The sequence below is a fragment of the Luteimonas sp. Soil_N_1 genome (genome assembly GCF_057656255.1).
On record NZ_JBDGKS010000001.1, the window covers coordinates 166616 to 221979 of the forward strand.

The following is a 55364-nucleotide window of genomic DNA, read 5'->3' on the forward strand; positions in this document are numbered from 1 at the left end:
CGCAGGGCGTGGATGCGCTCGCGCATCTGGCCCAGCTCGGCTTCCCAGCGCGCGCGCAGCTCGATGCTGCCCAGTACACCGGCGACGAGCGCGGCGCCATGGTTCGACGGGCTGGAGTAGTTCGCACGGACGATGCGCTTGATCTGCGACTGCACCGCGCGGCTCTGCTCGGCGGTGGCCGAGACCACGGTCAGGGCGCCGACGCGCTCGCCGTAGAGCGAGAACGACTTGGAGTACGAGCTGGCGACGACGAATTCGGCGATGTCCGATTCGGCCAGCAGGCGCACCGCCGTCGCGTCGGCATCGATACCGCGGTCGAAGCCCTGGTACGCCATGTCGATGAAGGGGAACAGGTTGCGCTCGCCCAGCACCTCGATGACCTGGCGCCACTGCGCTTCGGTGAGATCGGCGCCGGTGGGGTTGTGGCAGCACGCGTGCAGCAGCACGACGGTGCCGGCCTCGAGCGCGCGCAGGTCGGCGAGCATGCCGTCGAAGTCGACGCCGTGCGTGGTCGCATCGAAGTACGTGTAGTCGACGACCTTGAAGCCGACGTTGCCGAACACGGCGCGATGGTTTTCCCAGCTCGGGTTGCTGATCGCGATGGTCGCGTGCGGCAGCAGCAGCTTCAGCAGGTCGGCGCCGGTGCGCAGCGCACCGCTGCCACCGATGGTCTGGGTGGTCGCCACGCGGCCTGCGGCCAGCAGCGGCGCATCCGTGCCGAACATCAGCTCGCGCGTGGCGCGGGTGTAGTCGGGCATGCCGTCGATCGGCAGGTAACCGCGCGGCTTGGCCTCGGCCGCCAGACGCTGCTCGACTTCGCGCACGGCGTCGAGCACGGGAATGCGTCCGGCCTCGTCGTAGTAGATGCCCACGCCGAGGTTGACCTTGGTGGTGCGCGGATCGGCGTTGTAGGCCTCGGACAGACCGAGGATGGGATCACCGGGGACGAGTTCGACGTTCGCGAAAAAGGAGGACACGGGAGACTGCCTTGCACGACGGAGGGAGGGCGCCGGTCGCGCGCTCGGGCACAACCAAACCCCTCAAGAATACCGGGCACGGCAGGCAGGTGCGACGTGGCGGCTGGGACAGCCATGGCCTTTGGCGCGACAATGTGGTCCACCACGACGCCACGGACCGCCGCCCATGCCCAGTATTTCCCTGACCCGCCACCTGATCGAGGAACAGCGGCTGGGCCACGTGACCCCCGACCTGCGGCTGTTGCTGGAGGTGGTCGCGCGCGCCTGCAAGCGGATCTCGGTCGCGGTCGGCAAGGGCGCACTGGGCGATGTGCTGGGCGAGGCCGCAGCCGCCGGTGGCGGCGACAGCATCAACGTGCAGGGCGAGGCGCAGAAGAAGCTCGACGTGATCAGCAACGAGATCCTGCTCGAGGCCAACGCTTGGGGCGGCCATCTGGCGGCGTGCGCGTCCGAGGAAATGGAGCACTCGCAGCAGATCCCCGACGCTTTCCCGCGCGGCAACTATTTGTTGGTGTTCGATCCCCTCGACGGCAGCTCCAACATCGACATCAACGCCAGCGTCGGCACGATCTTCTCGGTGCTGCGTTGCCCCGAAGGCGTCAGCGCTGCCGAAGATCACGATTTCCTCCAGGCTGGCAGCACCCAGGTCGCCGCCGGCTACTGCCTCTACGGGCCCAGTACGATGCTGGTGCTGACGATCGGCCACGGCACGCACGCGTTCACGCTGGACCGCGAGCAGGGCTCGTTCGTACTGACGCAGGCGGGCATCCGCATTCCGGAACAGACCCGCGAGTTCGCGATCAACATGTCCAACCAGCGTCACTGGGAGGCGCCGACGCAGGCCTACGTGAATGACCTGCTGGCCGGCCAGGACGGCCCGCGCGGGAAGGACTTCAACATGCGCTGGGTCGCGGCGATGGTCGGCGACGTGCATCGCATCCTGACCCGTGGCGGCATCTTCATCTATCCCTGGGACCGCAAGGACCCGTCCAAGCCCGGCAAGCTGCGGCTGATGTACGAAGCGAACCCGATGGCGATGCTGGTCGAGCAGGCCGGCGGCGCGGCGACCACGGGCCGCGAGCGCATCCTCGACGTCGCCCCGACGTCGCTGCACCAGCGCGTGCCGGTGTTCCTGGGCTCGAAGGACGAGGTGGAGACCGCGACGCGCTACCACCTGCAGCACGACACCACCGCTGCATGAGCACACCCGCCGATTTCATCGAGGTCACGCCCGGTGCGCTGTCCGCCGACGCCTGCGCGGCGATCGTCGCGCGGCTGCGCGCCAGCCAGGACCTGCGTGCCGGCGAAATCGGCGGGGGCGTCTATCCCGAACTCAAGCGCAGCCGCGACCTGTCGATCAGCGAACGCCCCGACTGGGCCGACGTGGTGCAACAGCTCAACGTCGCGGTCTACGCCGGCCTGATGGCCTACCTGCGCAAATACCCGCAGACCCTGATCGCCCCGCTGATGCTGCAGCAACCCGGCAACGACGGCGCGCTGCGCCGCCTCGAAGCCGACGACTTCCCGACGATGGACGACCAGCGCCTCGGCGGTCTGCTGCAGACCTGCCTGCGCCCTGGCACGATCAACCTGCAGTGGTACGCGGCCGGCGAGGGTGGTTACCCGTACTGGCATTGCGAGCTGTACCCGCGCGACGCCAGCGGCGAAACCCTGCACCGGCATCTGCTGTGGACGATCTACCTCAACGACGGCTTCGACGCCGGCGAAACCGAATTCCTGTTCCAGCAGCGCAAGATCGCCCCGCGCACCGGCGATCTGCTGATCGCGCCGACGGCGTTCACTCACACCCATCGCGGCAACAAGCCGCAGAACGGGGACAAGTGCATCGCGACGAGCTGGATCCTGTTCCAGCGCGCGGAGGCGTTGTACGGGGGCAGCTGAGGCGCTCCTGCGCCTGGTCTTCAGGCGTGTGCCGCGGTGTGTGTCTACCGGCGAACACAGCGCACCTCTTCCACTGAGCGAGAGCCTGCACCGGATCTGATTCCGGGTCGATGCGTGCGTCGCACGGATCCTGGCCCGAGCACCTCTCCCTCCGGGCGAACTCGATTCGCGCAGCGCATCGGGTGAGGGTTGCTGTTGCTCGGCTTCGGCTCTGCTTTTGCTCCTGCTTTTTCTTTCCCGCTCTTGATCTGAAATCGAGCCGTAAAGCGAGCCGAGCACCGGAGCCTGGCGTGGCCGAAGAGCAGCCCATGTCTGAGCGAAGCGAGTTTGGGCTGCGTGCCGCGTCAGGCGAGGAGCACAGGGCACCGATGCGGCTTCATCGCATCGGCTCGCGTCCGGCGAAGGGACCTTTTGGTTCCTTTTGGGTCCATCCAAAAGGGACTCGCACGCGCAGCGGGCGAAAGCCGTGCACTTGCTCGTGCTTTTTTGCTTGTCGCTTCGGCATGAGAGAAACGAATCAACGTCAAAAGCCAAGATCAAGACAGGGCTTCCGCGCTGTCGCGCGGCTTACTTTTGTCTTGGCAAAAGTAAGCACGACAGTGCGACTGCACTGGCGAACGGCGAAGCCGGCCCGAAGGGCGAGCGCCGAAGGCGTGAGTCAAACCGTCTTCGCCGGACGCGATCCGCCGCGATACAGCCGCGGCAGTCCCCTGCGCTTCTCGGTCGACGGGGCACGCAGCCCAAACTCGCTGCGCTCAGACATGGGCTGCTCTTCGACCCCGTCGCCCTGCGATGCTCGGCTCGCTTTACGGCTCGATTGAAGTCGAAAGCCAAAGCAAAGCTGGAGCAAACGCCGAAGCAAAAACCAAGGCGAAAGCGAAGACTGATGCCGAGTTCTTCTCTACGTGCATGCCGAAGGCAACACGCGGAGCAGGTACCACGCGCTAGACACTCACCTCAGATGAGGCCGACCGCCTCAACGGTCGAAACCCAGAGCCCCAATCACCCCCGCGGGTGATTCAACACCAACCAGTACAGCCCGATCTGCTTCACCACCTCGACGAACTTCTTGAAGTCCACCGGCTTGCGGATATAGCTGTTGACGCCCAGCGCGTAGCTGGCTTCGACGTCGAAGGGCTCGGTGCTCGTGGTCAGCACCACGACCGGCAGACCGCGGGTCGCGGGGTTCGCACGCAGGGCCTGCAACACTTCGCGGCCGTCGATCTTGGGCAGGTTGAGGTCGAGCAGCACGATCGACGGCAGGTCCGCCGGATCGCGATGCGCGTACTTGTCCTGCGCAAACAGATAGTCGAGCGCTTCGGCGCCGTCGCCGACCACGACCAGCTGGCTGTCGATGGCGGCTTCGGCGAAGGCGATGCGGGTCAGCTCGGCGTCGTCCGGGTTGTCCTCGATCAGCAGGATCGTATGGTCGCTCATGGCGCGGCTGCGTCCTCGTCCGGCACCGCCGGCAGTTCGATGAAGAAGGTGGTGCCGGCGTCCGGTTCCGATTCCACGCGGATGTGTCCGCCCTGCGCTCGCGCCAGTTGCTGGGCGATGGCCAGGCCGAGGCCATGGCCGGCCCCGTCGTCAGCGCTGTGCAGGCGCCTGAATGGCACGAACAGTCGTTCAGCATAGCGCATGTCGAAACCGCGGCCGCGGTCGCGCAGACGCAGTGCCAGACGGTCGCCGACGCGTTCGCCATCGAGTTCGATCCGCACCGTGTCGCGATGCGCGGAGAACTTCCAGGCGTTGTGCAGCAGCTTGCCGAGCATCTGCTTGAGCGCGTGCTCGTCGCCCCATGCCCAGAGGTCCGGCGCGATGTGGATCTCGGTGGAGCGACCCGGTTCGGCGTCGCCCAGTTCGGCGCAGATCCAGTCGCCGAGCAGGCTGATGTCGACCGGCGCCGACGGGCGCGGCGCACGCGATGCACGCATGGTCTCGAGCAGGGCATCGATCAGGCCGCCGGCGTGGCCGGAGGCGTCCTGGATACGCTGCAGATGGTCGCGCGCGGTCTGCGGATCGGCGGTGAGATCCTGGGCGAGCAGGCGGCGGGCGAACTGCTCGATCGCGCGCACCGGTGCGCGCAGCTCATGCGAGATGCCGAAGGCCAGGGTTTCCTGCTGGGCTTCGAGGATCTTCAGCGCGGTGTCGTCGTGGAGCTGCAGCAGGGCGGTGCCATCGGCCAGCGGCCGCAGCGTCAACCGCAGATGCCGGCCGGCCGCATCGTCAGGCACCGCGACATCGCGCAGGGTGTCATCGGCGTCGGGCAGCCGGGCCAGTGCGGCATCGATCCGCGACGCAAGCGCCGGGAGGCGCTCGCGATGGCTGGCCTGGCCGACCAGAGCGGCCGGGGATACGGCCCACAACGCGGCAAGTGCCGGATTCGCACGCAGCCAGCTGCCGTCCGCTGCAAGCACGGCAACGCCGTCGGGCAGCTGGTCGATCAGGTCCACGGAGGCGCCGGCTTCGGCGGGATTCCGCAGGGATGCGGCATCGGACATTGCGACGGACGTCTGGAAGGGACCGCGCAGTGTAGGAGACGCCCGCGTCGACGCGGGGTGCAGGCAGGGTGAATGCGTCGTTAGAACAGTTCGCCCTGGGGCGTCACGCGGCGCAGCGGCACGAACCGATCGGTCCGCAACGGCGGCAGGCGCGCGAACCCGAGCGCGCGACGGGCCCGGGCGAAGCGCGCGGCGATCAGGTCGGCGAACGGACCCTGCCCACGCATGCGGTGGCCGAAGGTGCTGTCGTAGTCGCGGCCGCCGTGCAGTTGCTGCAACAGGCTCATGACGTGCGCGGCGCGCTCGGGATAGTGCAGCAGCAGCCATTCCCGCCAGACCGCCTTGAGTTCGTTCGGCAACCGCAGCAACACGTAACCGGCGCTGCCGGCACCGGCCTCGCGCGCGGCGGCCAGGATCGCTTCCAGATCGTGGTCGGTGATCGCAGGCACCACCGGCGCCACGATCACGCCGACCGGCACGCCGGCATCCGCCAGGGTGCGCATCGCCCGCAGGCGCGCGTGCGGCGCGGCGGCGCGCGGCTCCATGCGGGCCGAGAGCCGGTTGTCGAGCGAGGTCACCGAAAAGTACACCGTGACCAGACCGTCGGCCGCCATCGGCGCCAGCAGGTCGAGGTCGCGGACCACGTTGGCGCTCTTGGTGACGATGCTGAAGGGGTGCCGGGCTTCGGCCATGACCTCGATCAGCGACCGGGTCAGCCCGTAGCGGCGTTCGATCGGCTGGTAGCCGTCGGTATTGATGCCCAGCGCGATCGGCGAACAGACATAACCGGGGCGGGCGAACTCGGCGCGCAGGCGCTCGGCGGCGTTGGTCTTGGCGAACAGCCGGGTCTCGAAGTCCAGCCCGGGCGACAGGTCCAGATAGGCGTGCGAGGGGCGGGCGAAGCAGTAGACGCAGCCGTGCTCGCAGCCGCGATACGGGTTCACCGATTGCGAGAAGCTGATGTCGGGCGAGGTGTTGCGGCTGACGATGCTGCGCGCGCGCTCTTCGGTGACCACGGTGGCGGGTGAGATCGCATCGTCCTGCAGCATCTGCAGCGCGTCCCAGCCATCGTCCTCGGCCACCGCGGCCCGCTTCTCGAAACGTCCCGGGACCCAGGACGCACTGCCGCGTCCCTTGAGGGCAACCGGAGCGGGCGGCGGTGCACGGGACGTCATCCGGACAGTGTCGGGCCTGCCGGTCTCAGCCCCTGCGACCCGGCCAGATGTGAATGCGCCTGCGATCCCTGTCCGGCCGCAGACGCTCCCGGCGTTGGTCGGACTGACACTCGGGGCATCGAATGGAGAGGGGGCATGTCTGACAGCTTCGCGCCGGCGTGGGCCGGTCCGTCCGCACGCCGGCACGAGGCCGCGCTGTGGGCACGATGACGGCGTCGCGCGTACAGCGCTGCGCGGTCTGGTTCGGCACACCGGGCGTGCGCGACGAAGCCGTATTCGCGGCCAGCGGCTGGCACCTGCGCGTCGCCTGTCCGGAAGCCAGCGTCCAGGTGGGCATGCGGGGTGGCGATCTGGTGATCGCGGTCGTCGACCTGCGTGGCGCCGATGCCGTGCGTCTGGCCGCGTTCGAACGCATTCTGGCCGAGCACGCCGACCTGCCCAGTCTGGCGCTGGTCGACGACACGGTCGATGCGGGCGATGCCGCCAGCCAGCGCGTGCTGGCGCGCTGCGGCGGACGCCTGCCGCAACCGCTCGACCCGCAACGCCTCGACGCCGCGCTCGCCACCCTGCTGACCAGTCCGCGGCGCGACATCGCCAGCGTTGGCGGCGAGAGCGCGGTGATGCTCGGCGTGCGCGCCCTGCTGCACCGCTATGCCGACGTCGAACTGCCGGTGCTGATCACCGGCGAATCCGGCACCGGCAAGGAACTGGCGGCGCATGCGCTGCACGATCTGTCCGGCCGTCGCACGCGTCCGTTCGTGGCGATGAACTGCGGCGCGATCTCGCCGACGCTGGTGCAGTCGGAACTGTTCGGCCACGAACGCGGCGCGTTCACCGGCGCGGCGACGCGGCGGATGGGCCTGTTCGAATCGGCCGATGGCGGCACCGTGTTTCTCGACGAGATCGGCGATCTGCCGCTCGATGCGCAGACCAACCTGCTGCGGGTGCTGCAGGAGGGCACGATCGAACGCGTCGGCAGCAATCACGCCATTCGCGTCGACGTGCGCGTGCTCGCCGCAACCCATGTGGATCTCGAGGCGGCGATCGCCGCGGGCCGGTTCCGTCAGGATCTGTACTACCGCCTCGATGTGCTGCGACTCCAGCTGCCGCCGCTGCGTGCGCGCGGCGCCGATGTCGAACTGCTCGCGCGCCAGTTCCTGGATGAGTTCCGCGCGGGTCATGCGGTGCAGGCGCGCGGCTTCAGCGCGGCCGCGCGGCAATGCCTGCGCCAGCATGCGTGGCCGGGCAACGTGCGCGAACTGCTCAACCGTGTGCGTCGCGCCGCAGTGGTCGCTGAGCACGCGCTGATCGAACCGGCGGACCTGCAGCTCGGTGCGAATGCACAGGTGGTCGCGCTCGATCATCATCGCGACCGCACCGAGCACGACGCCCTGGTCGACGCCCTGCGTGCGACCGGCTGCAACGTCAGCGCCAGCGCGCGCCGACTCAGTGTGTCGCGGGTGACGATCTATCGGCTGTGCCGCAAGCACGGCGTGTCGCTCGAAGCGCTCCGCTGAGACACCGCGCCCGGCGCTGCGTTTCGAGCGGCCGCACGCTGGACCGGACGCATCGACGCCGGTCATCCGCAGACAGTGGCGCGCACCCACCTCGATCGCATCGCCGGCATCGCCACATCCAGGCGAAGACCTGGCGGGCGCCGCACCGGGTGACGCGATGTCGACCCGGTCCGGACAGCCCGCCGCGCACCACTACAGCGAGTAGGGCACCTTCACCGTCAGGTTGAAGTCCGGTGCATCCGGCGTCAGGCCGATGCCGAGCACGCCGACGAAGGTCGCGTTCGGCGTCATCGCGTGGGTCACGCCGAGGCTCATCGTCGCGGCGTTCGCATCGCTGCCGATCAGCTTCATCCAGTCGGCGCCTTCGTAGCGCGTGCGTGCACGGGCGTTGAGGCGGTCGCTGAAGGAGATGCTCAGGCTGGTGCGTTCGTTGAAGGCGAACGCGACACCGGCACCGAAGTAGTAGGCATCGCCGAGCCGCACGCGGCCGGGGTTGGTCGTCTCCGGATTGTTGTCCAGATCGCTGAAGTCACGGGCGAACGAGCGCACGTAGCCGATGTTGCCGAACAGGATCGCGGGGTCGGTGGTCTTGACCGCCGACAGGCCTACGGTCGCCTGCCACAGTCCGTTGCCGGTCGGCTGTTCCTCGGGCACCGCGAAGCGGATGAAGTTGTCTGCATCGCGCTCGAGTACGCGCCACGGAATGCCGTAGGGCTCGCGGCCGGTCGGCGCGGTGACGCCGACATTGAGCACGGTCTCCGGCCAGGGCCCGCGTTCGCCGAACAGTTTCCAGTTCGCACTCGCGTTGATGTCGCCCAGGCCGGTGCCGTCGGTTTCCTCCTGCGCGATCGCCGCGGCCGCGCCGCCGGCGCCACCCTTCTGGTAGACGGTCTTGCGTGCGATGTAGGGCACGTCGAGATTCAGACTCAGGCGTGAGCTGACGCCCCAGCGCGCGGCGAAGTTGTAGTTCACCGTGTCGGACTCGACGTTCTCGACCGCGATGTTGCCCAGGAAGATCGCATCCAGTGCGAGGAATCCGTTGAGCGTGACCTGCTTGCGGTCATAGCGGTTGTAGCTGATGCCGTTCTCCAGCGTGAGCCGGCGGTTGAACAGCGCGGTGCTCTGCTGTTTGACGTCGGCAACGCTGCGCGAGTCGGTGTCCTGGGCGCGCTGCGCGTCCTCGGCGGTGCTCGCATAGCCTTCGTCGCCGCGCGACACCGGCGCAGCGGCTGCACTGGCCGGCAACGGCGGCGGACGGGACGACTGCGTCGGCGACACCGGTGCAGGTGCGCCCGGCTGCGCGGCCATCTGCGGTGCGTCGCGCGGCGCGAGGGCCGGTGCCACGCCGGTGACACGCGCCTGCAGCGCCTGGATCTGCATGTCGAGTTCGCGCAGCCGGCGCACTTCCTGCGCGTAGTCCTGCTTGAGCGACTGCAGCTCCTGCAGCAGCTGCTGCATGCGCGCGCGGTCCTCGGCGGTGATCTGCCCGGCATCCTGCGCCATGCCGATGGCCGGATACAGCAGTGCGAGTCCCAGCGCGATGGCCAATGGCCGTCGCGCGCGTGTCGGTGTCGATTTCAAGGTGCCCCTCCCGCATCGACGCGTGTATGTGCCTGTCTCAGATGCCGCCGGCGCGTGTCATGCCGATGGCCTGGATCAGGTTCTGGTGGATGGTCTGGCTGGACGGCACCGACTGGCGCACGAGCTCGAGTTGCAGCTGGTTGCCGACCGCCTGGCCGTTGCCGGCGAGCTGGATGCTCTGCCCGATCGAACGTGCGTCGATCCATTGCTCGGCCGCGCCCTGACCGGCGACCTGCAGCAGGATCCGCGCACCGCCGTCCTCGAGCGACGCCCGTGCATGCGCGCCGTGGAGGGTCATGTCGGCAACCGTCGTGCCGCTGGTCGCATCCGCGACGGGAACGTCGCCTTCGCGGACCTGCAGCGACATGCCGTTGCGCGCGATGTTGCCGTCACCGGCGACCTGCACGCTCTGCACCAGCCCGCCGACGTTGGCGAGGCCGGATGCGTCCACGTCGCCGGTGCCGGCCGCCGCGGCCAATGCCGGCGTCTGCTCGGTGATGGTGACGCTGGGCTGGAAGCTGACCTCCGGCTTCGCGCCGCGCAGGTCGAAGCCCAGCTTCACCGCGCCCTGGACAGACTGGCCGGCGCTGGTGACCCAGTTCGACACCATGGTCACGCCGAACCAGGCGATGCGGTTGTCGCCGACGATGTAGCGGCCGCGCATCGCGCCCAGTTCGCTGTCGGGAATCTCGCGCAGGCCACTGGCGTGCGTCGATGTCGTGTCGTCGCTGGACCACGCCGGCGCGACGCTCGCGCCCAGGGCGATGGCCACCAGCCATGTCGTGTAATTGCGCATCTCATGTCTCCTGTCAGAACAGGTCCGCGTGGCTGAAGCCGAAATCCAGCAGCTCGGCATCGGTCACCGGTCCCTGACGCGCGAACAACCGCTTCGCGCTCGGGCGCTCGACCGGCTGCAGTAGCGCGGTCGAACGGTCGAAGTCACTGCCTATGACGATAAAAATGGCCCGCGACGGCCACGACTCGAGAAACTCCGCCATCGGCACGCTGCGGTTGCCCAGGATCGGGTCGGCGACTTCCGCGTAATCGCCACTGACCTGCTTGAGCACGACGAAGTGGCGGAAGCCGCGCACGTCCATCAGCACCAGGCCCGGCACACGCAATGCGCGCAGGCGGTCCTCCTCGATGCGGTACCCGCGGCCGCGCATGCCCAGCGACTCCACGTAGCGCTTGATGTCCAGCAGCGAGAAGCCGCGTGACTGCACGACCTCCGGATCGGCCAGGCCCATCATTCCTTCGATGACGGTCGCCTCGTCGACATCGAGCCGGTAGGCGAACTTGAGCACCGTCGCCAGTGCGGCCGCGCCGCAGCTGTAATCGGTGTGCTGGCGCACGATGTTGCGGTAGCGCGCCTCGCGCATGCTTTCCACGTTGACCGGCATCACCGCACCATTGGGCAGGATGCCGTGGAACGCCACGTCCGCCGCCCGGACGGGACTGGCCAGCGCGAGCAAGACCACTGCGATGCCGGAAAGACTGCGGATCATTGCGTTCGACTCCTGATGCGCGTTGCGCGCATCGCGTGTCTTCCATTGCCGGACCTGACACCAGCCTCCGGCAATGGAAGCCACGACCTTCGGAAGGAAGGCCCCGCGCCACGGGGCATGTGGCGCGGGGCTTCCGGGAGAAGTCCGGCCTGGGGGCAGACCGGACGTCACACCTGGTGGGCGCTTACTCGCCGCCACCACCGCCCGGAGGCGGGGCCGCTGCGCCCGGCTGCGCGACCGCCATCGACAGGCTGTTGGCCTGCAGATTGCCGGTACCCGCCGCCACGTTCACACCGATGTTGCCCGAGGCCGCGCTGAAGGCGCTGCCCGACAGGCTGGCATCGTTGGTTGCCGCAACCGCGACCCAGCGGGTCGTGCTGACTTCGCCGCTGAGGGCCGCTTCCAGCTCCATGTAGCCCAGCTCGATGAAGGCCAGTTCGCCCGACTCGGAACCCTCATAGGAGCCTTCCGAATCGGTATCGAACGCCAGCCCGCCGATGCCATCGCGGTACGGGTTGTCGACCGCACCCTGGCTGTCGATGTCGTAGTCCGCATGGCCGATAACCGGGCCGTTCGGATGGTTCTCGCCCTGCCACATGTCGGCGTAGAAGTTCGACTGCTGGTACGCGTTGCCACGCGACTCGGTGGTGCCGCTGGTGCTGCCCTCGTAGCCGCCGTAACCGATCGCGATCGAGCTGCCGCCGAGCGTGCCGCTCAACGTCATTTCGGTGGTATCGGTGAACGACTCGTAGCTGCCGGCGTTCGAGGTCAGGTTGCCCGAGGACACCTGGTTGGAGCTGACGGTGGCCTGCGCATAGGCGGCGGTGGCGACCGAAGCGGCCATCGCGTTCTTCTGCGCATTGTTGTTGCCCGACGCGACGTTGACGCCGATGTTGCCGGTCGCCGCCGAGAACGCGTTGCCACCGATGCCCGCAGCGTTGGTCACGCCCTCGTTCATCGTCACGTTGCCGCTGCCCATCTGGTGCACGAACACTTCGGCGTCGGCGAGACCGAACGCGAAGCCTGCATCAGCGGCCGACAGTGCCGCAGCGTTGTCCTGCACGTTATTGTCGCCCGCGGCGACGTTGAACAGCAGGTTGCCCGAGGCTTCGGAGCCCACGTCATCGGCGATGCTGGCGGTGTTCTCGAGCACTTCGTTGATGCCGAGGTTGCCGCTGACCGACTGGCGGTTGTCGATGACCGCGATCGCGGCCGAGTCCAGATCGATGGCACCGGTGATCGTCGGGTCGCCGGTGAAGGCGATGTCCGAGCTCAGCGACAGGTCCTTCTCGAGGTTCACCGCCACGCCGTGTTCGTTGCGCTCGCGACGGATGTCGGAGTTCACGTTCTCGGTGCGGTCGATGTTCTCGTACACCTGGTTGGTGCGGATGCGATGGGCCTCGTCGAGGCTCTGGTCGACCTGCTGGTTGACCTCGCGGTTGAACGCATCGGTGACGCTGATGTCGTAGGACTCGGTCAGGCTCTGGTCGACCGACTGGTTCACGTCGATGTTGTAGTTCTCATCGATCGTCTGGGTCCAGTCCTGGGTCTGGTTGACCGTGGTGTTGACCTCGGTATTGGTGTTGGTGATGTTGGTTTCGTAGTTGCGGGTGTCGTCGACGTTGGTCTCGTAGTTGCGCACGTCGTCGACGGTGATGTCGTGGTCGATGACGGTCCAGTCGTAGTAGGTCTGCGCCTGGGCTGTGCCGACACCGGCTGCGCTGACGGCAATCGCCAGCAGGGTGGTCTTGATGGTTTTCATGTCTGCGTTCTCTCTCTCGTCTGCTCTCGTGGAGTTCCCGTTGAAGTGCCCGGTCACGGCCCCGCCTGGATCGACATCGCCAGCGTGTTGCCGGTGTCGTTCCCGGATCCCGCGACCTGGTTGAGCTGCAACACACCTTCGAAGCCCTGCAGCGCAGTGGACTCGACGGACGCCACGCGACGATTCGATGTCGCGCCCCCGTTGTCGAAACCGTGCTGTTGCCCCGCCGACGCGAGTGCCGCCGACAACGTGCTGTCGTCGTCGGTCTCGCGTATGCCCTGTTGCGCCAGTGCGAGCGACACCGCGTTGAACGACGCGTTGCCGGCCCCACTGGCCTGGTTGATCGATGCGATGCCGGACGCGCCCGCGAGCGCGTTGCCGGCGATGACGGCCGTCGCCGTGTCGGGTGCCGTGGCGAAGTCGCGGCTGCGCGCCTGACGCGCGTCGACACTGGCGATCGCACGCGTGCCGACCGCGATCGCGCGGAGGTTCGCCTGCTGGTTGAGATCACCGGCTGCCAGGTTGATCGCGATGGCGCCGGAGGCGCCGACGAATGCGTTGCCGTCCACGCGCGACTGCGTGAGGTAGCCCAGCATCGCGGGATAGTCGTCGGCGGCGAGCACCGGTGCTGCGGCCAGTACGCCGGACACGATGCAGAGAGCGGTGCGGATCACGGGCCACCTCCGTTGGCCGGCTGGGCGAACGGCATCTGCGACAGCGCGCCGGTGATGTGGCCGCCGATGCCGCGCGTGGCGTTGCCGACCGCGCCGAGGGGGCCGCCGGTCGCGGCGCCCAGCGTGCCGACGCCCTGCAGGCCACTGGCGTCGCGTGCATTGGTGCCGCCGCCGAGTGTGCCGGCCAGCACCTGGACCACCGGCGCGGCGATGCCGCCGTTGCCACGCATGGCGCCCTGCACCTGGTGACCGGTATCGAGCGCAAGGAAGTCGGCGTCGCTCAGTTCGCCGCCGGGCAGCGAGGGCATCAGCTGCCGGTTCGGGGTCGGGTCGACGATGAGGCCGATGCCCGGCGGTGCCTGGCGCACTGCGTGGCGGGCACTGACATCCCGCAGCAAGACCATCTCGCCTGGCGTCGCGTGCACACCGGCGCGTGCACCGGCCGCGTGCGCGGCGCCGGTGGCCAGGGCGAGGCACGGCAGCGCCAGGATCAGGATCAGGCCCGTCTGGATGGGATGGCGCATCGTCGGCTCCCCGCTGTTTCAGTGCGGGAAACAACGCAGACCGCGTGCCAACTCTTTTTTCTCTTCCGGATCAATCGCTTACGGAATCCGGAACACAATCGGGCAGGCGCGGTCGTCACCACCTGTTACAGGCGGATCGCGCGACACGGGCCTCGAAGCGCGCCGCGGCGCGGTTGTTGAGGTGTCACACAAATGCGACACCCGGCTGTCACAGGTCACAGTGCATCGGTCATGCGCGTTTTTCCGCAGTGCGCCGCTACCCTGTGCGCGGCGCGATCGGCGCCGTCGTCGAGTCGCCCATGTCCGGATCCCTGCAGCGCACCTGGGACGCGTTCGCGACCATGCCGCATCTCGTGCTGCTGCTGACCGTGGGCTGGGCGCTGTATCTCGTGGTGCTGGGTGTCTGGATCGTGCTGCAGAAACGCGAGCCGGTGGCCACGCTGAGCTGGTTGCTCGGCCTGGCGTTGCTGCCCTATCTGGGGTTCCTCGTCTATCACGTGTTCGGGCCGCAGAAGATCCATCGCAACCGGCTGCGCCGCAGCCACAGCCGCGCCTCGATCCGCAGCGCGGAGATCGAAGGCGAGCAGGGCGAGGCGGCCGAGCTGGTGCGCCTGGGGCAGGCGACGACCGGCCTGCCGGCGACATCGTCGGCGCAGGTCGATCTGCTGGTCGATGGCGCCGCGAAGTACACCGCGCTGCTCGCCGACATCGCACGCGCAGAACACCACATCCACCTCGAGTACTACATCTACGAACCCGACATCACCGGCGCCGCACTGCGCGATGCGCTGGTCGAGCGCGCACGTGCAGGCGTCCGCGTGCGCCTGTTGCTCGACTTCGTGGGTTCGAAGGCCTCGCGCAGGTTCTTTGCCTCGCTGGTCGAAGCCGGCGGGGAACTGGCGTGGTTCCATCCGATGCGCTTCGGCCGTATCTGGCGCCGGCCTTGGACCAATCTGCGGACACATCGCAAGATCGTCGTGATCGACGGGCGCATCGGTTACACCGGCGGCATGAACATCACCGACGAGCAGGACGAACGCCTGCGCGCGGATGCCTACCGTGACCTGCACATGCGCCTGGTCGGCAAGTCGGTCCGTGTCCTGCAGCTGGTGTTCGCCGAGGACTGGGCCTACGCGACCGGGCGTCGCGATTTCCTCGCCGAGGTCGAGCGGCAGACGCCACCGGCGGACGCCGGGCCGATCCGCACCCAGGTGCTGACCTCGGGACCGGATTCCAACTGGGAAGCGATCCATCGTGCGCATGTCGGGGCGATCCACGCCGCCAGACACCGGGTGTGGATGACGACGCCGTACTTCGTGCCCGGCGAGGCGGCGATGATGGCGCTGACCTCGGCCGCGCTCGCGGGTCTCGATGTGCGATTGCTGGTGCCGCGCACCAGCGACTCAAAACTGGTGACGCTCGCGGCACGCTCGTATTTCGGCCAGTTGCTGGTCGCGGGGGTGAAGATCTACGAATACCGCTCGCGGCTGCTGCACAGCAAGACCCTGCTGGTGGACGACCACCTGGCGCTGATCGGCAGCGCCAACTTCGACCACCGCAGTTTCCGGCTCAATTTCGAGGTGTCGGTGCTGTTCGACGATCTGTCCATTGCGGGCGCGCTTGCCCAGCAGATCGAGCGCGAGTTCGCACATGCACCCCGGGTGCAGCGCGGCCGTCATCGCCCACTGCTGACCGCACGCCTGCCCGAAGCACTGGCGCGTCTTTGCTCGCCGTTGTTGTAGGCAGCCCGTCGATTGAACCAGCCTGATGGCGGATTCCGGTCGAGGGCAGGCCGTGTCGCTGTCGTTCTGATCGCTTCTGCATTCGACCGCTCCGTACCGGCAGCGTGCGGATCCCGTCGTCGTCTGGTTTAGACTGCCGCAACGTCAGGCGGAGACCGCGCATGCCCTGGTTGTTCCTGCTGTTCTCACTGGGCGCGCTCGCAGTCGCGTTCACCACCACATCCATCCCACTCGCTGCGATCGCGCTGCTGTTCTCGCTGGTGTGCGTGGTGATCGGCGTGATGGGGCTGCTCGCCCAACGCCTCGGCAACCAGAGCCGCAGCGAAGCGATGATGGTCGATCCGATGGAACTGCGACGCCTGCGCGAGCAGGCCGACGCCCGGCGCGCGGCAGCGGCGGACGATGCCGCGCGATCGCCGCCGGCTGGCCCGTGACCCGACTCAGCGTCAACGTCAACAAGATCGCGGTGCTGCGCAATTCGCGCGGCGGCCGCGAGCCCGACGTGGTGCGCGCGGCAGTGACCTGTCTCGATGCCGGGGCGCACGGCATCACCGTGCACCCGCGGCCCGATGCACGGCATATCCGGCCCGACGACGTCCATGCACTCGCGCATCTGAGCACCACGCGCGGCGTCGAGTTCAACATCGAAGGCAACCCCTTTGCGCCGCCGCGCGAAGGTTATCCGGGGCTCCTGGCCCTGTGCGAGCAGACGCGTCCCGCACAGGTGACCCTGGTGCCTGACGGCGATACCCAGCTGACCTCCGACCACGGCTTCGATTTCGCCCGTGACCGCGATGCACTGGTGCCGCTGGTCGCGCAGTTCCGTGCGCTCGGCTGCCGGGTCAGCCTGTTCGCCGATGCAGGTGCGGATATCGAAGCGGCGCGCGCGAGTGGCGCCGACCGCATCGAACTCTATACGGGCCCGTGGGCGGAAGGCTTCGAAGCGGGCACGCCGGACATCGTCCTGCCGGCATTCGTGTCGACAGCACGCGAGGCCCGCGCTGCCGGCCTTGGCGTCAACGCAGGCCATGATCTCAGCCAGTCCAACCTCGGCGCATTCCTGGCCGCGCTCGGGGGTATCGACGAGGTGTCGATCGGCCACGCGTTGATCGGCGAGTCGCTGTACGACGGCCTGGAAACGACCGTGCGCCGGTATCTGGCGATTCTCGACGCCGCGCCTGCCGCCTGAGCGACAGGGCGGCCCCTCAACGGGCCCATTCCGCCATTCCGGATCGCTCATGACGCCGACATGTGCTGTCGTCGTCGATCGCGACGGTTGCCTGCGACTCCCCCTGACGCCGGACAAAAAAACGCCGCCCGAAGGCGGCGTTCAATCATTGCTTGAACACCGGAACGTGCTGCAGGCCCGTCCCGGCGTGTGCGTCGTCCTTACTGCCGGACGAAGCCGATCTTCTGCATGTTCGCGTTCTTCGCCTCGGCCAGCACCTTCGCGAGAATGCCGTACTCGGCATCAGCATTGGTGTCGATTTCGAGCGTCGGCTGATTGGTCGGGTCGCGCTGGACTTCCGACTCCATCATGTTCCGAAGCGCTGAAACCGGCGTCGGGCTGTCGTTCCAGAAAACCTGGCCGGAACCGTCGATCCGCAGCCTGATCGGCTCCGGCGGTTCCACCGGATTCTCCGGCGGCGTCGTTGAACGCTGCGGCAGATCGATGTCGATTGGATAGGAGGCCTTCGGCGCCGTCACCATGAAGATGATCAGCAGCACCAACATCACGTCGCAGAGCGGAATGATGTTGATGTCGGCCATCGGGCCTTCGCCACCGGATGAAAATGCCATACGTGTTGCTCCGGTTTACCTGTTTTCGATCGTCGCGATGAAGCCGACCTTACGCATGCCCTGGGCCTGTGCAGTGTTGACCACGTCGTTGATCGTCCGGTACTTCGTCGTCTGGTCGCCACGGATGTTGACCGGCGGCTGCGGCGTCTTCTGCGCTTCCACCGAGAAGGCGCTTTCCAGCAACTGGAGCGTGACCGGCTCGTCGTTGAGGAAGATGTCGCCGTTCTCGGTCACCGCCACGGTCAGTGGCGGTGGACCGGGCACGGTTTCGGGACGCTCATCGAGGTCGGCTTCCGGCAACTCGACCTGCACCTTGTGGGCCATGAGGGGCGCTGTGACCATGAAGATGATCAGCAGCACCAGCATGACGTCGACAAGCGGGACGATGTTGATCGTGGCGTTGACCTTGTCGTTGCCACCACCTGAGCTGAAAGCCATATCTGAACTCCGTTGTCGCTACTGACGTGCGTGCTTCTTAGACCTTGGCCGGAGCCGGCGTTTCGCCGACGCGCGAACCGGTGGCGAAGAAGTCGTGCAGGTCGTGCGCGAAGGTGTCGAGCTTGTTGTTCGTACCGCGGTTCAGGCGGACGAAGAAGTTGTAGCCCAGCACCGCCGGAATCGCGACGCCCAGACCGATCGCGGTCATGATCAGCGCCTCGCCGACCGGACCCGCCACCGCGCCGATGTCGGCCTGGCCGCTGGCGCCGATACGGATCAGGGCGCGATAGATGCCCCACACGGTACCGAGCAGACCCACGAACGGTGCGGTCGCGCCGACGGTCGCGAGGACGGTCAGACCGTCTTCAAGCTTCAGCGATTCGCGGGTCACGGCCTGACGCAGGGCGCGATCGACGAATTCCGAACGGTTCAGCGACTCGACCAGACGCGAACCTTCGTGGCGCTGGTGATGCGCGGCGGCCTGCGCGGCGTCGAGGGCGACCTTCGAGAAGGGCTCGCTCTTGGGCTGCTCTTCCATGAAACGGATGGCGTCCTGCGCGTTGTGGGTTTCCCAGAACGTGTTGATGACGCGATCGGTGCTGCCCTTCAGGCGTGCTGCCTTGATGGCATTGAAGATGATCCAGAAGATGGACATCGCGGACATGACGATCAGGACGATGAGCACGGTCCAGTTGACCGCATCCATGTGCTCGATCATGTCGGCGAAGCCCATCGACTCCAGACCGGCAGCGTTGGACACAGCGGCGTTGGTGGTTTCCTGCAGCATGACGCTTACCTTCCAGATGTAGTGGTTTGAAGAGTGGAACGTTGACGCGTAAATGTCGACGCCCCTTGGGACGTCGATGTATCAGTGTGCCGTGACGCGATCAGCCGAGGTTGAAGTCGACCGGGACGCGGACGCGGCCGGCGGCCGGCTGGCCGTTCGACATGGCCGGAGCGAACGACCACTTGCGTGCGGCTTCGATCGCAGCGCGATCGAGGTCACGGTTGCGGCTGGACTTCTCGACCGACACGTTGGTGACGTTGCCGTTGGCATCCACGTCGATGACCAGGATCACCGTGCCTTCGATCTGCGCGCGGGCAGCGGCAGGCGGGTAGCGCGGCGGATTCATGTTCTTCGACGAGATGTCGACGCTGGCGCCGATGTCAGGCGACGGTGCGGGCGGCGACGGCGGTGCCGGCGGCGGCGCAGGCGTATCCATCGGCGACGGATCGTCGAACACGACCGGCGGGGATTCCGGCGGCGGCGGAACCGGCGTCGGACGCGGCGGGGTCAGTTCCTTGATCGGTGTCGGCTTCGGCGGCTCCGGCGGCGGCGGGGGCGGCGGGGGCGGCGGCGGCGGCGGTTCGATGATCACCACACGCGTGGCCGCTTCTTCCTGCGCTGCGGCGTTCGGCGGATTGACGGGCGCCAGCAGCAACATGATCGCGGCGGCATGGAACGCGACCACCATCGTGAAGCCGGCGATGCGTGCCCAGTTCAGGCCCTCGTCTTCGTCGTTCCTGTCGGTCGTGGTCGAGCGTTGCGTCATGCGAAGAACTCTGGTCGGGCCAAGGGAATGTCCCCCGGTGGAAAAGTTGATCTGCCGCCCTTCCGGGCGGCAGGAACCCTAAAGCTTATACCAATCGGTATCGCGTGCACCATCCATGATTCACGCAACTTTTTCTTAACGTCCCGAGAGAATCCGCTCCGCATCGGCGTTGGATTTCAGACCCTTTGCGATGGCCTGACGTGCGGCTTCCTTCGCTTCGTCGGCACGACCTTCCTGGTGCAGCACACGCGCCAGGTTGAGGTACGTGTCGCCGTTCTCTGCCAGCGGTGCAGCCTTGCGCCATGCAGCAATCGCAGGCTCGATCTGGTCACTGAAATAGTTTGCCTGACCGAGCGCCACCATCGTGCGGTAGTCCTCGCTCAGCACACCCTTCTGCAGCCCTTCGTTGATCACTGCGATCGCCTCGCGCTCCTTGTTCTCGCTGTTGAGATACAACGCGTAGAGATTGCGGTACTCGCTCTCTTCGGTGAGCTGGCCAGACGCGCGCAGGCGTTCGAACACTTCGATTGCCTTGTCGTTCTGGTCGGTCTGCAGATACGACACGGCAAGGTTGACCTGCGAGCGCTTGTCGTCCGGTGTCGCCTGGGCGACCTGCTCGGCCAGACGGGTAGCCTCGGCGGTGTCGCCGGATTCCGCATACGACGCCATCAGGATCTGGGTCCACTGCGGGTCGACCTCGACGCCGGCATCGATCACCGGCTTGAGCGTCGCGATGGCTTCCGGGAAGCGCTCCAGGCGATACAGGATGTTGCCCTTGAGCGCCTGGTCCTTGGGGTCGACCGAGCCCGACTCGGTGAGGTAGCGGTCGAGTGACGCGAGCGCCTGGTCGTACTGGTCGTCCTGCGCCTGCAGCTGCGCGATGATCAGCATCGCCTGGAAATGGTTGTTGTTGTCCAGCCCGCCGCTCGCGATGGCCTGCTCGAGGTAGGTGATCGCACGGGCATTGTCTTCGTTGAGCAGCAGCTGCCCGGCGAGCAGCGCCGCCATCGATTTGTCGTAGGCGTTGGCCCGCTCGTTGGCGAGGATCTCGTCGGCCAGGGGCAAGCCCTTGGCATCGTCCTGTTCGTTGTAGGCCTTCGACAGATTGTTGAGCTGGTTCACCAGACGCTGGCTGGCCGCCACGCCCGGCTCTTGGCGGCTGCTGTTGGGATACAGCGCCTCGGCCTGCTGTGAAGACTGGCGCGAGCTGCGGCGCTCACTGCGCTCGGCGCTGCGCGAGGAGCGATCGGCACGGCTGCTGCTGCGTTCGCTGCGTTCAGCACCAGCTTCATCCTGGGCGGACACCACGGTCGGCGCCGCAAGCATGAGCAGGGCGGTGGTCAGGGCGGCGGCAAGCGCCTGCTGGGGCATGCGGGACTTCGACATCGTTCACCTCGATTGGTGGAGGGCCCGCCATGCACGGCGGACCGGAGTCTGGATGCGGCGATTATCGCCGGTTGGATGCAGCCAAGGGGCCGGGGGAGGCAGCCGTCCGTCAACCGCAGCGGGGGCGTTTGCCCGCCGCCTGCGCCTGCTCGTACGTGGGCACAAGGCTGGCCGCACGGGTCTGCAGCTCGGCGATGCGGTTCTCGGGGTTGGGATGCGTCGACAGCCACTGCGGCGGACGGTTGCCGCCGCTGGCCGCGATCATGTTCTGCCACAACCCCACGGCCGCGCGCGGATCGAAACCGGCCTTGGCCATCAGGTCCTGACCGACAACGTCGGCCTCGGTCTCCTGTGTGCGCGTACCGGGCAGCAGGAACGTCGTCTGCAGCGCTGCGCCGCCCAGCTGGTTCGCGGACTGCTGCGCGCCTTCGCCGTAACGCGAGCCCAGCAGTGCGCCGGCAACGCCGAGTGCGCCCTGCGCGCCCATCTGGCGGGTGATGCGCTCGTCGTGGTGGTTCGCGTAGACGTGGCCGATCTCGTGGGCGATCACCGCCGCCAGCTGATCCTGGTTCCTGGCGACGCTCAGGATGCCGGTGTGGACGCCGACCTTGCCGCCGGGGAGGGCGAAGGCGTTCGGATTGTCATCGACGAAGACCACCGACTCCCAGTTGAGCCGCTGCCAGTCCGCCGGCAGCTCGCGCACGATGTCGGTGACGATGCAGCGCACGTAGGCCTGCTGTTTCGCGTCGGGCGAGGCACGCATTTCGGACTTGGTCTGGGCGAATGCCTGCTCGCCCATCTGGTTGAGCTGGGCGGGCGTGACCGCGCCGACGTACTGGGTACGACCCGTCGGGGACGTGGTGGTTGCACAGCCAGCGAGCAGTGCAGCGGCAGCGAGTGCCGCGATAGGCGTCTTCATGGACGGGACCTCCCCTGTTCAAGAACAGTCGTTGTAGTGCGGCGCGGATTAACGCACCGTCAACCGCCGCCTCCATACGGAGGCGCACGGTTTTGCGGAAGTCGTCGACTCAGATGTCGAGATTGGCGACCTTCAGCGCATTGTCGTCGATGAATGCGCGGCGCGGCTCGACAACGTCGCCCATCAGCGTGCTGAAGATCTCGTCGGCCGCAACGGCGTCTTCGATCCGCACCTGCAGCAGACGGCGCGTGTCCGGGTTCACCGTGGTGTCCCAGAGCTGTTCGGGGTTCATTTCACCCAGGCCCTTGAAGCGCTGGATCTGGCGACCCCGCTTGGCCTCGTCGAGCAGCCATGCCTGCGCATCGGCGAATGACTTCACCGGCTGCGCGCGGTTGCCGCGCGTGATCTGCGCGCCTTCGCGGACCAGACCGGACAACTGGCGCGCGGCCTCGCCGACCGTGCGCAGTTCACCGGTTTCCAATGCCGCCAGCGGCACCAGCTGGGTGATGTCGACGCCCATGTGCTGACGGTCGATCGTCAGGACCGCGCCGCGGGCCTCGGTGGCCGGCTGGATGCCGAAACGATAGCGCGGACGGCCCAGGCCCTTCTGGTTGAGGCGGGATTCGAGCGCCTGCAACGCTGTGGCGATCGCGGCCTCGTCGCCGGTGATCGGCGCCGCATCGAGCAGCATCTCGATCACCGCCGGGTCGTAGCGATGCGCATTGCGGGCGATGGTCTCCCTCGCGGCCGCGAACGCGAGCAGCAGACGCTCCAGCGCCACGCCCTCGATTGGTGGCTCGCCTGCCGCCGGAATCAACGAGGCGCCCTCGACGGCGTTGCCGGCCAGGTAGGCATCGAGTGCCGCGTCGTCCTTGATATAGAGCTCGTTCTTGCCCTGCTTGATCTTGTACAGCGGGGGCAGGCCGATGTAGACGTGGCCGCGCTCGATCAGTTCAGGCATCTGCCGGTAGAAGAACGTCAGCAGCAGCGTGCGGATGTGCGAGCCGTCCACGTCGGCGTCGGTCATGATGATGATGCGGTGGTAGCGCAGCTTGTCCGGGTTGTACTCGTCCTTGCCGATACCCGTGCCGAGCGCGGTGATCAGCGTGCCGACCTCCGCACTGGCGAGCATGCGGTCGAAGCGCGCGCGCTCGACGTTGAGGATCTTGCCTCGAAGGGGAAGCACCGCCTGGTTCTTGCGGTTGCGGCCCTGCTTGGCCGAACCGCCTGCCGAGTCACCCTCGACGATGAAGAGTTCGGACAGCGCAGGGTCCTTCTCCTGGCAGTCGGCCAGCTTGCCCGGCAGGCCGGCAATGTCGAGTGCACCCTTGCGGCGCGTCAGGTCGCGCGCCTTGCGCGCAGCCTCGCGGGCACGGGCGGCGTCGACGATCTTGCCGGCGATGATGCGGGCTTCGTTCGGGTTTTCCTGCAGGAATTCCTCGAGCCGCGCACCGAACGCGTTCTCGACGGCCGGACGCACCTCGGAGCTGACCAGCTTTTCCTTGGTCTGCGACGAGAAGCTGGGGTCGGGCACCTTGACCGACAGCACCGCGATCATGCCTTCGCGCATGTCGTCGCCGGTCAGGCTGATCTTGGCCTGCTTGGCGATGCCGTTCTGCTCGATGTAGTTGCTCAGGCCGCGCGTCAGCGCGCCACGGAAGCCGGCGAGGTGGGTACCACCGTCCTTCTGCGGAATGTTGTTGGTGAAGCAGTACATCGTCTCCTGGTAGGAGTCGGTCCACTGCAGCGCAACCTCCACGGTGATGCCGTTGTGCTCGCCCGACACCGAGATCACGTTGGGGTGCAGCGGCGTCTTGAGCTGCGCGAGATGCTCCACGAAGCTGCTGATGCCGCCTTCGTAGTGGAAATCGTCGCGACGGCCGTCGCCGCGCTCGTCGACCAGTACGATCTTGACGCCGGAGTTGAGGAAGGACAGCTCGCGCAGGCGGCGCGCCAGGATGTCGTAATGGAACTCGACATTGCCGTGGAAGGCCTTCACCGAGGGCCAGAACCGCAGCGTGGTGCCGCGGCGGGTGGTCGCTTCAACCTCGCCGAGGGGGCTGGTCGCCGCGCCGTCGCTGTAGGTCTGACGGTAGTGGGCACCGCCCTGGAAGATATCCAGCACCAGCTTTTCCGACAGGGCATTGACCACACTGACGCCGACGCCGTGCAGACCGCCGGAGACCTTGTAGCTGTTGTCGTCGAACTTGCCGCCAGCGTGCAGCACGGTCATGACCACTTCCGCAGCAGTCACCTCGCGATCGAGCTTCGCGCTCATCTGCGCGTGCTTGCCCACCGGGATACCGCGGCCGTTGTCGGACACCGCGACCGAGCCGTCGGCGTGGATGGTCACCGCCACGTGGTCCGCGTGGCCTGCAAGGGCCTCGTCGATGGAGTTGTCGACCACCTCGAAGACCATGTGATGCAGGCCGGTGCCATCATGCACATCGCCGATGTACATGCCCGGACGCTTGCGGACAGCCTCCAGGCCCTCCAGCGCGGTGATGCTGTCGGCGTTGTAGGTGCTGTTGGCCGGCGCGGGGGTGGAGCCGGTCTGGTTTTCGTCGCTCATTCGGTACCGTCATCTGCAGCCCTCAGCGCTGGGCCGGCAAGGCCTGCCGGGCGCTGGAACGGGCGTTAAGGTATTGACGGATCATAGCATCCGGCGGCCCCCGGCCCCGGACCGCAGGGCGGTCGTGTTCCACGTGGAACATCATCCACACACGCCTGGTGCGGGCCAGGAATGTTCCACGAGGAACACAGGGCGGACCGGACTGCGCCCGTCGCCGCTGGACGGTCGCTCAGACCAGCGGTACGACCACGCCATGTTCCACGTGGAACGTCGTCGCGTCCGCCAGCACGTCCTCCGGCCAGTGTTCAGGGCGCTCGGTGCCGGTGATCAGGGTTTGTGCTCCGGCCGCCTGGAGGTAGGCCAGTACCTGACGCTGATGGTGCCTGTCGAGCTCCGACGCCAGATCATCGAGGGCAATGACCGGCCAACGGCCTTCGAACCGGTCGGCGCAGTCCCGCGCCTGCGCCAGCAGGCAGCACAATGCGGACTGCTTGGCCTGGCCACGCGACAACAGCGACTGCTCCGGCCGGTCATCGAACCGGATCCGCCAGTCCGCACGATGCGGACCCACGCTGGTATGCCCCGCAGCACGATCCCGATCCCGCGCCACGACCAGGGCATCCGCCAGCGAAAGCTCCTGGCGGCGCCATCCCGGCATGAAGACAAGCTCCGGCGCGCCCAGCGCAGGTGCAACCTGGTGCGCGACTGCCTGCACCGCAACCTGGAGCCGGCGCAGATAGGCTTCGCGCCGCGTATCGAGCGGCTGGGCCGCGTCGGCCAACTCGTGATCCCAGGCATCGAGCTGGGATCCGCCGGCGCCGGACTTCAGCAGAGCATTGCGCTGACGCAGCGCCCGCGCATAGCGACGCCATTGCTGCAAGAAGTCCTGTTCCACGTGGAACAGTCCCCAATCGAGGAACCGGCGGCGTACTTCGCTGCTGCCGGAGATCAGGGCATGGCTGCCGGGCTCGAAGGTCACGACCATCAGCGCCGCGCACAGATCGCCAAGCTGGGCGACGTCATCGCCATCCAGGCGCCCGGTCCAGTCCTGACCCGTGTGCCGCAGTCCCGCGCGCCGGAGGTGATCCGGCTGCGCCGGGTCCTCGCGCCACTCGGCGTACAGCTCGATCGCCTCGCAACCGCGCTGGACCAGCCCATCGCGGACCCGCCCACGGAAGCTGCGTCCGTAGGCCATCAGGTGCAGCCCTTCGAGCACGCTGGTCTTGCCGGCGCCGTTGTCGCCCAGCAGCAGATTCAAGCCGGGTCCGGGCCGCAGCGAGGTCGGCTGCAGATTGCGCACGTGGTGGAGGTCGAAGCGGGTGATCTGCACGGAAGTCCTGGAGTGGCTTTCTCGACGCCTGCCGCCGCAGGCGCAGTCGTCGGGCCGGAACGGAAGACGCCCGGCAAGCCGGGCGTCGTGTTCCACGTGAAACATGTGTGGGCGACGGGCGCCCACAGTTTACCGATGGCGTCAGAGACGCAGCGGCATCACCACGTGACGGCTGCGCTCGTCGGTCGCCTCGCGCACCAGCGCGGACGAGTTCGCATCGCGCAGCTTCAGGATCACCTGTTCGCCGCGCAATGCGGTCAGCGCGTCCAGCAGGTAGTTCACGTTGAAGCCCACGGCCAGGTCGTCGACCTTGGTGTCGGCTTCGACTTCCTCGTGCGCTTCTTCCTGCTCGGGGTTGTGCGCGTTGATGCGCACCGTGCCCGGCGAGACTTCCAGCCGCACGCCGCGGTACTTCTCGTTCGACAGGATCGCCACGCGCTGCAGCGCGGCGCGCAGCAGTTCGCGGTCGATCGTGACTTCGCGGTCGGCGCCGATCGGAATCACGGCCTCGTAATCCGGGAAGCGGCCGTCGATCAGCTTGCTGGTGAAAGTCACATCGTCGCGCTTGACCCGCAGGTGGTTGCGGCCGAGTTCCAGCTCCAGTGTCTTGTCGCCGCCTTCGAGCAGACGCTGCAGTTCGGTCACACCCTTGCGCGGCAGGATGATCTGGCGCTTGGTCTGGACCGCCGTCTCCAACGTCGTTTCGCACAGTGCGAGGCGGTGTCCATCGGTGGCCACGCAGCGCAGACGGGTATCGCCGAGATCGAAGAGGAGGCCGTTGAGGTAGTAACGGACGTCCTGCTGCGCCATTGCGAAGGCGGTGCGCTCGATGAGCTCCTTGAGCGCAGCTTCCGGGACCGCGATGCGGTCGGTCGCTTCGACTTCGTCCACGGACGGGAAATCGCCCGCAGGCAGGCTGGCCAGCGTGAAGCGGCTGCGACCGGCCTGCACGGTGATCTTTTCGCCGGCCTGCGAGATCACGACCTTGCTGCCGTCAGGCAGTGCACGAACGATGTCGAACAGCTTGCGCGCCGGAATCGTGGTCTCGCCGTCCTGGGCATCGTCGACCGCACGGCGCGACACCATCTCGACTTCGAGGTCGGTACCGGTCAACGACAGCTGGCCGTCCTGGACTTGGACCAGCAGGTTGGCCAGCACGGGCAGGGTCTGGCGGCGCTCGACGACGTTGACGACCTGGGCCAGCGGCTTGAGCAGTGTTTCGCGTTGGAGACTGAAACGCATGTCGGTGTTATCCCCTTGTCCCGTGCTTTTATAAAAAGGATATAAATCTAAAAATGGTGGTGCTGGGTGAGGCCGAAATCGGTTGGTATCTACTGCAAACCACTGAATCGATTACGTTTTTCGGACCTCCAAACCCGGTGGACAGTACGGTGTGGAGTGGTGGATCAAGCTGTGGACAACTTTCGACCCCTCAAGTTGTCCACAGGCTCTCCACCTCCGGTCCCCGTGTTGTGCAGGGCCCGGCAATGCACAGCTTACTCGCTGAGTTTACGGATCAGCTTGTCCCAATCCTCGCGCAGTTTGCCGTCGCTTTCGATCAGCGTGCGGATCTGGCGACAGGCGTGCAGCACGGTGGTGTGGTCACGGCCCGCAAACGCCTCACCGATCTCCGGCAGGCTGTGCTCGGTCAGCTCCTTGGACAACGCCATCGCCACCTGACGCGGACGCGCCAGTGAGCGCGTACGGCGCTTGGAGAGCAGGTCCTTGATCTGCAGCCCGTAGTAGTCGGCCACGACCTTCTGGATGTTGGACATGCTGATCGCCTGCTGCTGGGCGCGCAGCAGGTCGCGCAGCGTCTCCTGGGCGAACTCGACGGTGATCGGACGGCCCATGAAGTTGGCGCGCGCGGCGAGCGTATTGAGTGCGCCTTCGAGGTCGCGCACGTTCGAGTGCATCTTCTTGGCCAGCAGGAACGCCACGTCGTCAGGCACCTGCGTGCCGCGTTCGGCGGCCTTGGCCAGCACGATGGCGGCGCGGGTCTCGAAATCGGGCGGATCGATCGCCACCGACAGGCCCCAGGCCAGGCGCGACTTCAGCCGCGGCTCCAGACCCTCCACCTCACGCGGATAGCGGTCGCAGGTCATGATGATCTGCTGCTTGCTGTCGAACAGCGTATTGAAGGTGTGGAAGAACTCTTCCTGGGTGCGGTCCTTGCCGGCGAAGAACTGGATGTCGTCGATCAGCAGCGCGTCGATCTGGCGGAACTGGCGCTTGAACTGGTCCGAGGTCTTTTCCTGGATCGAGCGGAAGAAGGCGCTGTAGAACTCTTCCGAACGCAGATACAGCACACGCGCACGCGGATTGGCCTGGCGCATCGCATTGCCGGCGGCGAACATCAGATGGGTCTTGCCCAGTCCGGTGCCGCCGTACAGCAGCAGCGGATTGTGGGCGCGGTCGCCCGGCTTCAGTGCGGCCTGCCAGGCAGCCGCGCGGCCCATCTGGTTGCTGCGACCCTCGACGAAGTTGTCGAAGGTGTAGTGGCTGTCCATGTTGCCGGCGAAGGCTTCGATCGGTGCGGCGGGCAGCACGCGCCCATCGCCGCCCAAAGGGCCGGGTGCGACGGGCGGCGCCGCCGCGCGCGGCATCGAGCCGACCTGCAGGCTCACATCCTCGATACCGGCGAAGTGTTCCAGCAGTTCGCGGATCCGCGGCATGTAACGGGCCTGCACCTCGTCGCGGACGAAGGCGTTGGGCGCGTAGAGCACGGTCGAGCGGTCGTCGGCGTGGGCCTGCAGCGGCTTGAGCCAGGTGTGGACATCCTCGGCCGGAAACTCGGCTTCGAGGCGTTGAAGGCAGCGGGGCCAGGCATCCATCATGCGGCGGAATTCGACAAAGCGGGCGCCGCCACGCAGGTGCGCGGCAAGGTCGCCGGGGAAGGGCACGCAGACTATCATGTCGCCACCCGCGGCCCGGCCCTGCGCGGCCTGTGCTGACGCGTCTACACGCCGGCTTGACCGACCCCGCACCAGGCCGCTAGAATTTCCGGTTCTATTCGTCACGTTGCCCGAAGGGCTCGACCATGGCTACCAAGCGCACCTATCAGCCCAGCAACCTCAAGCGCAAGCGCGACCACGGTTTCCGTGCCCGCATGGCGACGGCCGACGGCCGCAAGATCCTCGCGCGTCGCCGCGCGAAGGGCCGCAAGGTCCTCTCGGCCTGAAGCCCTCCGGGTCGGTGAGTCGCGTCTCCGCACTCCCGACCCGTTCTGCAGCGCAGCTTCCATGACCGCCGGTGTCCGCTATCCGCGGCACGTGCGTGTGCGCGCGCGTGCGGATTTCGATCGAATCTTCGCCAGTGCGACGCGGACCGCGTCGCCGATGCTGGCCGTGCACCTGTTGTCCGAAGAAGGCCCGGCGCGTCTGGGCCTGGCGGTGTCGCGCAAGGTCGACAAGCGCGCTGTCGGTCGCAACCGGATCAAACGCGTATTGCGCGATGCCTTCCGCCTGCTGCAGCCGCAGCTCAAGTCCGGCAGCTACGTCGTCGTGGCCCGTCCGGCCGCGGCGCAGGCCGACAACGAAGTGCTGCGCGCTGCCTTCCTCAATGTGCTGAAGCGTGCCCGCGCGTTGCCGCCGTCATCTGCGGCCGGCACAATGCCCGCCTCCCCGATTCCATCCACGCCGGTGTCTTCCGGCGCATGAGCCTGCCTGCCTGATGAACCAGATCCGTACTTTCCTTGTCCTCGCCTGGCTGATGGTGGCCGTGTTGTTGTGGATGGAGTGGGGCAAGGAGAAGACCGCAGCGGCGCAGCCGCAGACGAGCACCGCCCAGGCGGCGCCGTCGGCGACCGTCCCCAGCGCCGATGCAGGCAGCGCCGCAGTGCCGGCCGCGCCCACCGATGCAGCGCCCGTGCCATCCGCGCCGGGTGCCACGCCGGTCGCCAGCAGCGCTGCGGCCACGCAGCGCCAGGTGGTCGTGCAGACCGACGTCCTGCGTCTGGTGCTCGATGGCGGCAACGTGGTCCAGGCCGATCTGCTCGCCTATCCGCAGACCCGTGAAGAGGGCGCGCCGCCGGTGCGCATGTTCGACACCGATCCGCTGCATTACTACGCGGCGCAGACCGGCTGGGTGAGCAACAGCAACGCCGCGCCCAGCCACGAAGGCCAGTTCGTGCCCGAGGGCAGCGCCACTGCGGCGACGCTCGCCGATGGCGAGAACAGCGTCATCGTGCCGTTCGTGTGGACCGGCGCCGACGGCGTGACGATCCGCCGCAGCTTCGTGCTGACGCGTGGCGACTACGCGGTCGAAGTCCGCGACGAGATCGTCAATACCGGCACGGCTGCGTGGCAGGGCTTCCCGTACCGCCAGCTGATCCGCACCGCCCCGGCGGTCAAGCGCGGCATGACCAATCCCGAGTCCTACAGCCTGACCGGTGCGACCTGGTTCGGCAGCGACATCGGCTACAGCCGTCGCCAGCTCGGTGACTTCGAGAGCGATGGCCCGCTCAACGCGAAGGACAGCAACATCTGGATCGCGATGGTCCAGCACCACTTCTTCAGTGCGTGGATCCCGCGTCCGGACGATGCCGGCACGATCTCGATGCAGGTCGACCGCAGCACGGGCGCGCCGCGTTACCTGATCCGCGAGTTCGGCGCGCCGATCGCGGTGCAGGCCGGTCAGCAGGCGTCGACCACCGCGCGCCTGTGGGTCGGTCCCAAGCAGGTCGATCTTATCCAGGCGCAGGGCGTGCGCGGTCTCGACCGCGTCGTCGACTACAGCCGCTTCTCGATCTTCGCAATGCTCGGCGAAGGCCTGTTCTGGGTGCTGGCCAAGCTGCACGGCCTGATCGGCAACTGGGGCTGGTCGATCATCGGCCTGGTGCTGCTGGTGAAGCTGGCGCTGTATCCGCTGTCGGTCGCCCAGTACAAGTCGATGGCGAAGATGCGCAAGTTCCAGCCGCGCATCGCCCAGCTCAAGGAGCGCTACGGCGACGACAAGCAGAAGTTCCAGCAGGCGATGATGGAGCTCTACAAGAAAGAGAAGATCAACCCGATCGGCGGCTGTCTGCCGGTGCTGCTGCAGATGCCGGTGTTCTTCGCGCTGTACTGGGTGCTGCTCGAGTCGGTGGAACTGCGCCACACGCCGTGGATGCTGTGGATCCAGGATCTGACCGCGCGCGATCCGTACTTCATCCTGCCGGTGCTCAACATCGCGATCATGTGGGCGACGCAGAAGCTCACGCCGATGGTCGGCATGGATCCGATGCAGGCGAAGATCATGCAGTTCATGCCGCTGGTGTTCGGCGCGATCATGATCTTCTTCCCGTCCGGTCTGGTGCTGTACTGGGTCACCAACGGCGGCCTCGGCCTGCTGCAGCAGTGGTGGATGATCCGCCGCTACAGCGATGCGCCGGCGGCCCCGGCGAAGGCCTGATCGCCGCAGTGCGATGATGTCCACGAGCCCGCCGCATGGCGGGCTCGTGCGTTCGGGAGCCACGACATGACTCAGTCCAGCGAGACCATCGCCGCGATCGCCACAGCGCCAGGCGCCGGGGGCGTCGGCATCGTGCGCCTGTCGGGCCCGGCATCGCTGCAGATCGCCCGCACTCTGTGCGCGCGCCGGTCATTGGCGGCGCGTCATGCGCACTACGTGCGCTTCTTCGACACCGACGGGTCCGTGCTCGATGACGGCCTCGCACTCGCGTTCCCGGCCCCGGCCAGCTACACCGGCGAGGATGTCGTCGAACTGCAGGCGCACGGCAGTCCGGTCGTGCTGCAGCAGGTGCTCGCGCGGTGTCGCGTGCTCGGCGCACGGCTCGCACGGCCTGGCGAGTTCAGCGAACGCGCTTTCCTCAACGGCCGGCTCGATCTGGCCCAGGCCGAGGCGGTCGCGGACCTGATTGCCGCCGGTGACGCACGCGCCGCGCGCGCGGCACGCCGCGCACTCGATGGCGTGTTCTCCGATCGGTGCGACGCACTGGCCGCCGAGCTGCTGCATCTGCGCGTCTATGTCGAAGCGATGATCGACTTCTCCGACGAGCCGATCGACACCCTCGGCGGCGACGAGGTCGCGCGCCGCATCGATGCGCTTGCCGCGTCGCTGTCGCAACTGCTGGCGGAGGCCGAACAGGGCCGCCGCCTGCGCGACGGCCTGCACGCGGTGATCGTCGGTCCGCCGAATGCGGGCAAGAGCTCGCTGCTCAATGCGCTGGCCGGTGTGGACCGCGCGATCGTCACCGACATCGCCGGCACCACGCGCGACCTGCTGCACGAAACGCTGCGCATCGGCGGCGTCGAACTGACCCTGGTCGACACTGCCGGCCTGCGCAGCGAAGGCGACGCGATCGAACGCGAAGGCATGCGCCGCGCACGTGCCGAACTGCAGCGCGCCGATCTCGCGCTGGTCGTGCTCGATGCGCGTGATCCCCTCGCCGGCTGGGCATCGGTGGACGCGGCGGTTGCCGATGTCGCCGATCGCATCGTGGTGCACAACAAGTCGGACCTGCTCGCCGTGGACGCCCCGGATGCGCACGACGCGTTGCATGTGTCCGCACGCACGGGCGCCGGCCTCGACGGATTGCGCGATGCGCTGCAGGCGCGTCTCGGCGGCGACACGTCGACCGGCGAAGGCGCGTTCACTGCACGCCAGCGGCATGTCGATGCGCTGCGTGAGGCGGCCCACGCCGTCGACGATGCACGCAGCACGCTGGCCGCGCAGCATCTGGAACTCGCGGCCGAGTCGCTGCGCGTCGCGCACGATGCAGTCGGCGCGATCACCGGGGCGATCCTCCCCGACGATCTGCTCGGACACATCTTCTCGAGTTTCTGCATCGGCAAGTGATTCGACTGGCAGCATTGCCAACAGCGGTCATCAGCTGCGATCCTGCGCCGAACACACGTGATCGCGTCGACACACGTTGGCAGAGGTGGATGCGCGAGCATTGACAAATCGCGCCCGCTGACGCGTTCTACGCACTCTGCGGACGTGCATCACTTGGGGAAAGATGATGGTCTCGAAGATTCTGGCGCCGGGTCGTGCCTCGCCGGCCCGACTGGCGGCTGCGCTCGGACTGGCCTGTGTACTGGTGGCCTGTGGCCGCGGTGACGACGCAGCACCGGCCGCCGACAGCCCGGCTGCCGCAGTGAGCGGACAGGCAAGCGAACTGGCCGCTGCACGGCAGCAGGCGGCGGACAATGCGATCGCCGGCCTGTCAGCCGACGAGTTGCGCGCCGCGGCCTCGACCGCCTACCAGGAGAGCCGTCTCTACGCGCCTGCGGGTGAGAACGCGATGGAGTACTACCTCGCCTTGCGCGAAAAGCAGGCCGGGGACGCCGCCGCATCCAGTGCGCTGATCGACCTGCTGCCGATGAGCGTCATCGCCACCGAGCAGAGCCGCGACCGGGGCGATTACGCCGAAGCGCAGCGCCTGCTCGGTCTGATCGAACGCGCCGACAGCGCACACCCGGCACTCGAGCGACTGCGCACCAGCATCGCCGCTGCCGAAGCGCAGGCCAGTGCGAGGGCCGAACAGCAGAAGCTGACCGCCGAACAGGAAACGCTGCGCGCCCAGCAGGTCGAACGCGAACGCGCCCAGCAGCAACAGCAGCAACAGACCGCGGCGGCGCAGCAGCTTGCCCAGCAGCAGACCGCGGCCGAGCAGGCATCGCGTGAGGCCGCAGAGCAGGAGACCGCGCGGCAGACCGCAGCCCGCGAAGAAGCCGCGCGGCAACAGGCCGCGCAGCAGGCGCCGGCGCCGACACCCGCACCGCCACCTGCGGCAGCCCCCCCCGCTGCGACGGCTGCACAGCTGCGGCCGTTGAGCACGCCCGCGCCACGCTATCCCGCCGATGCATTGCGTGCAGGCACCAGTGGCGAAGTCATGGTGGAGTTCACCGTGGGCGTGGACGGTGCGGTGACCAACGCGCGCGTCGTGCGTGCAGATCCGCCACGCACGTTCGACCGTGAGGCCCTGGCAGCGGTCCGCCGCTGGCGGTTCGAGCCCGTGCCTGCTCCGGTCACGACGCGGCGGACGATCGGGTTCGCACCCTCGGCGAACTGATCCGGGTCTCCGCTTCTGCTGCGCCGGTGGATGCAGGTCGTGCCGGTGTCCACAGCAGGCCTGCAAGCGTGTGCCGGTGTCCACGGCCGACAGAAAAAAGCCCGGCATCTGCCGGGCTTTGTCTGGTGCGGTAGTCGGATGTCAGCTCGACACCGCCAGCTTCTCCTGCCCGTATCGCCACACTGCGAGCAACCACAGTGCCGCAGCCAACGCCAGGTTCGTGCCGAGATACATCCCCCAGACTTCCGCCGGAATCGCCTCGGCGCGGATGATCTTCAGCAGCAGCTGGTTCTGGGCCAGGAACGGCACCACGAACTGCCACAGCTCGGTCTTGATCGGGTTGACCATCAGCACGATGCTTGGAACCATCGGCAGCAGCATCAGCCAGACGACGTGGCTCTGGGCTTCCTTCATGCTCTTGGCGGTCGCGGCCAGCAGGGTCAGCAGCGAGGTGCCGACGAACAGCATCGGCAGCAGCACCAGCAGCATCTTGCTGATTGCGGTGAAGCTCACATCGAGCATGCGCGCCGAACCGCCCCCCATCTGTGCGCTGACCTTGAAGGCCAGTAGTGTCAGCAGCAGCGAGCCCATGCCGATGACGCAGGCGGCGGCGATCTTGCCGCTGACGATCGCGCCCCGCGACGCCGGCGTTGCCAGCAACGGTTCGAGCGACTGGCGTTCGCGCTCACCGGCCGTGGCGTCGAGAATCAGGTACGAGCCGCCGATGAAGCTCGACAGGATCAGCAGATACGGCAACAGCACGGACAGCAGGATGCCGCGCTTCGCCTCTTCGGTCGCCACGTCGCGCGAGCCCACGCCCAGCGGCGCGATCACCGACGGCGAAACGCCTCGCGCAAGCAGACGCAGCGACGCGACCTCCATCGAGTACCCCTCCAGCGCCGCCTCCACGCGTTTGACCGGGATCTCGGAACTGCGTCGCGTGCTGTCGCGCATCACTTCGATCGCAGCAGGCCGACCGGCGGTCCAGGCCTCGGTGAAGTCCGGATCGATCACCAGCGCCACGTCGACATCCTGGGCCGTGATGGCACCGATCAGATCATCCGGCGGCGCTACGGCGTGGATGCCACGGGCTGCCAGATAGGTCACCAGCTGTGGCACGCGTTCGGCCCCGACGACCGGTACATCGAGTTGCTTGTCGAGCTCGGTCTTCAACCGCTGCTCGGCGAGAAAATTCATGCCGAGCATCAACAGCGGCGCCATCAGTGGGCTGAGCAGCAGTGCCATGAACAGCGTGCGCCGGTCGCGCACGATGTCGAGCAACTCCTTGCGTGCCACGCACCACATCCATCTCATGTTCGACGTCATGCCTGCAGACCCTCTTCCGAACCGATCGCACTGACGAACGCATCCTCCAGATTCGGTTTTCCGAAACGTTCGCGCAGCTCGTCGGCGGTCCCGTCGGCGACGACGCGCCCCTTGGCGATGATGACGATGCGGTCACACAGTGCGGCCACCTCCTGCATGATGTGGCTGGAGAAGATCACGCAGCGGCCGTCATCGCGCAGCTTGAACAGGAAGTCGCGCATCGCGCGCGTCGTCATGACATCCAGGCCGTTCGTCGGCTCGTCGAGGATCACGTTGCGTGGGTCATGCACCAGCGCGCGGGCAATCGCGGTCTTCGTGCGCTGGCCCTGGCTGAAGCCCTCGGTCTGCCGGTCGAGGATCTCGTCCATGTCGAGTTGTTCGCTGAGCACACGTGTGCGTGCGTCGATCTCGGCTTTCGACAGACCGTGCAGCTCACCGAAGTAGCGGATGTTCTCGCGTGCGGTGAGGCGCTTGTAGACGCCGCGGGCATCGGGCAGGACGCCGAGCACGCGTCGCACCGCAGCCGGGTCCTGGGCTGCATCGATGTTGTCGACCAGTACACGGCCGCTGTCGGGTTTCATCAGCGTGTAGAGCATGCGCAGGGTCGTCGTCTTGCCGGCGCCGTTGGGACCGAGCAGACCGGTGATGCGGCCGTCCTCGGCAGTGAAATCGACGCCATCGACAGCCTGGACCGTGCCGGTCTTCGTCTTGAACGCCTTGTGCAGTTGCTGGGCCGTGATCATCGGCGAAGCTCCGGAGAAAGAAGGAAGGTCGGCAGGCGCGATGCGGTCACGGCGACCACCCGTTGAAGCCGATGAACGGCGGTACCGGGCGCATCGTGTCCAGACAGGTGGCATCGAGCGCCGCTGCGTCAGTGGACTCGACGAACTGCGCGAGCAGTTTGGGCATGCAGCCGAGCGCAAACGTGCCGTGGCCCTGTCCCATCAGCACGAGGTGGCGTCCATTGGGCAGTCCGGCGAGGACGCGCTCGGCGTAGGCGGGCGGCGTGACCGGATCGAGCTCACCGGACAGCAGCAGTGCAGGCACGTCGGACTGCAGCGCGGCGGTATGGTTGGCGGGCGGTGTGCCCGTCGGCCAGGTACGGCAGGCGCCGAAGAACATGCGCGCCACTTCAGGGCCGAGAATCGTATCGGTGACACCAGCCCCTTCGCGATAGCGGCCTGCATCTTCGGCGCAGATCACCGACCACTGCATGCCGCGCGTCATCTGATCGCCGACATTGCTGTGGATCAGCTGCGATAACGACATCAGCGGGCCGTAACGGCCCTGCGACGCCTCGTCGAGCATCAGCGGCAGCAGCGACGCGGTCTGTGGCGCATAGGAAAACAGGAACGCCAGGCCGGTCACCGTGTCCGGTGTCACCGTGCCGTCGCGCTGTTCGCCCGTCATCGAATCGCGGTACAGGACGGGCGCCGGCGACGCCTCCAGTGTCGAAAGCACACCCCGCAGTTGCGCCTGCAGATCGTCCGGGAAGCGTGCCCGGCACGCGTCATCGGCCATGCACTGCTTCGATTGCAGCGCAAGCGCGTCCTCGAACGTGTCCGCAAATTCACCGCCAACGACCAGGTCGTTCGGCGCCACGCCGTCGAGCACGATGCTGCGCGTGTGCTGCGGATACGCCATCGCGTACTGCTGGGCGACGCGGGTGCCGTAGGAACCGCCGATCAGGTTCACCTGCTCCGCCCCCAGCGCGGCGCGCACGCTGTCGAGGTCGCGGATCGCATTGGCCGTGGTGTAGAAGCGTGGATCGGCCCGGTCCTCCAGTCCAGCGAGGCATCGTCCGACGTAGGCATCGAAGTCCGCGTCGGTGGGAATGGTCAGGGCGTCGAGTTCCAGTGCTGCGCCGTTGGCGTCCACGCAGTCGAGCGGATTGGAGCTGCCCGTCCCGCGCTGGTCGATCAGCACGATGTCGCGCTGGCGACGCACTTCACGCAGGCCGCTGTTGATCTGAGCCGCCAGTTCGGTGGCCGCCTGGCCGGGTCCACCGGCTAGAAAGAACACTGGATCGTCGGTGCCGCCGTCGTTCGCATCTGCCGGCAGCCACGCGATGTTGAGAGCGATCTTCCGGTCTCCGGGCGCGTCGGGGTTCTCCGGCACCTCGAACGTCGCGCACTGCGCCTCGACGCGCGTGGCGGCATTTCCACCGTCCAGCGTGCAGCCGTGGAATGCGATCTGACCGAACATGCGTGCCGGCTGCGCGCCGTCGCCTCCAGCAGGCGCGGGTGGTGCACCGCTGCAGCCGGCGAGTACGGCGCCTGCAGACAGTGCCAGCAGGGAAAGCCTCATTGCTCTCATGGAACGTCCTCGAACAGGAAAATGGATTCGATGGGCTCGGCGAACTCGCGTGCGATCCGGAACGCCAGCGGCAGGCTGGGGTCGTACTTGCCGGTTTCGATCGCGTTGATCGTCTGTCTCGATACATCCAGACGTTCGCCGAGCTGTGCTTGTGACCAGCCGCAGGCCTCGCGCAGTTCGCGCACCCGGCTCTTCATCCGCGCGCGCTCACCGGTAACGCCGCGCGATGATGGACTTGACGATGCCGTAGGTGCCGCACAGCAGCGGAAACACCCACAGCATCGCCGCGCTCGCGGGCACGTCGATGACACGCGCCGCCTGCAGGAACCCGGCGGTCATGTACGCGAACGCGACCAGCGCGGCGGCGATGCAGACCGCTTCGAACTCGATGCGCTGCTGCAGCTCGTCGACGCCGCGGACGAAATGGACCATCGCCCGCAGCACCAGTGCGATCGGCGCGACCGGCATCAGCGCGATCAGCGCGCGCAGCACCGGCGCCTCCACGTTGCGCAGCAGCAACAAGGAGACGAACAGCAGCACGGTGTACGCGCCCATGCCGATGAGGACATCGCGGGTGTAGCGACGCTGCAGCGCCGCCGGCGCGCCATCGCAGGCCGTCGCGCGCCGGGACAGCGACACCACGCCGATGCCTACCGCCGACAGCAGAATCAGGACGCTGGTCCATTCCGGCGCCGTCGGCACCAGCAGCCGCAAGGCGACCGCGGCGGCGAGCAGCATCAAGGCGACGGCGCGAAGCGGAAAACGGGCGGACGAAGCGTCCATGGCGGGGGTGTGTCAAGTTGGCTTGACACGGAGCATGCGCGGCGCTGATTCCGGTGTCAAGCGTGCTTGACAGTCTCTTGCGATGCCCCGGGCGTGATCGCGTGCATGGTGTCCATGTGGGACGCGCCGAGTTCCGCCAGCCGCTCGTCGAACACCGTGCGGCTCGCCGCATCGGGAATCCGCTCCGACAGTGCACGTGCCTGCTCCAGATGCATGCGGACCGCGGCGGCGTCGCCATCCAGCCGCGCGATTTCCGCATCCAGCCATGCGCGGTACGGCGACAGATCCATCAGGCCGCCTTCGCAATGTGCGCGCCAGGCCGCGACCAGTGCCCGGTCGCCGACCAGCAGCGCCGCATGGCTGGCGAGCATCACCGCGATCGAAGGCCGGAATGCGGCGGGCGCTTTCGCGAATGCGCTCGCGAGTGCTTCGGCCTGGGGGCGTGCGGCCCCGCCATCGCGGCGATCAACCGCATGCGACAGCCGCAGCATGCGCGCGCTTTGCTGCAGGCCGCTGCTGGCGATGCCGGCGTCGACGGTCGGGATCGAGGCCGGCGGCCAGTCACGCGGTCGCACATTGGCCAGGCTCAGCGCCATCAGCTGGTTGATCTGCAACTGCAGCGCGGCATCCGGTGTGCGGCGGGCGAGATCGAGCAGGCCGCGACCATCGGAGCGCCAGCCGTCCATGTGCATCGGCAGCAGATTGCCCAGGCCCAGGACGGCGGCCGCGAGCGCGATACCCAGCGCTGCGCCCGCGAGCCATGGCGTCATCGGCAGCCACAGCACCAGCGCGATGCACAGCGCAGCCGTCAGCAGATTCGCCAGCGGTCCGCCCAGCAGGAACACCGTCTGGTCGAGGCGCGACAGGCCGCGTTCGCCGCGGGGCAGCAACGCCGCGAAGCCACCGATGCCGCGCACACCGCCGCCGTACCGCCAACGCCAGCGGTCGTTGCTGCCACGCTCCATCCGGAGCGGTCCGACACCGAACGCGATCGCCTGCATGCCGCGCGACACACCCGCGAGCGCATGCCCGGCTTCGTGCAACACGATGTGCGGCCACAGCGACAGAAAGAAGCCGGCCAGCAGCGCGAGTCCGGTGCCAGGCGGCAGCGCCTCCAGCGCCGGCAGGCCGAGCTTCGCGAGACCCACGCCGACCAGGCCGCCGGCGAAGAAGATCACCAGCAGCGGCAACGCGCGGCGCCACAGGGGGCGTTTCGCCGGCGCTTCGGGGGCGGGCGGCATCAGGGGCGCGAACGGGGAATGCGAAGTCATGGCGCTGTCGGGCGTCGTCATCCGCGGCAGATCACTTGCTGCTGACGTACTTCTCGCGACGGATCAGCGGCACCGGCAGGCCGAAGCCCTTGAGCGCCTCGAACGTCGCGTCGACCATGTTCGGATTGCCGCACAGATAGGCGATGTCGCCTTCGCCCGGCGCGAACTCCTCGAGGAACTGCTGCACGTAGCCGTGGCGCACGTCGGCATGCGGTGCGTTCGGCAGTTCGCGCGAGAAGCACGGCACGAAGCGGAAGTTCGGGTGGGTGTCGGCGAACGCGCGGAAGTCGTCGCCGTAGAGCAGTTCGGCCGGCGTGCGCGCGCCCATCAGCAGCACCACCTCGACGCCACGCTCGGCGATCGCCTTCTCCAGCAGCGGCAGCATCGCGCGGTACGGCGTGACGCCGGTGCCCGTGCCGACCAGCAGATAGCGGCGGTTGGTGTCCTGCGGCATCAGGCAGAAGCGCCCGAACGGGCCGCTGGCCTGCACCGTGCTGCCCAGATCCATGCCTTCGAACAGCGCCGTCGCCGCGCCACCCGGCACGTAGCTCACGGCGACTTCGATCGCCTCGCCCGGCCCGATCGCATGGTCGTGGATCGTCGCCAGCGAATACGAGCGTTTGGTCGCGGTGCCGTCGGCGTACTCGAAATGGATCTGGATGAACTGCCCGGGGATGAAGTCCAGCGGCTGGCCGTCGTCGCGGACGAAGGACAGGTGGGCGACGGTCGGCGCGACCATGCGCCGCGAAACGAGCTTGATGGGGAATTGCGTGATAGCCACTGGAATCCGGTGCTGACCAGCTTGGGGCGCCGGTTCGTGAACTGCGGCAGACACGGTCTGCCAGCGGCTGGACATAATACGACAACCCGTTTGACGGCCGACGCAACATCGTGTTCCGGGACATCACCCGGCAGGCTGTCGATGGCGGAATGGAATCCAACAGGGAGGTGACACATGCCAAGCGCTTTTTCGCGCGCCACCATCCGATCGGCGTGGCCGGTCGTCTGCGTCATGGCGCTGACAGGCTGTCAGCAGCAGGAAAGCACCGCGGCGGCGGCGACCGCCATGTCCGACGTCGGGGCCGCCACGCAGACGGACATGCCGGCGATCTACGTCGATTCGGATGTCGAGTATCTGATCTTCGATCGCAACACCATGCGGGAAAGCTATCTGGAGAATCTGGACGTCTGCCAGCAGGCCGGGCTACCGCTCGACGCGCTGTCCGACGATGAAGTCGCGCGCCTCGGCAAGGCGCGTCTGCAGCGGTGGTTCCTGGGCGACACCTTCGCTTTCCGCTGGGAGAAATGGAACTTCGGTTCAGCCAGCGGAACCCAGGACGGATTGTGCCGCTTCGTGTTCGCAACAGAAGGCAGCCACCAGTTCTTTGCCCCCGGCCGCCATGCCGCCGTGGATCTGTCGAACGGCGAGCATTTTTCGCAGCCGCCGCGACACGCGGGATTCCACGCGCGCGCGGCGCTTTCGGCAGCGGAGGTCGCAGGCACTGTGACCGCGACGGAAACCGAAGTCTTCGGACAGCCCTGCCGGCAGGCGACCGCGGGATCCGTCGAGGGATGCGCGTGGTCGGGCGGCGGCCAATGGGGATTCAATGCGCGCGTGCCCAGCCTGCAGCCGAGCAACGTCGCGCACATGAGCAATACGATCGTCCTGTCGCAGACGCCTGTGCAGGGCCATGGCATGCGGGTCACCACGCGGTCGTTCGAGATCGGCGCGGACTTCGATGCTGCCCGCATGCAGCCCGCGGGTGCCCGGGATGGGGCGAATGACGCTGCGCCCTGACGCTTCGCCCATGCAGCAGGCGCGCTGGCCCGCATGCCGCCCGAGGGCGACGGTGGGCCTTTCGATCGCGACATGCCTGGTGGCCCTGTGTCTGGCTGCCTGCGCGCCGTCGGCGCGCAACGCGCACGCACCCGCTCAAGGTGCGCAGGTGTCCGACACCACCTGCGCGGACGCGGCGAAAACCGGATCCGGCACGTTGGCCGTGCTCGCCTACGAGGGTCTGGTCGTCTTCCGGCAGCTTCCGCAGGCAGCGCCCGGCGAGGTGGCTCCGATCGAGCTGGTGCGCTATCGCGACGGCGCCGGATGCCAGCCGGAGCCGGTCGACCGCTACGGCCAGGACGGCGGTCCACCACACCTGGAGGCGGCCTTCATACACGCCGTGCAGGGCGTGCCGAACCTGTTCGTGATCGTGTCGTGGCCCATCTGGCACGCAGGTGAGGGCATCCGCGGCACCCGCTACGATGTGTACGCGTACCGGAGCGAACGCGACACGCTGGTGTTGAACGAGATCGTCACGCGCAACCAGGCGCTGTATGGCGGCATCGTCGGCACGGTGAACGATGCGCCGTCGACATTCGAGGGCACCACCCGCGACGGCGTCGTGGCTATGCTCCACCGGCTGGGCCTCGACTGAGGCCCGACCAACCGCAGCGACACCTGCACGGCGCCACGCATGCAACGCGCCGTTGCGGCCGGGCCCGTCGGGGCGTCCCTATACTACGGACCCCCGCCGCGCCATCCGCGGCACGAGCGATGGACATGTCCCCGATTCCCCAGGCCGACGCGGCCCTTTCGGTGCGCGATCTGCGCAAGACCTATGACGGCGGTGTCGAGGCGCTCAAGGGCATCTCGCTCGACGTCGCGCCCGGCGATTTCTTCGCCCTGCTCGGCCCCAATGGCGCGGGCAAGTCCACGCTGATCGGCATCATCTCCTCGCTGGTCAACAAGACCTCGGGCGACGTGCGCCTGTTCGGCACCGATCTGCACACCCACCGCGATGCGGCGATGCGCCTGATCGGCCTGGTGCCGCAGGAACTGAACTTCAACTTCTTCGAAAAGCCCTTCGACATCCTCGTCAACTACGCGGGCTTCTACGGCATTCCGCGCGCCGAGGCGATGGTGCGCGCCGAAGAGGAACTCAAGCGCGCGCAGCTGTGGGACAAGGCGACGACGATGTCGCGCACGCTGTCGGGCGGCATGAAGCGTCGACTGATGATCGCCCGCGCGATGATGACGCGCCCGCGGCTGCTGATCCTCGACGAGCCCACCGCCGGCGTCGACATCGAGATCCGCCGCGGCATGTGGCAGACGCTCAAGGAGATCAACGCCGCCGGCACGACGATCATCCTGACCACGCATTACCTCGAAGAAGCCGAGAGCCTGTGCCGGAATCTGGCGATCATCGATCGCGGCATCATCGTCGAGCAGGGTCCGATGCGCGTGCTGCTGTCCAAGCTGGACGTCGAGGGTTTCATCTTCGACATCGATGGCACGCTGCCCGCCACGCTGCCGCCGATCGAAGGCACCACCCTGGTCGCGACCGATGACCACACGCTGGATCTCGACATGCCGCGCGCGATGGATCTCAACCGCGTGTTCGCCACGCTCGACAGCGCCGGCATCCGCGTGCGCTCGATGCGCACCAAGTCCAACCGGCTCGAAGAACTGTTCGTGCGCATGACCGGCCCCAATGCCGCCTCGCAGCAGGAGAAGACGGCATGAGCAAGTCCACCGACGTCGCCGCCATCGAAGGCACGGCGCAGCGCCACTGGGTCGCGCTGTACACGATCGCGCGGCGCGAGATCGTCCGCATCCTGCGCATCTGGGGCCAGACCCTCGTGCCGCCCGCGATCACGATGACGCTGTACTTCCTGATCTTCGGTGGCCTGATCGGCGCGCGCGTCGGCGAGATGGACGGCATCCGCTACATGGATTTCATCGTGCCGGGCCTGGTGATGATGAGCGTGATCCAGAACAGCTACGGCAACATCTCGTCGAGTTTCTTCGGCGCGAAGTTCGGCCGCCACGTCGAGGAACTGCTGGTCAGCCCGATGCCGAGTTGGGTGATCCTGGGCGGTTACGTGATCGGCGCGGTGACGCGCGGTCTCGCGGTCGGCGTCATCGTGCTGTGCATCGCGATGCTGTTCACCACGGTGCGCATTCCGCACCCGCTGGTGACCTTCGCCACCGTGCTGCTGGGCGCGACGATCTTCGCGCTGGCAGGCTTCGTCAACGCGGTCTACGCGAAGAAGTTCGACGACGTCGCCATCGTGCCGATCTTCATCCTGACCCCGCTGACGTATCTGGGCGGCGTGTTCTATTCGGTCTCGCTGCTGCCCGGTTGGGCCGAAACCGCGACGCATGCCAACCCGATCTTCTACATGGTCAACGCGTTCCGCTACGGCCTGCTCGGCGTCAGCGACGTGTCGCTGGGCGTGTCGTTCGCGCTGATGATCGGCTTCGTCATCGCACTCGGCGCGCTGGCGCTGTGGCTGCTCAAGCGCGGCATCGGTCTGCGCAGCTGAGGCAGGTCGATGCCGGCAGTGCTCCGATTGACTTTCGTTCGAGCGGCCAACACGATCGGAGGTTATCCAATAGGGATATCGGGGAGAGACACATGCGTGCACAGGGATACTGGGGCTGGTCCGCGTTCAAGGTCGTCGTGATCACTGCGGGGCTGACTGCCTGCGCGACGCCGGTGCCGCAGATCGACCGCGGCCGTATCAGCTTCAGCGATGCCGTCCTGGCAACGGCGGTCGTGCAGCCCTTCCATGGGGGCGATGTGAGCGGAGTGCTCGCCGTCGAGCCGTTGGGGAACGGCGTACGCATCACCGGCACGGTGGCGGGGTTGCCGCGTGCTGGCGAGTTCGGTTTCCACATCAAGGAGACCGGCGACTGTGCGACGCCCGAAGCGTCAGGCGCCATCTTCAACCCGCACCGCACGCGCCATGGCCGTCCATCGGGCGGTGAGCACATGCTCGGCGATCTTGCCAACATCGATGCGTCGCATACCGGTGTCGTCACGCTCAATCTGCAGGTGCCGGGCGTCACCCTGGGCGGCGGTGCACCCAACGATATCGCCGGACGCAGTCTGGTGATACACGAGGCCGCCGACGATCACCAGTCGCAGCCCGAGGGCAATACCGGCCGGCGTATCGCCTGCGCCGTGATCCGGGTGACCGAGCCTGCTCCCAAGGCCTGACGTCCGGTTGTTTCGCCTTCTCAGGTAGCCAGTCGCGTCTGCAGACGCGAGATGATCGCTGCGCATGCGCTGACCACGTCGCCGTCCCGTTGACCGAGCCGGCGGATGTCAGCGCGCGCGCGCTGCGTGCGTGCCTCCAAGATGGCATCGAAGCGCGAGACGTCCAGCCCACGTGCGGCCAGCGCGTTTCGCTCCGCGTCGATACGGCGGCGGTACGCCACGATCGTAGCATCGGTCGCCTTGCAGCCGATGACGTAGCCGAGGTTGGTACCGGCCAGTTCCGCCCAGCGCTCGACAGGATCACTGGCGTCCGTCGACATCCACAGAGCCTCGTCAGCAGGTCCTTGGGCGTCCGGCACGAAGGGCGTGCCAGCGTCGTGGTGGCGCGCCGGCGTGGCTGCGGGTACGACTGTGCTATCTGGCGTCGCTGGTACGGCAACCCGGGCGGCCACAGTATCGTGTCGCGTCGGCGGAGCCGGACTGTCATCCGTGCAGGCGGCGAGCATCCAGGCGCACGTGGTCACGGCGATAGCGATGCTGACGCGATTCATTGCGCACTCCAGCGCCCACCCAGGCCTGCGCAGCTCTGGCGTGCCTGCGCGAGTTCCGCTACCGGTTGGGTATATCCGGACAGGGTCAGCCCAGAGCGTTCCAGTCCCTGACATTCGAATTGCGCTCCGGACGGGCACGCGCTCTGCAGCGTCATGCGCGTATGCGTGACCGTGATGTCGCCACCCTGCCGCGACATCACGATGTGGCGTGTCGCGATGCGTCCGCAGGCAGTCGATAGTGCGGTGGCGTCGGTCGACGCCGTGCGCGCGAGACAGATGCGGTGGTCACGCAGCCCACTGTCGGTCTGGAGCGACATCTCGATCAGGCACGCGCGGGTGTCGCCGGTCTGCACGACTTCGATGCCCCGCGCGGCGTCGAGCAGCATGGTCTGCAGGTCTTCCTCGGCCGGTTCGTCGACGCCGGGCGTCATGTCCAGCGGGTCCGGAACGCAGCCGGTGATGAGCAGGCACGCTGCAAGAGTGGCGGGAATCCCGGTCCGCGCCTTCAGCCCCATGACCACTACAGCGAAACCAGCTCCACCCGACGGTTCGCCGCCCTGCCATCCTCGCTGGTGTTGTCGGCGACGGGCCGGTCGGCGCCGTAACCGGCTGCCTCCAACCGCCCAGCATCGATGCCACGCGCGATCACCAGATCGACCACCGCTTGCGCGCGTGCGCGCGCAAGTTCACGGTTGCGCTCCGGCGCACCCGTACTGTCGGTATGCCCCTCGATCGCCAGCCGGAGCGCATCGTCGGCCTCCAGCAGAGACGCGATCTCTTCCACCTGCGGCATCGATTCCTCAAGCACCACCGCTTGGTCGCTGGCGAAATTGACCTGCAGGGCGATCCGGCCGTGCTCACCCAGCGCCTGCTGGATTTCGCTGCTGGGCAGCAGAGCCGCCGTAGCCTCGAAGGCCTCGGTTTCGCCGATGATCCAGCCGCCGCCCTTGTCGCCGTTGCTGCATTGCTGGATCCAGATCGCGCGATCGGATCGACGGATAACGTAAATGTGCACCGGCTCGAACGGAAAGCAGGTTCCGTACCGGTAGAGCGACGGACGGGACGACATGCCTTCCCTGATCTGGTCACTTACCTCAGATGGAATCTCTCCGCTGAACACCCGGACACCCCCCGCCTGTTCGACGATCGCCGCGATGTTGCGCTCCACCTGAAGCGGCGAATAGGCCCCTCCGTCGGACGCGATCGGCGCGATATGGAACTTGCCCTCGACCCAGTGGATCCCATCGCCTGTCCAGAATCCGACCCGATCGAACGGATTAACCCGGGTGAAGGACGGGGAACTGCTGTAGCCGGCGGGCAGCTGGATATAGGGGAAGTCGCCTAGCGTGACGGTCGACACCGGAATGCGATCGATCGAGAAGCCGGTATCCGGCGTTGGCGCCGGTCCATCCGCCGTGACCTCCGAGTCAGGCGTGGCGGAAGACGCTGCGGGAAGCGCTGCTTCCGCCGCCGCCGGCTCCGCCGGTGACGGCTCCTGTTTGCCGCAGGCCGCAACCATCAGCAGTGAAATGGCCAGCGAGCAGACCCTCAAGCGCCGCAGCATGATCGGTGCGGCGCAGTACGTATTCTGTACGCGCATCATCAGCGTCCGGTCTCGATGCGAAGCCGCAGCAAGCCACAATTCTGCTCGAAGCCCGGTGTCCGTCGCTGCTCGTCTGCCCGACGCCGGGCCGCCGGCAGGTGATTGCGGACGTCCGCTTCGCTCACCGCGCCGCTCCGCCTGGATGCGGCGGCAAGCCTGTCCAGCTCGGGAGCGGTCAGGCCGCAGGTTTCACCGAGTGCCTGCATGTTGGCAGCGATGATGGCGGCGTCGTCCTGCGAGACCGGCGCTGCCGATGCGCGCTGTTGCGCGCTCCACTCTTCGGGCGATGGACGGCGGTCTGCGCCGGCAGCGGATTGCGCCGCAGCAGTACTTGGCGTGGCGACAAACAGCAGTGCCGCGACGAGCGGCAACAGACATGCACGTTGCATTGAATCTCCCTGTCGAGTTGGGGCCGACGCCCGGAACGGCGCGGAAGGCTTGACATCCATGGACGGAAAAAATTATGGGGAATCCGCGCTCATCTCGCAATCACATGTCCCGATTCACACGAAAGTGACGCACAGCGTCATCAATTTTGTGATCAACATCACGTTTAAATCATATTTTTCTTTAAATGCACATCAGAGATCAGGAGTGTGTGCTAGCGTTTTCTGACGCTCAGATGAACCATGCGGACGATATGGTCATGCTGTTGGATCGAATCGTTCTGTTGTCGTCTGATGACGGCCTCTTTTTTCGTACTTACAGGGAACAGTAGATGCACATCCAACAAACCAATCGTCAGCCCCGTCGCTTCGGCCGCCGTCAGGCGGGTCAGGGCATGACTGAATACATCATCATCGTCGCGCTGATCGCCATCGCTGCCATTACGGTCGTGAGCTTCTTCGGCAGCACCGTGCGGAACCAGGTGTCGGGTATGGCCAGCGAGCTTTCGGGTACGAAAGCGACCGAGTCCATCAAGGGTGCGCAGGATGCGGCCAAGGCAGCCAGGACGGATGCGTCCGCCAAGGAGAAGATCAACATGGGCGAGTACGACAACACCGTCAGCGGCGGCGGCAACTGATCGCGACGCCCTGCCGGCGTCATGCCGGCAGGGCAAGCGGATGCGTCAGGTCGGAGACCAAACAGATGAATCGCATGAAGCGCATTGCCCAGGGTCATGGTCAGCGGGGTCAGGGCATGACCGAGTACATCATCATCGTCGCGTTGATCGCGATTGCGTCCATCACGGTGTTCAGCTTCTTCGGAAGCACGGTCCGCAACCAGACCGCCGGTATGGCGAGCGAGTTGTCGGGCACGAAAGCAACCGAGTCGATTCAGAACGCCAAAGATGCAGGTAAGGAAGCGCGTGTCGACGCGATGTACGAGAAGAACATGCAGTCCTACAACAATTCCGTCAGTGACGACTGACGGCATCTTCTGATACGGCGATCCGCGAGAACGCCGTCCGACGACTTTGTGTGATGTCAGGGAACGACACATGTCCAGCCTTCCCGCGCTTCTGAGTATCCGGTCTCCGCACGGTCGGCGCCGTGGCGTGGCAGGTCAGGCGCTGGTGCTATTCCTGGTGCTGGTGGGCGTGCTGTGTCTGGGATTGATGCTGTTGTTCGACTCGGGCCAGGCCGTCAGCAAGAAGGTCCGATTGGTCAATACCGCCGATGCGGCCGCCTATAGTGTCGCGGTCCAGCAGGCGAAGATGCTGAATTTCGCGGCGTACATGAACCGCGCGCGCATCGCCAACGAAGTCGCGATCGCGCAGTTCGTCAGCATGTGGTCGTGGCTCAACATGATTCACACCCATACGCTGTCGCTCATCCGGACGATGCAGGCGATTCAGGTCGCGCTTGCCGCCACGGTCATCGGTGCGACTTTGATACCCATCGTCAAGGGCGTCGAGACCGGGCTGAAGATCGCGGAAAAAGCGGTGGCAGTCGCCCGTACCGTCGCGCATCCCGCGCTTGGCCCGGTGGTGGGCATCCTCAGCCGCCTCAACCAGGCCTATGCAGGCGCGGCGCGATTTGCAGTGGGCGTCGGCGCGACCGCCGAGGGCCTGCAGGTGGCGCGTCGGGTGGTGGAGAAGAACGACCCCAACGCGTCGATTCCCGTCGAGGGACTGGCGCTGCTCGGTCGCCATCTGGCGTCGGCAAGCAGTCTGGCCAACGGCGGTCTGCTGGAGTCCTACGACCCGGACGGCGTGCAGCAACGGGATCGGGACGGTATGAACCGCTTCCGCAATGTGGTCATGGGCTCGCGGGACAAGTTCAGCGCCGACCGCGGCGACAATGGCGGCATCCCGCAGGTGCTCGAGGCGGGAAGCTGGGGCGGCACCGATCTGGTGGACTACAAGCGCTGGGCCGGTATGGATATCGTGCAGATCCAGGTCGGGCCGGTGGAAGCGTTGAGTGGCCCAGCCGGCTGGGGTGGCGCTCAGGCCATCGAGCGCGCGACGGGTTCGCTGCCGTCCTTCAACCCTCCCATCCGCAGCGGTCCCAACAACAGCGAAGGCTGGGTTTCCCATCCGCACGACAACGCGCATTACGAGCCGTACGGCGGAGCGAGCGGGAATGCCGCGCAAATGGCCAACACCTACCCCTCCGTCAACGGACCCACGCTGATCACGGCGGGTGCGAGTTCGTCGCCGCGGCAACGCCGGGATGCCTATTTCAGTGGCTACACCGGGCTGCATGCGTATCACGATGTCCGCGACGATCGTGCGCGGACGCCTGAGGGGGCGGATGCGGGGCCCAGATTCACGGTCTATGTCGTGAGCGCCGCCGAGCATGCACGCACCAGCGAGCATATCGACGGCATCGGCGCTCCCGTCGGAGGCGCGCTGGAATTGCAGGGCCAGACCCCCCGCGGCGGCACCACGGCCATCGCGACCGGGCAGACCTATTTCAATCGCCCGCCGCGTCTGGAGATGTTCACCCGCCGCGTACCGCGCGAGTGGAACGAGGCGCCCAAGACGGACACACAACTGGAAGCGGGTAGCCTCTTCAGTCCGTTCTGGCAGGCTCGCTTGGTCGAAACGCCCGCCATCGATTACGCGGTGGCCGGCGTTGGCGGCATCATGGGGGGGGGCATGCGTTGACGGGCCGGGGACTGCCAACGGCGATGGGCATTGCGGTGATGGTGGTCGCACTGCCTGCCTGCGCGCCGTCCAGCGGGCCGGGCGGCGATGGTGATGCCGATGGCGCGACGTCTGCCGGCTCGGTCTATGCCGACCTTGAGGTGGAGTATCTCGCCGCCGGTCAACGCCTGTACCGGAGTCTCTATGACGAGGTCGGCGCGGCGTGCCGCGAACTGGGCATGGGCACGCAGCTGCCCGATGACTATGTCGAAAAACTCGGGACGTCGCGGCTGCAGGTCTGGTCGGGCGTTGACCGGGTCGCGGTGCGCAATGAGGTCTACACCTATACCTCCGGCACCGTCGAAGACGCGCGCCATTGCAACTTCGAACCGGCGACCCTGGGACTGCACGTCTACATGGACAGCGACGAGACGGTGAGCGTCGACCTCGCGACCGGCATCGAAAGCAGAGCGGCAGCGCGGCCCGAGTACGAGTGGAAGCGCGAGAGCGTCGCTGCTCTGGACGAAGCGGATGCGCCCGCGCAGACAAAGACCATCGCGGGTGTCCCGTGTCGCGAGTATGACGATCTTCCAGGCAGCGGTGCGACGTACTGCATCTGGTCGGCTGGCGCCGCGTACGGGTTCGATACGCGCGGCAGGGGCGTAGGCAATGCGCAGGGTGGTGAGGCCTACATGCTCACCGGTCTGGTCGTGGACCAGACGCCCAGCAGCGAAGGCAACGGACAACGCGTCAGATTGAAGGCGCTGGTGCTCGACGACGATGCCCCGTTCGTGCAGATGCGACCGCATCCGCCGACGAGCGGTCGCAATGCGGAACGCGCGCCGAGCGCGGGAGCAGCCCGATGATACGCACCTCCTTCAAGGCGCGCCCGCGGCAGTCGGGGCAGGCGCTGACCGAGACGGCGATTCTCGCTGTGGTGCTGGTGCCGCTGTTTCTGCTGATTCCGACCCTCGCCAAATTTATCCACGTCAAGCAGACGACACAGCAGGCGGCACGCAGCGCCGCCTGGGAAGCGACGGTGACGCGCGACTACGCACTGGAAGCGAACCTCACGCCTGGCAGCCAGCGTGATCGCGTGATCGACTGGCATTTCAACCAGGCCGACGCGCGGATACTCACGGCGCCGACAGCGAGCGATGCGCGACTAGGCAATCCCCTGTTGAACAGTTTCACCGATGTGCCCCTAATCGAGCGGCAGGACATCCAGCTGGATGCGTACACCCGCGAAGCGCCGCCTGGCCTGCTGATGGGGATCGCGGAGCGCATCCCCGATGTGATCGCGAGCAGGCTGTTTCCCAGTAGCGACGACCTCGTCACCGCTGCAGTCAACGTTTCTGTGCGCGATCTGCGGCACGCCGATGGCAGCGCCATCGATTACCTCCCTGAACTGTCGGGTCTGAACCTGCGGTTCTCCAGCGAACACACGCTGCTTGCTGATGCGTGGAATGCGCGCGGAAGTGGAGTGCGGGGTGGCACCGACCAGGACATCGCGCATGCTCGGAGCACCTATCAGCGTGTGAATCCGCTGACGGCAGGTGCCTATACCGGCGCACTCGATAACGCGATCGCCGCCGTGCGACCGCTCGGGTTCATTCCGATCCTGGGCGCGCCTGCCGACCTGAAATTCGACATGCTCGAGGACACGCTGGACATCGTGCCCCAGTCGAAGCTGGAGCCGTATGCGCCGGCACCGTGATGGCCGCGCGCCGGTGTGCCTGGTGCCGGCGCTGCTGCTGGCGTGCGCGCCTGCGTACGCCTGGCCGGAAGTGCCGCTGCCCGAAGACAGCCAGGGCGAGCTGGTCAGTCGGCACATGAGTCACAACGGCATTGAAATGCGCGCAAGCCGTTTCACCACGATGCAGGACCTGGATGCGGTCAAGAGGTTCTACCGGGGAACGTGGGGAGAGCAACTCGTTGAGAACGCGCTCGATGGCAAGACCGTCATCGGGCGCGCGGAGGACAGCTATTTCGTCACGGTGGAACTCGACGACCGCCGTGGCCTGGTCGAAGGCACGATCGGGATCATGAAACTCGAACCCGAAAGCGGTCGCGAGCGGACCGACGCGCCGGGCGCGGGTTTCGACACGCCAGTCAATACCGACGTGCTCAACGACATCCGCTACTTCGATGTACCGGGACAAGCGCGCACGCTGGGCATGGAAAACGGGCTTTCACCGTACGTAAACCGCCAGTTCTACGTCCATCGCCTGCGCATGCGGGGCTGGTCGCTGTCCGGCGTCGACAGCTGCAGTGCGCATGCCACGTCATGCTTCGCGCGCTTCGAGAAGGCAAATGGGGACCGCATCACGATGGCCATGACGCGCGGCGGCAACGCGAAGACGCAGATCGTGGTGAACATCGAATGAGGCGTCTCGGGGATGCGGATGGCCCGGGGTGCGGGCGTCGCCAGAGGGGCAGCGCGGCGATCGAGTATCTGCTGGTCACGTCGCTGGTCGTCATCGTGATCATCGCCGAGCCGAATGTCGTCGTCGAAATGATGGACGCGATCAAACAGGCGTATCGGGCGTTTACTTTCGCATTGGGTCTGACCTACCCGACACCCTTGTAGGTCCACCGAACGTAGGCCGGCGCGCTCCATGGGGATGGCGTGCCGGCATTGTCTTGATGAAAGGGGAGTTCATTCGTGGCGTTCAAGAAAGTAAACCGCAACGTGCTGTTGCTGATCGGGGCCGTGGTACTCGGTCTTCTGGCTGCGTTGATGAGTGTGAGTTACGTCCAGAAGCGTGCGGAGGAAGCGCGACTTGCCGCGACGCCCGACGCGATGCCGCAGACGGAAGTCGTCGTGCCACGTCGCGACATCCGACCCGGCGAAGTGGTCGGCGCCCAGGACATGGTGTCCCGCCCGGTGCCGGTCGACTTCGTACCTGGGGATGCGCTGGTGCCCGGAAGTCACGAGGCGTTCGTGGGCTGGGTGGCGCGCAGCGAGATCAAGCGGGGGACGCCGATCAGCGCGGGCCTGCTGATCGCGCCGCAGTCGCAGTTTTCGCGGATCGTGGCACCGGGCCGGGTGGCGTACACCTTCTCGGTCAACGAGAACAATTCGATCTCGGGAATGGTGGTCCCGGGTGATCGGATCGACATTCTGATGACATACGAAAACAAACAGGAAGGCAGCGGGCTGCGCAGCGTCGCCGAGGCGACCGGCCCCCGCGTGGTGCCGCTGCTGGAAAACATCCTGGTGTTGGCCACCGGCGAGCAGGCGGTCGAACTAGCGGGCGACGATCGCCCCGGATTTTCCAGCGTCACTCTCGAACTCGATCCCAGGCAGGCAGAACAGCTCACCATCGCGCAGCGCACCGGTGACATGCGGGTCGTGCTGCGCAATCTCGAGGACCGCACGCCGTTCGGACTCTCAGGCTTGACCGAGCGCGGTCTGCTTTCTGAGTTCGAGCAGTTCGGCAGCACGTCGGACAACGTCGAGTACATCATCGGTGGTGGCAACTAATGAGCAACGCAACGACACGTTTCGGCTTCGCCCGCGTCCTCCCGTTCTTCCTCGCGGCGTTGATGACCACCCTGGCACCCACCGGTCTCGCATTCGCGCAGCACGCGTCGATTCCCGCGAAGATCCAGATGTACGGTGGCCAGGTACAGGTCTTCCGCTCCGATAAACCGCTCGCGCGCGTCGCCGTCGGCAACGGTGCGCTGATCGAGGTCACCACCATCGAGCGCAGGCAGGTGGTGATGATCGCCGGCGCGACGTCGGGCATGACCACGATGCATCTGTGGTACGAGGACGGCAGCCAGCGCACCATCGATGTCATCGTCGCCGGCACATACCGCCCGGACACCGCGGATGCGATCCGCGAGATGCTCGGCACCGATGCCAAGGTCCGGGTCAACGAGGTCGGCGGCAACGTCGTGCTGACCGGTGAGCTCAGCGCGCTCGAGGCCGAGCGCATCAACGTCATCAAGCAGGTCTATCCGAACCTCGTCGATCTCACCAGCGCCGACCCTGTCGATATGAAACCCATGGTGCTGATGGACGTGCGCATCATGGAGTTCAACAAGAACGCGCTGCGTGACCTCGGCGTCCGCTGGGACGCGGTGATCGCCGGTCCGTCGGGTGGCTATGTCAAGGACATCGCCACCAATCCGTTCTTCCGCGTCCTGCCCGAAGGCAGTCCCTTTGCGGGCGTCGATCTGCCGGCGCGCGTCAATCCGGCGGCCGGCTACTTCGGCATCGCCACCAGCATCACCTCGCAGATCGACATTCTGGCGACTTCGGGCCAAGCCTGGGAGCTCGCGGCGCCCCAGCTGAGTGCACGAAGTGGCGGAACCGCGAATTTCCTGGTCGGCGGTCGCCTCCCCATCCCGATCTCCAGCGGCTTCGGCCAGACGACGATCCAGTTCGAGGAATACGGCATCCAGCTCGAGATCACGCCCCTGGTCAACGAGAACAACCAGGTGATGGCCAACATCCGGACCGAGGTCAGCAAGATCGATCCGACGGTGACGGTGCAGGGCGTGCCGGGTTTTCTCACGCGCGAAACCGAAACCGAGATCAACGTGCAGGCCGGCGACACCATCGTAATCTCCGGGCTCGTGGACATCACCGGTTCCAAGGCGTTGCAGGGCATACCCGGGCTGAGCAAGCTGCCGCTGCTGGGGCGCCTGTTCCGCTCCGACCAGTTCCGTGCCGGGCGCACGGACCTGGTGGTGTTCGTCACGCCGCGTGTAGTGACCGCCGGCTCGCCGGCGAACCTCGAGAACATCGAGCGCAGTGACCGGATGCTGCGCGACTTCCGCAACGGCGTCGGTACCGACATTTTCGACTGACCATGTTCAGCGTCTTCATCGAAACCGGTCGCGGCGAACCGCGACGCGTGCAGTGCCTCAACAATGCGTGCGGCATCGGACGTGCGGAGAACAACCTCGTCGTGCTCCAGGGCTGGAGCATCGCGGGCAACCACGCCATGATCCACCGCCGCGACGACGGCATCTGGCTGGAGCCGCTGGGCGGCCGCGCCCCGATCCGCGTCGGCGGCAAGGCGATCAAATCGCTGAGCGGACCGATCGCCAGAACCGATGTGGTCGAGATCGGCGACTACCGGCTGAAGATCGTGTCCGAGGCGACGTCCGCCGCGCCGCAAGATGTGAAGGTGGCACCGCCGGTTGAAGCCGCGCCGTCGCCCCGGCCGCACACCGCACCGTCGCAAGAAGCGTCGTTGCAGTCGGCCCCGGTGCTGGACACCGCAGATGTCGCTGCCGACGAGTCCGCAGCCGAAATGGGGCAGTGGCGCGAGCGCATCCATGGTGCGCTGGTCAAACTGATGGACCTGCGGCGCGTCGATATCCACAAGCTCAGCGATGCCGAACTGCGGGCTCGCACGTCTGAGTTGATCAATGACGTGCTCGAGCGCGAGCAGCGCGATCTTCCGCGCCATATCGACCGCGGGGAGCTCGCCAAGCAAGTGCTGGACGAAGCGATCGGGCTAGGGCCGCTCGAGCGGCTCATCGAGGATGATTCGGTGACCGAGATCATGGTCAACGCGGCTGACCAGATCTTCATCGAGCGGGCGGGCCGCATCGAGAAGTCGAGGGTGACCTTCACCAACGACCGCGC

At 66.8% G+C, this 55364-nt stretch carries 57 protein-coding genes (2 of these 57 running past the window's edge); 26 read left to right on the top strand and 31 right to left on the bottom strand.

Translation table 11 applies throughout. From position 1 onward, the window contains the following. Positions 1 to 977, bottom strand: the 5' portion of a protein-coding gene (locus AC3A4E_RS00850) for an amino acid aminotransferase (protein WP_487629691.1). It extends 226 nt beyond the left edge of the window; 977 of the gene's 1203 nt are visible here — the first part of the coding sequence; its start codon is at positions 975 to 977; the stop codon falls past the left edge of the window. Positions 978 to 1143: 166 nt separating this feature from the next. Between AC3A4E_RS00850 and AC3A4E_RS00855 the strand changes: the two genes are divergently transcribed. Both AC3A4E_RS00855 and AC3A4E_RS00860 read left to right on the top strand, forming a co-directional pair. After that, complete coding sequence (locus AC3A4E_RS00855; RefSeq protein WP_487629692.1) at positions 1144 to 2178, top strand: class 1 fructose-bisphosphatase; 1035 nt, start codon at positions 1144 to 1146, stop codon at positions 2176 to 2178. Next, a complete protein-coding gene (locus AC3A4E_RS00860; RefSeq protein WP_487629693.1) occupies positions 2175 to 2879 on the top strand; it encodes a 2OG-Fe(II) oxygenase in 705 nt (234 codons plus the stop codon). The genes AC3A4E_RS00855 and AC3A4E_RS00860 overlap by 4 nt, the downstream gene beginning before the upstream one ends. 1002 nt (positions 2880 to 3881) lie before the next feature. On the opposite strand, the gene AC3A4E_RS00865 is transcribed toward AC3A4E_RS00860, so the two are convergent. The 3 genes from AC3A4E_RS00865 to AC3A4E_RS00875 all read right to left on the bottom strand — a co-directional run bounded on the left by AC3A4E_RS00865 (position 3882) and on the right by AC3A4E_RS00875 (position 6555). Beyond that, entirely contained in the window at positions 3882 to 4316 is a 435-nt protein-coding gene (locus AC3A4E_RS00865) for a response regulator (protein WP_487629694.1), read from the bottom strand. Beyond that, on the bottom strand, positions 4313 to 5380 hold the full coding sequence (locus tag AC3A4E_RS00870; RefSeq protein WP_487629695.1) for a sensor histidine kinase: 1068 nt from the start codon (positions 5378 to 5380) through the stop codon (positions 4313 to 4315). The genes AC3A4E_RS00865 and AC3A4E_RS00870 overlap by 4 nt, the downstream gene beginning before the upstream one ends. Positions 5381 to 5460: 80 nt before the next feature. Beyond that, positions 5461 to 6555, bottom strand: a complete 1095-nt coding sequence (locus tag AC3A4E_RS00875) for a PA0069 family radical SAM protein (RefSeq protein ID WP_487629696.1) — start codon at positions 6553 to 6555, stop codon at positions 5461 to 5463. Positions 6556 to 6761: 206 nt separating this feature from the next. Between AC3A4E_RS00875 and AC3A4E_RS00880 the strand changes: the two genes are divergently transcribed. Beyond that, positions 6762 to 8072 carry a sigma-54 interaction domain-containing protein gene (locus AC3A4E_RS00880; protein ID WP_487631982.1) on the top strand — a complete coding sequence of 437 codons (1311 nt, stop codon included), beginning with the start codon at positions 6762 to 6764 and terminating at the stop codon, positions 8070 to 8072. A 192-nt stretch (positions 8073 to 8264) separates the two neighbouring features. On the opposite strand, the gene AC3A4E_RS00885 is transcribed toward AC3A4E_RS00880, so the two are convergent. The 6 genes from AC3A4E_RS00885 to AC3A4E_RS00910 form a co-directional block, all read right to left on the bottom strand. Then, complete coding sequence (locus AC3A4E_RS00885) at positions 8265 to 9575, bottom strand: transporter family protein (RefSeq protein WP_487631983.1); 1311 nt, start codon at positions 9573 to 9575, stop codon at positions 8265 to 8267. Positions 9576 to 9690: 115 nt separating this feature from the next. Further along, positions 9691 to 10449: a hypothetical protein gene (locus AC3A4E_RS00890; RefSeq protein ID WP_487629697.1), complete on the bottom strand. Its 759-nt coding sequence runs from the start codon at positions 10447 to 10449 to the stop codon at positions 9691 to 9693. Between the two features lie 13 nt (positions 10450 to 10462). Beyond that, positions 10463 to 11158 carry a C39 family peptidase gene (locus AC3A4E_RS00895; RefSeq protein WP_487629698.1) on the bottom strand — a complete coding sequence of 232 codons (696 nt, stop codon included), beginning with the start codon at positions 11156 to 11158 and terminating at the stop codon, positions 10463 to 10465. Positions 11159 to 11342: 184 nt separating this feature from the next. Next, on the bottom strand, positions 11343 to 12920 hold the full coding sequence (locus AC3A4E_RS00900) for an adhesin (protein ID WP_487629699.1): 1578 nt from the start codon (positions 12918 to 12920) through the stop codon (positions 11343 to 11345). A 53-nt stretch (positions 12921 to 12973) separates the two neighbouring features. Beyond that, on the bottom strand, positions 12974 to 13594 hold the full coding sequence (locus tag AC3A4E_RS00905; protein ID WP_487629700.1) for a hypothetical protein: 621 nt from the start codon (positions 13592 to 13594) through the stop codon (positions 12974 to 12976). Next, entirely contained in the window at positions 13591 to 14118 is a 528-nt protein-coding gene (locus AC3A4E_RS00910; RefSeq protein WP_487629701.1) for a hypothetical protein, read from the bottom strand. The genes AC3A4E_RS00905 and AC3A4E_RS00910 overlap by 4 nt, the downstream gene beginning before the upstream one ends. Before the next feature lie 299 nt (positions 14119 to 14417). Here AC3A4E_RS00910 and cls point away from each other — a divergent pair, with 299 nt between their 5' ends. The 3 genes from cls to AC3A4E_RS00925 all read left to right on the top strand — a co-directional run bounded on the left by cls (position 14418) and on the right by AC3A4E_RS00925 (position 17049). After that, positions 14418 to 15860: a cardiolipin synthase gene (gene cls / locus AC3A4E_RS00915; RefSeq protein ID WP_487629702.1), complete on the top strand. Its 1443-nt coding sequence runs from the start codon at positions 14418 to 14420 to the stop codon at positions 15858 to 15860. Positions 15861 to 16021: 161 nt separating this feature from the next. Continuing rightward, positions 16022 to 16294 (top strand): hypothetical protein, encoded by a 273-nt coding sequence (locus AC3A4E_RS00920; RefSeq protein WP_487629703.1) that lies wholly within the window; start codon positions 16022 to 16024, stop codon positions 16292 to 16294. Continuing rightward, a complete protein-coding gene (locus AC3A4E_RS00925) occupies positions 16291 to 17049 on the top strand; it encodes a pyridoxine 5'-phosphate synthase (protein ID WP_487629704.1) in 759 nt (252 codons plus the stop codon). The genes AC3A4E_RS00920 and AC3A4E_RS00925 overlap by 4 nt, the downstream gene beginning before the upstream one ends. 200 nt (positions 17050 to 17249) lie before the next feature. Here AC3A4E_RS00925 and AC3A4E_RS00930 read toward each other — a convergent pair whose 3' ends face one another. The 10 genes from AC3A4E_RS00930 to dnaA all read right to left on the bottom strand — a co-directional run bounded on the left by AC3A4E_RS00930 (position 17250) and on the right by dnaA (position 28692). Beyond that, positions 17250 to 17660, bottom strand: coding sequence for an ExbD/TolR family protein (locus AC3A4E_RS00930; RefSeq protein ID WP_487629705.1), 411 nt, complete (start codon positions 17658 to 17660; stop codon positions 17250 to 17252). Between the two features lie 15 nt (positions 17661 to 17675). Then, positions 17676 to 18098 (bottom strand): ExbD/TolR family protein, encoded by a 423-nt coding sequence (locus tag AC3A4E_RS00935; RefSeq protein ID WP_487629706.1) that lies wholly within the window; start codon positions 18096 to 18098, stop codon positions 17676 to 17678. Between the two features lie 37 nt (positions 18099 to 18135). Then, positions 18136 to 18885, bottom strand: a complete 750-nt coding sequence (locus tag AC3A4E_RS00940; protein ID WP_487629707.1) for a MotA/TolQ/ExbB proton channel family protein — start codon at positions 18883 to 18885, stop codon at positions 18136 to 18138. Positions 18886 to 18985: 100 nt separating this feature from the next. Then, positions 18986 to 19651: an energy transducer TonB gene (locus tag AC3A4E_RS00945; protein ID WP_487629708.1), complete on the bottom strand. Its 666-nt coding sequence runs from the start codon at positions 19649 to 19651 to the stop codon at positions 18986 to 18988. Between the two features lie 135 nt (positions 19652 to 19786). Continuing rightward, entirely contained in the window at positions 19787 to 21037 is a 1251-nt protein-coding gene (locus AC3A4E_RS00950) for a tetratricopeptide repeat protein (RefSeq protein ID WP_487629709.1), read from the bottom strand. Between the two features lie 109 nt (positions 21038 to 21146). Further along, positions 21147 to 21956, bottom strand: a complete 810-nt coding sequence (locus AC3A4E_RS00955) for a M48 family metallopeptidase (protein ID WP_487629710.1) — start codon at positions 21954 to 21956, stop codon at positions 21147 to 21149. 109 nt (positions 21957 to 22065) lie between these two features. After that, entirely contained in the window at positions 22066 to 24528 is a 2463-nt protein-coding gene (gene gyrB, locus AC3A4E_RS00960) for a DNA topoisomerase (ATP-hydrolyzing) subunit B (protein WP_487629711.1), read from the bottom strand. 229 nt (positions 24529 to 24757) lie between these two features. Next, positions 24758 to 25858 carry a DNA replication/repair protein RecF gene (gene recF, locus AC3A4E_RS00965; protein ID WP_487629712.1) on the bottom strand — a complete coding sequence of 367 codons (1101 nt, stop codon included), beginning with the start codon at positions 25856 to 25858 and terminating at the stop codon, positions 24758 to 24760. A 141-nt stretch (positions 25859 to 25999) separates the two neighbouring features. Beyond that, positions 26000 to 27100: a DNA polymerase III subunit beta gene (gene dnaN, locus AC3A4E_RS00970; RefSeq protein ID WP_487629713.1), complete on the bottom strand. Its 1101-nt coding sequence runs from the start codon at positions 27098 to 27100 to the stop codon at positions 26000 to 26002. Between the two features lie 254 nt (positions 27101 to 27354). Further along, positions 27355 to 28692, bottom strand: a complete 1338-nt coding sequence (dnaA, locus tag AC3A4E_RS00975; protein WP_487631984.1) for a chromosomal replication initiator protein DnaA — start codon at positions 28690 to 28692, stop codon at positions 27355 to 27357. Positions 28693 to 28898: 206 nt separating this feature from the next. Here dnaA and rpmH point away from each other — a divergent pair, with 206 nt between their 5' ends. The 5 genes from rpmH (at position 28899) to AC3A4E_RS01000 (ending at position 33875) form a co-directional block, all read left to right on the top strand. Then, positions 28899 to 29039: a 50S ribosomal protein L34 gene (gene rpmH, locus AC3A4E_RS00980; RefSeq protein WP_047138036.1), complete on the top strand. Its 141-nt coding sequence runs from the start codon at positions 28899 to 28901 to the stop codon at positions 29037 to 29039. Between the two features lie 61 nt (positions 29040 to 29100). Continuing rightward, positions 29101 to 29517 (top strand): ribonuclease P protein component, encoded by a 417-nt coding sequence (rnpA, locus tag AC3A4E_RS00985; protein ID WP_487629714.1) that lies wholly within the window; start codon positions 29101 to 29103, stop codon positions 29515 to 29517. 13 nt (positions 29518 to 29530) lie between these two features. Beyond that, the gene (gene yidC, locus AC3A4E_RS00990) at positions 29531 to 31249 is read left to right on the top strand and encodes a membrane protein insertase YidC (protein WP_487629715.1); all 1719 of its coding nucleotides are present in this window, start codon (positions 29531 to 29533) and stop codon (positions 31247 to 31249) included. A gap of 66 nt (positions 31250 to 31315) precedes the next feature. Beyond that, a complete protein-coding gene (mnmE, locus tag AC3A4E_RS00995) occupies positions 31316 to 32656 on the top strand; it encodes a tRNA uridine-5-carboxymethylaminomethyl(34) synthesis GTPase MnmE (RefSeq protein ID WP_487629716.1) in 1341 nt (446 codons plus the stop codon). 166 nt (positions 32657 to 32822) lie between these two features. Continuing rightward, positions 32823 to 33875: an energy transducer TonB gene (locus AC3A4E_RS01000; RefSeq protein ID WP_487629717.1), complete on the top strand. Its 1053-nt coding sequence runs from the start codon at positions 32823 to 32825 to the stop codon at positions 33873 to 33875. A gap of 141 nt (positions 33876 to 34016) precedes the next feature. Here the strand turns inward: AC3A4E_RS01000 and AC3A4E_RS01005 are convergent, their stop codons facing one another. The 7 genes from AC3A4E_RS01005 to AC3A4E_RS01035 are packed head-to-tail and all read right to left on the bottom strand — an operon-like array spanning position 34017 to position 40352. Further along, positions 34017 to 35180 carry an ABC transporter permease gene (locus AC3A4E_RS01005; protein ID WP_487631985.1) on the bottom strand — a complete coding sequence of 388 codons (1164 nt, stop codon included), beginning with the start codon at positions 35178 to 35180 and terminating at the stop codon, positions 34017 to 34019. 17 nt (positions 35181 to 35197) lie between these two features. Next, positions 35198 to 35944 (bottom strand): ABC transporter ATP-binding protein, encoded by a 747-nt coding sequence (locus AC3A4E_RS01010; RefSeq protein ID WP_487629718.1) that lies wholly within the window; start codon positions 35942 to 35944, stop codon positions 35198 to 35200. A gap of 46 nt (positions 35945 to 35990) precedes the next feature. Continuing rightward, entirely contained in the window at positions 35991 to 37517 is a 1527-nt protein-coding gene (locus AC3A4E_RS01015; RefSeq protein ID WP_487629719.1) for an alpha/beta hydrolase, read from the bottom strand. Further along, complete coding sequence (locus tag AC3A4E_RS01020) at positions 37514 to 37714, bottom strand: helix-turn-helix transcriptional regulator (protein ID WP_096296798.1); 201 nt, start codon at positions 37712 to 37714, stop codon at positions 37514 to 37516. The genes AC3A4E_RS01015 and AC3A4E_RS01020 overlap by 4 nt, the downstream gene beginning before the upstream one ends. Before the next feature lie 10 nt (positions 37715 to 37724). Then, positions 37725 to 38300 (bottom strand): hypothetical protein, encoded by a 576-nt coding sequence (locus AC3A4E_RS01025; RefSeq protein WP_487629720.1) that lies wholly within the window; start codon positions 38298 to 38300, stop codon positions 37725 to 37727. A gap of 56 nt (positions 38301 to 38356) precedes the next feature. Continuing rightward, on the bottom strand, positions 38357 to 39571 hold the full coding sequence (locus AC3A4E_RS01030) for a M50 family metallopeptidase (protein ID WP_487629721.1): 1215 nt from the start codon (positions 39569 to 39571) through the stop codon (positions 38357 to 38359). Positions 39572 to 39602: 31 nt separating this feature from the next. After that, the gene (locus AC3A4E_RS01035; protein ID WP_487629722.1) at positions 39603 to 40352 is read right to left on the bottom strand and encodes a ferredoxin--NADP reductase; all 750 of its coding nucleotides are present in this window, start codon (positions 40350 to 40352) and stop codon (positions 39603 to 39605) included. Between the two features lie 231 nt (positions 40353 to 40583). Between AC3A4E_RS01035 and AC3A4E_RS01040 the strand changes: the two genes are divergently transcribed. The 5 genes from AC3A4E_RS01040 to AC3A4E_RS01060 all read left to right on the top strand — a co-directional run bounded on the left by AC3A4E_RS01040 (position 40584) and on the right by AC3A4E_RS01060 (position 44571). Then, complete coding sequence (locus tag AC3A4E_RS01040) at positions 40584 to 41369, top strand: hypothetical protein (protein WP_487629723.1); 786 nt, start codon at positions 40584 to 40586, stop codon at positions 41367 to 41369. A 10-nt stretch (positions 41370 to 41379) separates the two neighbouring features. Then, on the top strand, positions 41380 to 42003 hold the full coding sequence (locus tag AC3A4E_RS01045; protein WP_487629724.1) for a hypothetical protein: 624 nt from the start codon (positions 41380 to 41382) through the stop codon (positions 42001 to 42003). 125 nt (positions 42004 to 42128) lie between these two features. After that, entirely contained in the window at positions 42129 to 43091 is a 963-nt protein-coding gene (locus tag AC3A4E_RS01050) for an ABC transporter ATP-binding protein (RefSeq protein ID WP_487629725.1), read from the top strand. Then, the gene (locus AC3A4E_RS01055; protein WP_487629726.1) at positions 43088 to 43894 is read left to right on the top strand and encodes an ABC transporter permease; all 807 of its coding nucleotides are present in this window, start codon (positions 43088 to 43090) and stop codon (positions 43892 to 43894) included. The genes AC3A4E_RS01050 and AC3A4E_RS01055 overlap by 4 nt, the downstream gene beginning before the upstream one ends. A gap of 92 nt (positions 43895 to 43986) precedes the next feature. Beyond that, on the top strand, positions 43987 to 44571 hold the full coding sequence (locus tag AC3A4E_RS01060) for a superoxide dismutase family protein (RefSeq protein ID WP_487629727.1): 585 nt from the start codon (positions 43987 to 43989) through the stop codon (positions 44569 to 44571). Between the two features lie 20 nt (positions 44572 to 44591). Here AC3A4E_RS01060 and AC3A4E_RS01065 read toward each other — a convergent pair whose 3' ends face one another. The 4 genes from AC3A4E_RS01065 to AC3A4E_RS01080 form a co-directional block, all read right to left on the bottom strand. Further along, complete coding sequence (locus AC3A4E_RS01065; protein ID WP_487629728.1) at positions 44592 to 44891, bottom strand: hypothetical protein; 300 nt, start codon at positions 44889 to 44891, stop codon at positions 44592 to 44594. A gap of 227 nt (positions 44892 to 45118) precedes the next feature. After that, positions 45119 to 45637 carry a hypothetical protein gene (locus AC3A4E_RS01070; protein ID WP_487629729.1) on the bottom strand — a complete coding sequence of 173 codons (519 nt, stop codon included), beginning with the start codon at positions 45635 to 45637 and terminating at the stop codon, positions 45119 to 45121. A gap of 5 nt (positions 45638 to 45642) precedes the next feature. Continuing rightward, positions 45643 to 46722, bottom strand: a complete 1080-nt coding sequence (locus tag AC3A4E_RS01075; protein ID WP_487629730.1) for an OmpA family protein — start codon at positions 46720 to 46722, stop codon at positions 45643 to 45645. Positions 46723 to 46724: 2 nt separating this feature from the next. Next, positions 46725 to 47174, bottom strand: a complete 450-nt coding sequence (locus tag AC3A4E_RS01080) for a hypothetical protein (protein WP_487629731.1) — start codon at positions 47172 to 47174, stop codon at positions 46725 to 46727. Between the two features lie 269 nt (positions 47175 to 47443). Between AC3A4E_RS01080 and AC3A4E_RS01085 the strand changes: the two genes are divergently transcribed. From AC3A4E_RS01085 to AC3A4E_RS01130, 10 genes are all read left to right on the top strand, one after another. Next, a complete protein-coding gene (locus tag AC3A4E_RS01085; RefSeq protein ID WP_487629732.1) occupies positions 47444 to 47749 on the top strand; it encodes a pilus assembly protein in 306 nt (101 codons plus the stop codon). Positions 47750 to 47814: 65 nt separating this feature from the next. Continuing rightward, positions 47815 to 48096 carry a pilus assembly protein gene (locus tag AC3A4E_RS01090; protein ID WP_487629733.1) on the top strand — a complete coding sequence of 94 codons (282 nt, stop codon included), beginning with the start codon at positions 47815 to 47817 and terminating at the stop codon, positions 48094 to 48096. A gap of 70 nt (positions 48097 to 48166) precedes the next feature. Further along, a complete protein-coding gene (locus tag AC3A4E_RS01095) occupies positions 48167 to 49777 on the top strand; it encodes a pilus assembly protein TadG-related protein (protein ID WP_487629734.1) in 1611 nt (536 codons plus the stop codon). Between the two features lie 23 nt (positions 49778 to 49800). Further along, the gene (locus AC3A4E_RS01100; protein WP_487629735.1) at positions 49801 to 50622 is read left to right on the top strand and encodes a hypothetical protein; all 822 of its coding nucleotides are present in this window, start codon (positions 49801 to 49803) and stop codon (positions 50620 to 50622) included. Further along, positions 50619 to 51473 carry a TadE family protein gene (locus tag AC3A4E_RS01105; RefSeq protein ID WP_487629736.1) on the top strand — a complete coding sequence of 285 codons (855 nt, stop codon included), beginning with the start codon at positions 50619 to 50621 and terminating at the stop codon, positions 51471 to 51473. Before AC3A4E_RS01100 ends, AC3A4E_RS01105 begins: the two co-directional genes overlap by 4 nt. Before the next feature lie 22 nt (positions 51474 to 51495). Then, positions 51496 to 52143, top strand: coding sequence for a hypothetical protein (locus AC3A4E_RS01110; protein WP_487629737.1), 648 nt, complete (start codon positions 51496 to 51498; stop codon positions 52141 to 52143). Continuing rightward, the gene (locus AC3A4E_RS01115) at positions 52140 to 52346 is read left to right on the top strand and encodes a hypothetical protein (protein ID WP_487629738.1); all 207 of its coding nucleotides are present in this window, start codon (positions 52140 to 52142) and stop codon (positions 52344 to 52346) included. The genes AC3A4E_RS01110 and AC3A4E_RS01115 overlap by 4 nt, the downstream gene beginning before the upstream one ends. Positions 52347 to 52421: 75 nt before the next feature. Beyond that, the gene (cpaB, locus tag AC3A4E_RS01120) at positions 52422 to 53243 is read left to right on the top strand and encodes a Flp pilus assembly protein CpaB (RefSeq protein WP_487629739.1); all 822 of its coding nucleotides are present in this window, start codon (positions 52422 to 52424) and stop codon (positions 53241 to 53243) included. Next, positions 53243 to 54577 carry a type II and III secretion system protein family protein gene (locus AC3A4E_RS01125; protein ID WP_487629740.1) on the top strand — a complete coding sequence of 445 codons (1335 nt, stop codon included), beginning with the start codon at positions 53243 to 53245 and terminating at the stop codon, positions 54575 to 54577. Before cpaB ends, AC3A4E_RS01125 begins: the two co-directional genes overlap by 1 nt. A gap of 2 nt (positions 54578 to 54579) precedes the next feature. Further along, on the top strand, positions 54580 to 55364 hold the start of the coding sequence (locus AC3A4E_RS01130) for a TadA family conjugal transfer-associated ATPase (RefSeq protein WP_487629741.1). The gene runs 940 nt beyond the window's last position; the window shows 785 of its 1725 coding nt (coding positions 1-785); its start codon is at positions 54580 to 54582; its stop codon lies off the right edge, out of view.

Excerpts from the sequence above, each read along its gene's own strand:
- AC3A4E_RS00875 (WP_487629696.1), bottom strand. The coding sequence starts at position 6,555 with ATGACGTCCCGTGCACCGCCGCCCGCTCCGGTTGCCCTCAAGGGACGC.
- AC3A4E_RS00910 (WP_487629701.1), bottom strand. The coding sequence starts at position 14,118 with ATGCGCCATCCCATCCAGACGGGCCTGATCCTGATCCTGGCGCTGCCG.
- AC3A4E_RS00890 (WP_487629697.1), bottom strand. The coding sequence starts at position 10,449 with ATGCGCAATTACACGACATGGCTGGTGGCCATCGCCCTGGGCGCGAGC.
- rnpA (WP_487629714.1), top strand. The coding sequence starts at position 29,101 with ATGACCGCCGGTGTCCGCTATCCGCGGCACGTGCGTGTGCGCGCGCGT.
- AC3A4E_RS01080 (WP_487629731.1), bottom strand. The coding sequence starts at position 47,174 with ATGGATGTCAAGCCTTCCGCGCCGTTCCGGGCGTCGGCCCCAACTCGA.
- AC3A4E_RS01065 (WP_487629728.1), bottom strand. The coding sequence starts at position 44,891 with ATGTCGACGGACGCCAGTGATCCTGTCGAGCGCTGGGCGGAACTGGCC.
- AC3A4E_RS01055 (WP_487629726.1), top strand. The coding sequence starts at position 43,088 with ATGAGCAAGTCCACCGACGTCGCCGCCATCGAAGGCACGGCGCAGCGC.
- AC3A4E_RS01045 (WP_487629724.1), top strand. The coding sequence starts at position 41,380 with ATGCAGCAGGCGCGCTGGCCCGCATGCCGCCCGAGGGCGACGGTGGGC.
- AC3A4E_RS00955 (WP_487629710.1), bottom strand. The coding sequence starts at position 21,956 with ATGAAGACGCCTATCGCGGCACTCGCTGCCGCTGCACTGCTCGCTGGC.
- gyrB (WP_487629711.1), bottom strand. The coding sequence starts at position 24,528 with ATGAGCGACGAAAACCAGACCGGCTCCACCCCCGCGCCGGCCAACAGC.
- mnmE (WP_487629716.1), top strand. The coding sequence starts at position 31,316 with ATGACTCAGTCCAGCGAGACCATCGCCGCGATCGCCACAGCGCCAGGC.
- AC3A4E_RS01040 (WP_487629723.1), top strand. The coding sequence starts at position 40,584 with ATGGCGCTGACAGGCTGTCAGCAGCAGGAAAGCACCGCGGCGGCGGCG.
- AC3A4E_RS01010 (WP_487629718.1), bottom strand. The coding sequence starts at position 35,944 with ATGATCACGGCCCAGCAACTGCACAAGGCGTTCAAGACGAAGACCGGC.
- AC3A4E_RS01005 (WP_487631985.1), bottom strand. The coding sequence starts at position 35,180 with ATGTGGTGCGTGGCACGCAAGGAGTTGCTCGACATCGTGCGCGACCGG.
- rpmH (WP_047138036.1), top strand. The coding sequence starts at position 28,899 with ATGGCTACCAAGCGCACCTATCAGCCCAGCAACCTCAAGCGCAAGCGC.
- AC3A4E_RS00930 (WP_487629705.1), bottom strand. The coding sequence starts at position 17,660 with ATGGCATTTTCATCCGGTGGCGAAGGCCCGATGGCCGACATCAACATC.
- AC3A4E_RS00865 (WP_487629694.1), bottom strand. The coding sequence starts at position 4,316 with ATGAGCGACCATACGATCCTGCTGATCGAGGACAACCCGGACGACGCC.
- dnaN (WP_487629713.1), bottom strand. The coding sequence starts at position 27,100 with ATGCGTTTCAGTCTCCAACGCGAAACACTGCTCAAGCCGCTGGCCCAG.
- AC3A4E_RS00860 (WP_487629693.1), top strand. The coding sequence starts at position 2,175 with ATGAGCACACCCGCCGATTTCATCGAGGTCACGCCCGGTGCGCTGTCC.
- AC3A4E_RS00870 (WP_487629695.1), bottom strand. The coding sequence starts at position 5,380 with ATGTCCGATGCCGCATCCCTGCGGAATCCCGCCGAAGCCGGCGCCTCC.
- AC3A4E_RS01000 (WP_487629717.1), top strand. The coding sequence starts at position 32,823 with ATGGTCTCGAAGATTCTGGCGCCGGGTCGTGCCTCGCCGGCCCGACTG.
- AC3A4E_RS01015 (WP_487629719.1), bottom strand. The coding sequence starts at position 37,517 with ATGAGAGCAATGAGGCTTTCCCTGCTGGCACTGTCTGCAGGCGCCGTA.
- AC3A4E_RS01090 (WP_487629733.1), top strand. The coding sequence starts at position 47,815 with ATGAATCGCATGAAGCGCATTGCCCAGGGTCATGGTCAGCGGGGTCAG.
- AC3A4E_RS00920 (WP_487629703.1), top strand. The coding sequence starts at position 16,022 with ATGCCCTGGTTGTTCCTGCTGTTCTCACTGGGCGCGCTCGCAGTCGCG.
- AC3A4E_RS01060 (WP_487629727.1), top strand. The coding sequence starts at position 43,987 with ATGCGTGCACAGGGATACTGGGGCTGGTCCGCGTTCAAGGTCGTCGTG.
- AC3A4E_RS00945 (WP_487629708.1), bottom strand. The coding sequence starts at position 19,651 with ATGACGCAACGCTCGACCACGACCGACAGGAACGACGAAGACGAGGGC.
- dnaA (WP_487631984.1), bottom strand. The coding sequence starts at position 28,692 with ATGGATGCCTGGCCCCGCTGCCTTCAACGCCTCGAAGCCGAGTTTCCG.
- AC3A4E_RS00880 (WP_487631982.1), top strand. The coding sequence starts at position 6,762 with ATGACGGCGTCGCGCGTACAGCGCTGCGCGGTCTGGTTCGGCACACCG.
- AC3A4E_RS01025 (WP_487629720.1), bottom strand. The coding sequence starts at position 38,300 with ATGGACGCTTCGTCCGCCCGTTTTCCGCTTCGCGCCGTCGCCTTGATG.
- AC3A4E_RS00855 (WP_487629692.1), top strand. The coding sequence starts at position 1,144 with ATGCCCAGTATTTCCCTGACCCGCCACCTGATCGAGGAACAGCGGCTG.
- AC3A4E_RS00895 (WP_487629698.1), bottom strand. The coding sequence starts at position 11,158 with ATGATCCGCAGTCTTTCCGGCATCGCAGTGGTCTTGCTCGCGCTGGCC.
- cls (WP_487629702.1), top strand. The coding sequence starts at position 14,418 with ATGTCCGGATCCCTGCAGCGCACCTGGGACGCGTTCGCGACCATGCCG.
- AC3A4E_RS01115 (WP_487629738.1), top strand. The coding sequence starts at position 52,140 with ATGAGGCGTCTCGGGGATGCGGATGGCCCGGGGTGCGGGCGTCGCCAG.
- AC3A4E_RS01125 (WP_487629740.1), top strand. The coding sequence starts at position 53,243 with ATGAGCAACGCAACGACACGTTTCGGCTTCGCCCGCGTCCTCCCGTTC.
- AC3A4E_RS00940 (WP_487629707.1), bottom strand. The coding sequence starts at position 18,885 with ATGCTGCAGGAAACCACCAACGCCGCTGTGTCCAACGCTGCCGGTCTG.
- AC3A4E_RS01105 (WP_487629736.1), top strand. The coding sequence starts at position 50,619 with ATGATACGCACCTCCTTCAAGGCGCGCCCGCGGCAGTCGGGGCAGGCG.
- yidC (WP_487629715.1), top strand. The coding sequence starts at position 29,531 with ATGAACCAGATCCGTACTTTCCTTGTCCTCGCCTGGCTGATGGTGGCC.
- AC3A4E_RS01030 (WP_487629721.1), bottom strand. The coding sequence starts at position 39,571 with ATGACTTCGCATTCCCCGTTCGCGCCCCTGATGCCGCCCGCCCCCGAA.
- AC3A4E_RS01100 (WP_487629735.1), top strand. The coding sequence starts at position 49,801 with ATGGGCATTGCGGTGATGGTGGTCGCACTGCCTGCCTGCGCGCCGTCC.
- AC3A4E_RS01050 (WP_487629725.1), top strand. The coding sequence starts at position 42,129 with ATGTCCCCGATTCCCCAGGCCGACGCGGCCCTTTCGGTGCGCGATCTG.
- AC3A4E_RS01020 (WP_096296798.1), bottom strand. The coding sequence starts at position 37,714 with ATGAAGAGCCGGGTGCGCGAACTGCGCGAGGCCTGCGGCTGGTCACAA.
- AC3A4E_RS01095 (WP_487629734.1), top strand. The coding sequence starts at position 48,167 with ATGTCCAGCCTTCCCGCGCTTCTGAGTATCCGGTCTCCGCACGGTCGG.
- AC3A4E_RS00885 (WP_487631983.1), bottom strand. The coding sequence starts at position 9,575 with ATGGCGCAGGATGCCGGGCAGATCACCGCCGAGGACCGCGCGCGCATG.
- AC3A4E_RS01085 (WP_487629732.1), top strand. The coding sequence starts at position 47,444 with ATGCACATCCAACAAACCAATCGTCAGCCCCGTCGCTTCGGCCGCCGT.
- AC3A4E_RS00900 (WP_487629699.1), bottom strand. The coding sequence starts at position 12,920 with ATGAAAACCATCAAGACCACCCTGCTGGCGATTGCCGTCAGCGCAGCC.
- AC3A4E_RS00950 (WP_487629709.1), bottom strand. The coding sequence starts at position 21,037 with ATGTCGAAGTCCCGCATGCCCCAGCAGGCGCTTGCCGCCGCCCTGACC.
- AC3A4E_RS01075 (WP_487629730.1), bottom strand. The coding sequence starts at position 46,722 with ATGCGCGTACAGAATACGTACTGCGCCGCACCGATCATGCTGCGGCGC.
- AC3A4E_RS00935 (WP_487629706.1), bottom strand. The coding sequence starts at position 18,098 with ATGGCTTTCAGCTCAGGTGGTGGCAACGACAAGGTCAACGCCACGATC.
- AC3A4E_RS01070 (WP_487629729.1), bottom strand. The coding sequence starts at position 45,637 with ATGGGGCTGAAGGCGCGGACCGGGATTCCCGCCACTCTTGCAGCGTGC.